This window comes from Methanomicrobium sp., from assembly GCF_055145805.1.
The window spans coordinates 1-57,671 of the sequence record NZ_JBSREC010000061.1 but is presented as its reverse complement, the minus strand read 5'-3'; the positions used below and the strand labels follow the sequence as shown (position 1 = coordinate 57,671).

At 40.0% G+C, this 57,671-nt stretch carries 57 protein-coding genes and 1 other RNA gene (1 of these 58 running past the window's edge); 20 read left to right on the top strand and 38 right to left on the bottom strand.

Annotation, left to right across the window (positions count from 1 at the left end; translation table 11 throughout):
• The 3 genes from ACTB1O_RS05375 to ACTB1O_RS05365 form a co-directional block, all read left to right on the top strand.
• A protein-coding gene (locus tag ACTB1O_RS05375) for an FprA family A-type flavoprotein (RefSeq protein WP_462994114.1) crosses the window boundary here: on the top strand, positions 1-879 show its 3' portion. The gene continues 306 nt to the left of window position 1, outside the view; only the last 879 of its 1,185 coding nucleotides appear in the window; the start codon falls outside the window, past its left edge; the stop codon is at positions 877-879.
• A gap of 23 nt (positions 880-902) precedes the next feature.
• A complete protein-coding gene (locus ACTB1O_RS05370) occupies positions 903-1,283 on the top strand; it encodes a desulfoferrodoxin (RefSeq protein WP_462994113.1) in 381 nt (126 codons plus the stop codon).
• Between the two features lie 98 nt (positions 1,284-1,381).
• Positions 1,382-2,848, top strand: coding sequence for a TrkH family potassium uptake protein (locus ACTB1O_RS05365; RefSeq protein WP_462994112.1), 1,467 nt, complete (start codon positions 1,382-1,384; stop codon positions 2,846-2,848).
• Between the two features lie 98 nt (positions 2,849-2,946).
• On the opposite strand, the gene ndk is transcribed toward ACTB1O_RS05365, so the two are convergent.
• The 8 genes from ndk to ACTB1O_RS05325 form a co-directional block, all read right to left on the bottom strand.
• Positions 2,947-3,396, bottom strand: coding sequence for a nucleoside-diphosphate kinase (gene ndk, locus ACTB1O_RS05360; protein WP_462994111.1), 450 nt, complete (start codon positions 3,394-3,396; stop codon positions 2,947-2,949).
• A gap of 8 nt (positions 3,397-3,404) precedes the next feature.
• Complete coding sequence (locus ACTB1O_RS05355) at positions 3,405-3,596, bottom strand: 50S ribosomal protein L24e (protein WP_462994110.1); 192 nt, start codon at positions 3,594-3,596, stop codon at positions 3,405-3,407.
• 2 nt (positions 3,597-3,598) lie between these two features.
• Positions 3,599-3,805 (bottom strand): 30S ribosomal protein S28e, encoded by a 207-nt coding sequence (locus tag ACTB1O_RS05350; RefSeq protein ID WP_462994109.1) that lies wholly within the window; start codon positions 3,803-3,805, stop codon positions 3,599-3,601.
• An 11-nt stretch (positions 3,806-3,816) separates the two neighbouring features.
• On the bottom strand, positions 3,817-4,185 hold the full coding sequence (gene rpl7ae, locus ACTB1O_RS05345; RefSeq protein ID WP_462994108.1) for a 50S ribosomal protein L7Ae: 369 nt from the start codon (positions 4,183-4,185) through the stop codon (positions 3,817-3,819).
• 215 nt (positions 4,186-4,400) lie between these two features.
• Entirely contained in the window at positions 4,401-6,413 is a 2,013-nt protein-coding gene (locus ACTB1O_RS05340; RefSeq protein WP_462994107.1) for a DUF2298 domain-containing protein, read from the bottom strand.
• Positions 6,410-7,378, bottom strand: coding sequence for a lysylphosphatidylglycerol synthase transmembrane domain-containing protein (locus ACTB1O_RS05335; RefSeq protein ID WP_462994106.1), 969 nt, complete (start codon positions 7,376-7,378; stop codon positions 6,410-6,412). The genes ACTB1O_RS05340 and ACTB1O_RS05335 overlap by 4 nt, the downstream gene beginning before the upstream one ends.
• A complete protein-coding gene (locus ACTB1O_RS05330; RefSeq protein WP_462994105.1) occupies positions 7,375-8,079 on the bottom strand; it encodes a glycosyltransferase in 705 nt (234 codons plus the stop codon). Before ACTB1O_RS05330 ends, ACTB1O_RS05335 begins: the two co-directional genes overlap by 4 nt.
• Positions 8,076-9,305 carry an NAD(P)/FAD-dependent oxidoreductase gene (locus tag ACTB1O_RS05325; RefSeq protein WP_462994104.1) on the bottom strand — a complete coding sequence of 410 codons (1,230 nt, stop codon included), beginning with the start codon at positions 9,303-9,305 and terminating at the stop codon, positions 8,076-8,078. The genes ACTB1O_RS05330 and ACTB1O_RS05325 overlap by 4 nt, the downstream gene beginning before the upstream one ends.
• A gap of 464 nt (positions 9,306-9,769) precedes the next feature.
• Between ACTB1O_RS05325 and ACTB1O_RS05320 the strand changes: the two genes are divergently transcribed.
• Positions 9,770-10,942 (top strand): tubulin/FtsZ family protein, encoded by a 1,173-nt coding sequence (locus ACTB1O_RS05320; protein WP_462994103.1) that lies wholly within the window; start codon positions 9,770-9,772, stop codon positions 10,940-10,942.
• A 7-nt stretch (positions 10,943-10,949) separates the two neighbouring features.
• Positions 10,950-12,062, top strand: coding sequence for a hypothetical protein (locus tag ACTB1O_RS05315; protein WP_462994102.1), 1,113 nt, complete (start codon positions 10,950-10,952; stop codon positions 12,060-12,062).
• A gap of 234 nt (positions 12,063-12,296) precedes the next feature.
• On the opposite strand, the gene gltA is transcribed toward ACTB1O_RS05315, so the two are convergent.
• From gltA to ACTB1O_RS05290, 5 genes are read right to left on the bottom strand one after another with little or no spacing between them, the layout of a single operon-like run.
• On the bottom strand, positions 12,297-13,640 hold the full coding sequence (gene gltA, locus ACTB1O_RS05310; protein WP_462994101.1) for an NADPH-dependent glutamate synthase: 1,344 nt from the start codon (positions 13,638-13,640) through the stop codon (positions 12,297-12,299).
• Positions 13,633-14,487, bottom strand: a complete 855-nt coding sequence (locus ACTB1O_RS05305; RefSeq protein ID WP_462994100.1) for a sulfide/dihydroorotate dehydrogenase-like FAD/NAD-binding protein — start codon at positions 14,485-14,487, stop codon at positions 13,633-13,635. The genes gltA and ACTB1O_RS05305 overlap by 8 nt, the downstream gene beginning before the upstream one ends.
• Positions 14,488-14,541: 54 nt before the next feature.
• Positions 14,542-16,170, bottom strand: coding sequence for an archaeosine synthase subunit alpha (gene arcS / locus ACTB1O_RS05300; protein ID WP_462994099.1), 1,629 nt, complete (start codon positions 16,168-16,170; stop codon positions 14,542-14,544).
• Complete coding sequence (gene tgtA / locus ACTB1O_RS05295) at positions 16,163-17,614, bottom strand: tRNA guanosine(15) transglycosylase TgtA (RefSeq protein ID WP_462994098.1); 1,452 nt, start codon at positions 17,612-17,614, stop codon at positions 16,163-16,165. The genes arcS and tgtA overlap by 8 nt, the downstream gene beginning before the upstream one ends.
• Positions 17,611-18,180, bottom strand: coding sequence for a TIGR00296 family protein (locus ACTB1O_RS05290; protein ID WP_462994097.1), 570 nt, complete (start codon positions 18,178-18,180; stop codon positions 17,611-17,613). The genes tgtA and ACTB1O_RS05290 overlap by 4 nt, the downstream gene beginning before the upstream one ends.
• Positions 18,181-18,216: 36 nt before the next feature.
• Here ACTB1O_RS05290 and rnpB point away from each other — a divergent pair.
• Both rnpB and ACTB1O_RS05280 read left to right on the top strand, forming a co-directional pair.
• Positions 18,217-18,533, top strand: an RNA gene (rnpB, locus tag ACTB1O_RS05285) — RNase P RNA component.
• Positions 18,534-18,779: 246 nt separating this feature from the next.
• Positions 18,780-19,337, top strand: a complete 558-nt coding sequence (locus ACTB1O_RS05280; protein WP_462994096.1) for a CBS domain-containing protein — start codon at positions 18,780-18,782, stop codon at positions 19,335-19,337.
• A 23-nt stretch (positions 19,338-19,360) separates the two neighbouring features.
• Here ACTB1O_RS05280 and tpiA read toward each other — a convergent pair whose 3' ends face one another.
• Both tpiA and ACTB1O_RS05270 read right to left on the bottom strand, forming a co-directional pair.
• Positions 19,361-20,035: a triose-phosphate isomerase gene (gene tpiA / locus ACTB1O_RS05275; RefSeq protein ID WP_462994095.1), complete on the bottom strand. Its 675-nt coding sequence runs from the start codon at positions 20,033-20,035 to the stop codon at positions 19,361-19,363.
• A 10-nt stretch (positions 20,036-20,045) separates the two neighbouring features.
• Positions 20,046-20,549 carry a multiprotein bridging factor aMBF1 gene (locus ACTB1O_RS05270; RefSeq protein WP_462994094.1) on the bottom strand — a complete coding sequence of 168 codons (504 nt, stop codon included), beginning with the start codon at positions 20,547-20,549 and terminating at the stop codon, positions 20,046-20,048.
• A 57-nt stretch (positions 20,550-20,606) separates the two neighbouring features.
• Here ACTB1O_RS05270 and ACTB1O_RS05265 point away from each other — a divergent pair, with 57 nt between their 5' ends.
• Positions 20,607-21,845: a proteasome-activating nucleotidase gene (locus ACTB1O_RS05265; protein WP_462994093.1), complete on the top strand. Its 1,239-nt coding sequence runs from the start codon at positions 20,607-20,609 to the stop codon at positions 21,843-21,845.
• Positions 21,846-21,893: 48 nt separating this feature from the next.
• Here ACTB1O_RS05265 and ACTB1O_RS05260 read toward each other — a convergent pair whose 3' ends face one another.
• Together ACTB1O_RS05260 and ACTB1O_RS05255 are read right to left on the bottom strand one after the other, a co-directional pair.
• Positions 21,894-22,340, bottom strand: a complete 447-nt coding sequence (locus ACTB1O_RS05260) for a DUF5804 family protein (protein WP_462994092.1) — start codon at positions 22,338-22,340, stop codon at positions 21,894-21,896.
• Positions 22,341-22,344: 4 nt separating this feature from the next.
• Positions 22,345-23,520, bottom strand: coding sequence for a proteasome-activating nucleotidase (locus ACTB1O_RS05255; protein ID WP_462994091.1), 1,176 nt, complete (start codon positions 23,518-23,520; stop codon positions 22,345-22,347).
• Between the two features lie 37 nt (positions 23,521-23,557).
• Between ACTB1O_RS05255 and ACTB1O_RS05250 the strand changes: the two genes are divergently transcribed.
• Genes ACTB1O_RS05250 through ACTB1O_RS05235 form a run of 4 tightly spaced genes read left to right on the top strand, consistent with a single transcriptional unit; the run spans position 23,558 to position 26,915 of the window.
• Positions 23,558-23,959, top strand: coding sequence for a DUF126 domain-containing protein (locus ACTB1O_RS05250; RefSeq protein ID WP_462994090.1), 402 nt, complete (start codon positions 23,558-23,560; stop codon positions 23,957-23,959).
• A 42-nt stretch (positions 23,960-24,001) separates the two neighbouring features.
• Positions 24,002-25,126, top strand: coding sequence for a TIGR04084 family radical SAM/SPASM domain-containing protein (locus ACTB1O_RS05245; RefSeq protein ID WP_462994089.1), 1,125 nt, complete (start codon positions 24,002-24,004; stop codon positions 25,124-25,126).
• A gap of 25 nt (positions 25,127-25,151) precedes the next feature.
• Positions 25,152-26,270, top strand: a complete 1,119-nt coding sequence (locus ACTB1O_RS05240) for a TIGR04013 family B12-binding domain/radical SAM domain-containing protein (protein WP_462994088.1) — start codon at positions 25,152-25,154, stop codon at positions 26,268-26,270.
• Positions 26,271-26,273: 3 nt separating this feature from the next.
• Positions 26,274-26,915: a metallophosphoesterase family protein gene (locus tag ACTB1O_RS05235; protein ID WP_462994087.1), complete on the top strand. Its 642-nt coding sequence runs from the start codon at positions 26,274-26,276 to the stop codon at positions 26,913-26,915.
• A gap of 110 nt (positions 26,916-27,025) precedes the next feature.
• On the opposite strand, the gene cyaB is transcribed toward ACTB1O_RS05235, so the two are convergent.
• Positions 27,026-27,559 (bottom strand): class IV adenylate cyclase, encoded by a 534-nt coding sequence (gene cyaB, locus ACTB1O_RS05230; protein WP_462994086.1) that lies wholly within the window; start codon positions 27,557-27,559, stop codon positions 27,026-27,028.
• A 55-nt stretch (positions 27,560-27,614) separates the two neighbouring features.
• Here cyaB and ACTB1O_RS05225 point away from each other — a divergent pair, with 55 nt between their 5' ends.
• Positions 27,615-28,316, top strand: a complete 702-nt coding sequence (locus ACTB1O_RS05225) for an FKBP-type peptidyl-prolyl cis-trans isomerase (RefSeq protein ID WP_462994085.1) — start codon at positions 27,615-27,617, stop codon at positions 28,314-28,316.
• Between the two features lie 65 nt (positions 28,317-28,381).
• On the opposite strand, the gene ACTB1O_RS05220 is transcribed toward ACTB1O_RS05225, so the two are convergent.
• The 3 genes from ACTB1O_RS05220 to rqcH all read right to left on the bottom strand — a co-directional run bounded on the left by ACTB1O_RS05220 (position 28,382) and on the right by rqcH (position 31,653).
• Positions 28,382-28,651, bottom strand: coding sequence for a hypothetical protein (locus tag ACTB1O_RS05220; protein ID WP_462994084.1), 270 nt, complete (start codon positions 28,649-28,651; stop codon positions 28,382-28,384).
• A gap of 86 nt (positions 28,652-28,737) precedes the next feature.
• The gene (locus tag ACTB1O_RS05215; RefSeq protein WP_462994083.1) at positions 28,738-29,760 is read right to left on the bottom strand and encodes an mRNA surveillance protein pelota; all 1,023 of its coding nucleotides are present in this window, start codon (positions 29,758-29,760) and stop codon (positions 28,738-28,740) included.
• A 3-nt stretch (positions 29,761-29,763) separates the two neighbouring features.
• Positions 29,764-31,653, bottom strand: coding sequence for a ribosome rescue protein RqcH (gene rqcH, locus ACTB1O_RS05210; RefSeq protein ID WP_462994082.1), 1,890 nt, complete (start codon positions 31,651-31,653; stop codon positions 29,764-29,766).
• A gap of 54 nt (positions 31,654-31,707) precedes the next feature.
• Here rqcH and ACTB1O_RS05205 point away from each other — a divergent pair, with 54 nt between their 5' ends.
• The 3 genes from ACTB1O_RS05205 to ACTB1O_RS05195 all read left to right on the top strand — a co-directional run bounded on the left by ACTB1O_RS05205 (position 31,708) and on the right by ACTB1O_RS05195 (position 35,249).
• Entirely contained in the window at positions 31,708-32,064 is a 357-nt protein-coding gene (locus ACTB1O_RS05205; RefSeq protein ID WP_462994081.1) for an EMC6-like membrane protein, read from the top strand.
• Positions 32,065-32,224: 160 nt separating this feature from the next.
• Complete coding sequence (locus tag ACTB1O_RS05200; protein WP_462994080.1) at positions 32,225-34,000, top strand: ribosome biogenesis/translation initiation ATPase RLI; 1,776 nt, start codon at positions 32,225-32,227, stop codon at positions 33,998-34,000.
• A gap of 52 nt (positions 34,001-34,052) precedes the next feature.
• Complete coding sequence (locus tag ACTB1O_RS05195; protein ID WP_462994079.1) at positions 34,053-35,249, top strand: hypothetical protein; 1,197 nt, start codon at positions 34,053-34,055, stop codon at positions 35,247-35,249.
• Between the two features lie 28 nt (positions 35,250-35,277).
• Here the strand turns inward: ACTB1O_RS05195 and ACTB1O_RS05190 are convergent, their stop codons facing one another.
• The 17 genes from ACTB1O_RS05190 to ACTB1O_RS05110 all read right to left on the bottom strand — a co-directional run bounded on the left by ACTB1O_RS05190 (position 35,278) and on the right by ACTB1O_RS05110 (position 51,710).
• Positions 35,278-36,306, bottom strand: coding sequence for a hypothetical protein (locus tag ACTB1O_RS05190; protein ID WP_462994078.1), 1,029 nt, complete (start codon positions 36,304-36,306; stop codon positions 35,278-35,280).
• Positions 36,291-36,779 carry a chemotaxis protein CheD gene (locus ACTB1O_RS05185; protein WP_462994077.1) on the bottom strand — a complete coding sequence of 163 codons (489 nt, stop codon included), beginning with the start codon at positions 36,777-36,779 and terminating at the stop codon, positions 36,291-36,293. The genes ACTB1O_RS05190 and ACTB1O_RS05185 overlap by 16 nt, the downstream gene beginning before the upstream one ends.
• Before the next feature lie 21 nt (positions 36,780-36,800).
• Positions 36,801-37,415 carry a chemotaxis protein CheC gene (locus ACTB1O_RS05180; RefSeq protein ID WP_462994076.1) on the bottom strand — a complete coding sequence of 205 codons (615 nt, stop codon included), beginning with the start codon at positions 37,413-37,415 and terminating at the stop codon, positions 36,801-36,803.
• A 22-nt stretch (positions 37,416-37,437) separates the two neighbouring features.
• Positions 37,438-39,801 (bottom strand): chemotaxis protein CheW, encoded by a 2,364-nt coding sequence (locus ACTB1O_RS05175; protein WP_462994075.1) that lies wholly within the window; start codon positions 39,799-39,801, stop codon positions 37,438-37,440.
• A 6-nt stretch (positions 39,802-39,807) separates the two neighbouring features.
• A complete protein-coding gene (gene cheB / locus ACTB1O_RS05170; RefSeq protein WP_462994074.1) occupies positions 39,808-40,830 on the bottom strand; it encodes a chemotaxis-specific protein-glutamate methyltransferase CheB in 1,023 nt (340 codons plus the stop codon).
• Between the two features lie 5 nt (positions 40,831-40,835).
• Positions 40,836-41,198 (bottom strand): response regulator, encoded by a 363-nt coding sequence (locus ACTB1O_RS05165; RefSeq protein WP_462994073.1) that lies wholly within the window; start codon positions 41,196-41,198, stop codon positions 40,836-40,838.
• 199 nt (positions 41,199-41,397) lie between these two features.
• On the bottom strand, positions 41,398-42,192 hold the full coding sequence (locus ACTB1O_RS05160) for a CheF family chemotaxis protein (protein WP_462994072.1): 795 nt from the start codon (positions 42,190-42,192) through the stop codon (positions 41,398-41,400).
• A 17-nt stretch (positions 42,193-42,209) separates the two neighbouring features.
• Positions 42,210-43,523 carry an RNA polymerase sigma factor gene (locus tag ACTB1O_RS05155; RefSeq protein WP_462994071.1) on the bottom strand — a complete coding sequence of 438 codons (1,314 nt, stop codon included), beginning with the start codon at positions 43,521-43,523 and terminating at the stop codon, positions 42,210-42,212.
• Positions 43,523-45,118, bottom strand: coding sequence for an archaellar assembly protein FlaJ (flaJ, locus tag ACTB1O_RS05150; RefSeq protein ID WP_462994070.1), 1,596 nt, complete (start codon positions 45,116-45,118; stop codon positions 43,523-43,525). Before flaJ ends, ACTB1O_RS05155 begins: the two co-directional genes overlap by 1 nt.
• A gap of 9 nt (positions 45,119-45,127) precedes the next feature.
• Entirely contained in the window at positions 45,128-46,990 is a 1,863-nt protein-coding gene (locus ACTB1O_RS05145) for a type II/IV secretion system ATPase subunit (protein ID WP_462994069.1), read from the bottom strand.
• A gap of 12 nt (positions 46,991-47,002) precedes the next feature.
• Positions 47,003-47,746 (bottom strand): archaellum protein ArlH, encoded by a 744-nt coding sequence (gene arlH / locus ACTB1O_RS05140; protein WP_462994068.1) that lies wholly within the window; start codon positions 47,744-47,746, stop codon positions 47,003-47,005.
• Between the two features lie 42 nt (positions 47,747-47,788).
• Positions 47,789-48,265, bottom strand: a complete 477-nt coding sequence (locus ACTB1O_RS05135) for a hypothetical protein (RefSeq protein WP_462994067.1) — start codon at positions 48,263-48,265, stop codon at positions 47,789-47,791.
• Positions 48,266-48,766, bottom strand: coding sequence for an autotransporter outer membrane beta-barrel domain-containing protein (locus tag ACTB1O_RS05130; protein ID WP_462994066.1), 501 nt, complete (start codon positions 48,764-48,766; stop codon positions 48,266-48,268). It abuts the gene before it with no gap.
• A gap of 13 nt (positions 48,767-48,779) precedes the next feature.
• The gene (locus ACTB1O_RS05125; RefSeq protein WP_462994065.1) at positions 48,780-49,673 is read right to left on the bottom strand and encodes a FlaD/FlaE family flagellar protein; all 894 of its coding nucleotides are present in this window, start codon (positions 49,671-49,673) and stop codon (positions 48,780-48,782) included.
• A 135-nt stretch (positions 49,674-49,808) separates the two neighbouring features.
• A complete protein-coding gene (locus ACTB1O_RS05120; protein ID WP_462994064.1) occupies positions 49,809-50,435 on the bottom strand; it encodes an archaellin/type IV pilin N-terminal domain-containing protein in 627 nt (208 codons plus the stop codon).
• A 32-nt stretch (positions 50,436-50,467) separates the two neighbouring features.
• The gene (locus tag ACTB1O_RS05115; protein WP_462994063.1) at positions 50,468-51,094 is read right to left on the bottom strand and encodes an archaellin/type IV pilin N-terminal domain-containing protein; all 627 of its coding nucleotides are present in this window, start codon (positions 51,092-51,094) and stop codon (positions 50,468-50,470) included.
• Positions 51,095-51,107: 13 nt separating this feature from the next.
• Positions 51,108-51,710: an archaellin/type IV pilin N-terminal domain-containing protein gene (locus ACTB1O_RS05110; protein ID WP_462994062.1), complete on the bottom strand. Its 603-nt coding sequence runs from the start codon at positions 51,708-51,710 to the stop codon at positions 51,108-51,110.
• A gap of 932 nt (positions 51,711-52,642) precedes the next feature.
• Between ACTB1O_RS05110 and ACTB1O_RS05105 the strand changes: the two genes are divergently transcribed.
• The 4 genes from ACTB1O_RS05105 to ACTB1O_RS05090 all read left to right on the top strand — a co-directional run.
• Positions 52,643-54,607: a proton-conducting transporter transmembrane domain-containing protein gene (locus ACTB1O_RS05105; protein WP_462994061.1), complete on the top strand. Its 1,965-nt coding sequence runs from the start codon at positions 52,643-52,645 to the stop codon at positions 54,605-54,607.
• A 17-nt stretch (positions 54,608-54,624) separates the two neighbouring features.
• Positions 54,625-55,554 carry a respiratory chain complex I subunit 1 family protein gene (locus tag ACTB1O_RS05100; protein WP_462994060.1) on the top strand — a complete coding sequence of 310 codons (930 nt, stop codon included), beginning with the start codon at positions 54,625-54,627 and terminating at the stop codon, positions 55,552-55,554.
• Complete coding sequence (locus ACTB1O_RS05095) at positions 55,551-56,240, top strand: hydrogenase subunit (RefSeq protein WP_462994059.1); 690 nt, start codon at positions 55,551-55,553, stop codon at positions 56,238-56,240. The genes ACTB1O_RS05100 and ACTB1O_RS05095 overlap by 4 nt, the downstream gene beginning before the upstream one ends.
• Positions 56,237-57,671, top strand: a 1,435-nt coding sequence (locus ACTB1O_RS05090) for a proton-conducting transporter transmembrane domain-containing protein (protein ID WP_462994058.1), incomplete at its 3' end; no start/stop codon positions are given. The genes ACTB1O_RS05095 and ACTB1O_RS05090, both read left to right, overlap by 4 nt.

Below are 57,671 nucleotides of genomic sequence, written 5' to 3'. Positions count from 1 at the left end.
TCTGAGAAGTGCAAAGAGCTGTTAATCAGCCTTCATCACATTCCTGATTTCAGGATAATGGTTGTGGGTGACGGTGAAACTCTTTCACTGGGCGATAAAACACTTGAATTTCTGATAACTCCCTGGGTACACTGGCCGGATACCATGATCACATTCCTCCGGGAGGACAGGATTATGTTCACATGTGATCTCTTTGGTTCACATTATGCAACAGGAAGCCTTTTTGTTGATGACAAAAATCTGCATTATGTTCTCGCAAAGAGGTATTTTGCCGAGATTATGATGCCGTTTAGGAATAAGGTGAAAGAGTACTTAGACCGGCTTTCAGGGTATGAATTTGATATTATTGCGCCAAGCCACGGGCCGATGTACAACGATACCGGATATATTCTTGATGCCTATCGGGAATGGAGTTCTGATAAGGTTGAAAACCGGGTAATTATTCCTTATGTCTCCATGCATGGAAGCACTAAAAAAATGGTAATGTATCTGACAGAATGTCTCTTATCAAAAGGAATATCAGTCCGTCCTTATGATCTTGGAAAGACTGATACCGGAAGACTTGCTATGGATCTTTTAGACGCCGCAACAATTATTGTTGCAACGCCTACTGTTCTTTTTGGTCCTCATCCAAAAGTCGCAAATCTTGCATTTATTGCAAACATTTTAAAACCGAAAGCAAAGCTTGTCGGGATAATCGGCTCATACGGGTGGGGGGGAAAGACGGTTAATGACCTTGGTGATATGATTCATAAGCTTGATGTTGAAATTCTCGAGCCTGTTTATATCAAAGGTCTTCCTGATGAAGAAGTATTTTCAAATCTTGAGAAACTTGCCGAAGAAATCTTAAATAAGCATAGCGAATACAAGATCGTTTAATAAAAAAAAGGGGGTTAAATTAAATGACAAAAATTGCTGAAATTTACAAATGTGAAAAATGCGGGAATGTTTTGATAGTTGCAGATGCGGGGAAGGGTGAACTCTCATGCTGTGATGTACCTATGAAGCTTTTGGAGGCACAGACTGCGGACTTTAAGACTGAAAAGCATGTTCCTGTTGTGGAAAAGACAGCGTCCGGAATAAAGGTAACAGTCGGTTCCACACTTCATCCCATGACGCCTGAACATCATATTGTGTGTATCGGAGTAATTGACGGAAATGATCTGATGGTTCACTGGTTGTCTCCGGGAGATGAGCCTGTTGCAAATTTCCCCTGCCAGAATGCGGATGTAAAAGCAATAGAATATTGTAACATTCATGGTCTGTGGACAAATAAAAAATAAATTTAATTTTTGATAAAATTAATAATTAAAAATTGTATTTCCCGCGATATTATGCAAATACATATATTATCTGATAGTTTACCTTAGATGTATCTCCGATGAACCGAATAAATCAGTTTTCAGTAATAGCAGATGACCTGGGAAATGTGCTTCGCTTTATTAGTTTTGGAACATGTATTCCGATTCTTATTGCCATAATATACAGTGAGTGGGATATGATAGTCCCGATGGCACTTGTGCCTCTGATTCTGTACCTTATCGGAACAGCTTTTCTGATGTTTCCTGAAAATAACAGAGAAGCAAAATTAAGCCAGGCATTATTTTCAGTGGCGTTTATATGGCTCATTTGTGCATTTGTGAGTGCAGTCCCCTTCTGGATAGGTGCGGGGATGCCCTATCTTGATGCAGTATTTGAAGCAATGTCGGGATGGACTGATACGGGCCTTACAATGATGCCTGATGTAGATTCGGCACCATATACTCTCCTTTTTTGGAGATCTCTTATGCAGTGGCTTGGCGGTCTTGGTATAGTTGCTTTCACTGTTGTTATGCTCTCAAAAACCGGTCTGAATCCTTCACGTTTTTATCGTTCGGAAGGAAGAAGTGAGGCATTTATGCCAAGTGTTGTTCAGCAGGGTCTTCAGATGTGGAAGATATACCTGGTTCTGACTGTAATTTCTGTTCTTTTAATTCTTCTCTCGGGTGTATCACTTTGGGATGCAGTAAACATTGCGATGGTTGCAATTGCAACTGGTGGTTTTTCTGTTCATTCGGCAGGAATTCCATTTTATAATAATCCGCTTTTGGAAATGCTGATAATTCCTGTTATGATTGCAGGAGCTCTTCCTTTTAAGATTTACTATATGTCATATCACAAAAGAAAAGTGAGCTTTTTCCATGATGAGCAGGCATGGCTGTTGTTTTTTCTGATATTTATCGGATTTCTGGTGATATCGGCTGATCTTTTATTATATAACGGACTTGACAGTGCAACAGCAATAAGACAGGGTATTTTTATGGCAGTTGCAGGTGTTACAAGCACCGGATTTCAGATATCATCCCCTGATTTGTGGGCACCTGTGACTGTTCTGTTTCTTGTTCTTCTGATGTTTATCGGGGGGTCTTCAGGAAGTACTGCCGGAGGTATCAAACTTTCAAGGGCGGCTTTAGCCTATAGGGGTATTGTATGGTGGTTCAAAAGATCTTTTGTTAGTGGAAAAGTCATAGTCCCGTTTCGATACGGCGGAAAGATAATACCTAAGGCTGATGCGGAAACAGAGGTCTCAAAGAATATGCTCCTTATAATTCTCTATCTTTTTGTAATCTTCTTCTCTTCGATATTTATTATGCATTTTGAGTCGCCTTTGGTTGATACTAGCAATGTAATCTTTGAGATTGTGTCTGCGGTATGCAATAACGGTATAAGTACAGGTTTTGTAACTCCTGATATGACCCCTTTTAGTAAGGTTACATTTATTTTTGTTATGTGGATAGGTCGTCTGGAGATACTGCCTGTAATTGTCTTTTTCATGGGTATCTTAAAGGGCTTTGATCATTCCAGATAAAAAACCCTTTTTGCAATATTTTCTATCTGATAAAAAAGCCATAAAGAAGGGCAGATTAAATCGAACAATTAAGAAATAAAAAAAGATATTCTGAAAGTTTATTCGTAGAGATATTTTTCATCTACTCTTTCATAGGAGGTGATTTCGTCGTTTTTAAAGTGAATTGCAATCTCACGTTTTGCAGTCTCGTTTGAGTCTGAGCCGTGGATTACATTCATACCAATCTCAAGGGCAAAGTCTCCGCGGATTGTTCCGGGGAGTGCTTCTGCAGGATTGGTTGCGCCAATCATCTGGCGTGTAATTGAGACAACATTTTTTCCTTCCCATACCATCAAAAAGCACGGTCCGCTCATAATGTATGATTTAAGACCCGGGAAGAATGGTTTGTCTTTGTGTTCGGAGTAATGATCCATAACACGTTCTTCAGGAAGCATCTCAAACTTCGCTGATACAAGTTTCAGACCTTTCTTTTCGAGACGTGATACAATCTCACCGACAAGTCCGCGCTGGACGCCGTCGGGTTTGATCATTAAAAAAGTTTGATCCATTATTAGGATCACTCCTTACCGAGAGCCTTGCGGCCTGCTGCTGTCCAGGTTACGCGGCGTGGTAATCTTCCGAGGCGGTAGTTGTTGCGACATTTTGAACTGCAGAAATAAAAGATTGAACCATCTTTTTTGACATACATGATTCCTGTTCCGGGTTCAACCTGTCCACCACAGAACGAGCATACATATGTATCTACCATTTTTAGCGCCTCGATAATTTTTTAGCTTCACGTTCGGTTTCGATGAGCATAAGCACATCACCCTCGCGGATTGGCCCGACTGTGTTGCGGGTTACAATCCTTCCTTTGTTTGAGCCATCAAGAATACGGCATTTGACCTGGAAAGCTTCTCCGTGCATTCCTGTCGGACCGATAATCTCAATAACTTCTGCCGGCGTTGCATCTGCCATGACTGGTCACCTCAGGATCTGAGTTCGGTAATCTGACCGAGTACTTCTTCGAGGAGTTCTTTTGCCTTTCCTGGTTTTACAACTGCTGCTGCTGCTGAGCCAACGTCAAGACCGCTTGCTGCTCCAACATCATTCTGCTGGTTGATTATAACGTATGGGCACTGCTTCTCGTCACAGAGTGCCGGAAGGTGCATTACAATCTCCTCAGGCTCAACGTCGCCGCCGATAATTACAAGCTGTGCAATTCCTCTCTCTACAGCCTTTGTTGCTTCGTTTGATCCTTTCTTAATTTTTCCTGTGTCTCTGGCGACTTCAAGAACTTCCAGTGCCTTGTTCTGAATATCATCAGGAACTTCAAATTTTGCGTATACTTTTGACATAACTCACCTCATTCAGGAGCAAAGAACCAAAAAGAGCATAAAAACTCTTCTGGTTTTATTGAATCAGAGTTACTCCTTCATCACTCATCAGTCAGTGATTGATGTAGCTATATTAATTCATCATTAAAAGGGATAAAGGTTTTTGAAAGTAGTTGCTGGTTTTTCGTTGAAAAATCCATTACATTGTGTATTAATAAATTGGCGTGATTATTGGTTCATTTGAGCGCATAGATTACTGCTCCGTCGTTTTGGTATACAACATCCAGAAGATCATAAGGCAGGTCTGTGTCGTATCTGCTCTGTTCCGGTTCTCCGACGAATATATGGGTCATACTGTATTTTTTCATAAGGTCTGTACACTCTTCACGGTTTTCATATATTTTTCTGATATCTGACATCCTCTCACCGATTAAAGCCTCATTTCCCCGCCACATCTGTTCATGAAAAGGCATTCCTATTATCGTCGGATATCCTGTAAGGGATGAGACTCTGGAATAATATGTGTAATCACCGTCTTCAGCCTCAACGATTCTGATGTCTCCGCCGGATTCTCTCAGATACTCTAGTGCTTTGTAGTCATACGGGTGCTGTGTTTCCATCCAGTCCATCCCGTCAAGGGTCTTTCCTCCATACCCGTAGTTGAGATCAGGCAGAATGACGGGCATTAAAAAAAGGGCACAGATCAGTATTGCAATAACTGTTTTTTTCTTTCCTGTTCTTTTTTCATTTTCTGAATCCTGTGGAATTCGTTTTTCAAGATATTTCCCGATGAAGGTTGCAGAAGATATCCCAAGCATCATCCATGCAATAAGTGAGAACTTAAAGACAGTATTCATCCGAAAGTATGCCTCTCCCATATTGTCCTTAAGATAGATGGTTTCTGTAAAAACTATTATCAAAAGGCCGAAAGCTGCAAGTATCTCCTCTGCAAACAGTTTTTTTCTTGCTATAAGTGCGGCAATGGGAATGACACAGATACCTGCGCCAATGTAGCCCAGAAGAATGAAGGGTATTGCGAATATTATCAGGTAAGGTTTTCTGATGATGTCTTTTATGTATTCTGTATACAGAATCAAAATGAAAAATCCATAAACTAAAAGGAATGCCAGAGGTTCTGTTGGTGTATGGACAATTGCAATACCTTCAATTCCTCCTGTGTTGAGCATCAGGTAATAGGGAAGATATATGAGGACTGACAATGCCGGGACAAACAATAAAATCCTCAGCGGAAGGGCTTTTATAAATTCTGAGTCCCTGTTTTTGTAAAAGATTAAAAGACCGGTGACGAGAAGCACAGGTGCATAAATCAAAACATCCCATGTGTTTAAAAGCGGCATTGAACCGAGACTTAAAGATAATAATATTGCAAGAGTCCATCTGGATTTTTCATCAGATTCATTCCATTTTATATATGCATATATCAGAAGAAACAGGAAAAACGCCTGGTTAAAAAGTGCAATTACGTGTGCATGCGGATCCCCCCACAGCATTGAAAACAGAGGAAACTCTGTTATGGCGGCATCAATGGTTCTTGTACTCTCCCACATAACTGTCTGGATATTATCCCCTGACAGCAGATGCAGGATAAAAGAAGGATTTACCAAAAAGAGTGTAAGAACCGGCAGCCACTGGTATCTTTTCAGAAGAAGTTTTCCTGATGCGTAAAGTGCGACTCCGGTATTTGCAAAGACTGTCGGGAGTACAAGATTAAAAACAACGGTTGATTTTATTCCCGTAATAATACCCATAGCACCGAAAATCCAGTGTCCAAAGTAGTAGTATACGTCAAGACTTCCTCCTGCATACCACGGATCAACAGGGGGTATTACAGGATTATTGATGACAGATGCGAGGAATGCATGGTCCATGAATTTCTCGGCATAAGATATGGACGGGTTTAGATATCTCACTTCAAGCATGAAGAGGAAAAGCAAAAAGAAGACAAGGTCCCATCCCAGATGAGGTATTATCTTTTCTTTTGTGTATTCTCCTCTGTATGCAAAAAATATGAAAAGTGCTGCGAAGACAAGAAGGGACAGATATACAGAAAATCCTGAAAGTGCAAGATACCAGGATATCAGTGCAAATATCAGCAGGGATGCGGGATATGAGATTCCGTATGAATATTTTCCTGTGGCTCCTTTTAATAAAGGCCAGATGGACATCTGGATAAATTTCAAAAGAAATATCCAGAGGATAACTGATAATATCTGCATTTCCGGCGTCAAACAATTTCTCCTTTATCAATTCCCCTGCAAAAAGCACGTTTCATCATGTCAACTGCCCAGTCGCCAAAGATATAGAGCGATATAACGCCTCCGATGAGTGTTACCAGATTTTTGACAAGATGATCTATAACTGCAATAAGTGTTGCAATCGCAGCCGGAGTTCCTGATATCTCAAGAGTTAATGCAACTGCAAGTTCATATGTGCCAACACCTCCAGGGGTCAGGGGTACTGCTTTTACAAGGTTTCCTATGACAATTGCCAGAACAATCACAACAAACGGAATTTGGACATTAAACATCATTGCAATTACAAGGCATATGATACAGTCAAAAATCCATATGACAACAGATGAAAAACCTAATATTCCGGCTGAGGACAGGTTAAGGGACGCCTGTTTAATCTCTGAAATAAGGTTTAATATTATCTTTATGTACTTGTTCTCAGATCTGTTGTTTCCGAAAAAGAGAAGGACTGCAACAAAAATAAAGCAGAGGATGAGTGTTACGGCGATAACTGTCGAAAACCATTCGGGAACATTTAATGCAAAGGGCAGGGCAACTGCCCCTAAAAGTGCAATTGTTATAATGTCAAAGAAACGTTCCACAACTATTGAAGACAGCCCTTTTGAGTAAGTTGCATCTGCTTCATGTTTTAAAATTAACAGACGTACAAGATCTCCAAGTCTTGCAGGAATAATCAGGTTGGCAGTCTGTGATACATATATGCAGGCGGTTGATTTCCATACATTCACTAAAACATCCAGTTTTTTGAGGATATACTGGTATCTTAGTCCTCTTAAGAACCACGCGGCGATGCAGATAGAAATTGCAAGTAATAAAAATGACGGTATTGCGGTCTTTAATGCAACAATAAGATCATCCCAGACCCGCCAGAGCATGTATGCAATAATTCCGGCTGCTATTAATGTGGGTATTATTACCGCACCTGCTTTTTTAAAGTTCATCTAAGCTGCCACCATAATTTCAGAATATCGGAACCCATGGAAAATATGTCGCTGAATCTGACTGTTGTGCCTGTACCGCATCTCCAGTGTACAGGAAATTCTGCAATATTGTATCCTGCACGCTGGCCCCTGACCAGAACTTCTGTATCCCAGAACCAGTGTTTTGAATATACGGCAGGTAAAAGTATCATCAGGCTTTTTTTGTTAAAAGCCTTAAATCCGCACTGGTGATCGTAAAGTCTGCTTCCTAATACAAATCTGACTAAAAAGTTAAATCCTCTGCTGGCAATTTCACGATCCCTTGTACGGACAATATCACTTTTGGGCATCAGGCGTGAACCTGTTGAGATATCTGCTCCGTCTTGGACAGAGTTTATAAGTTCTTTTAAATGCTCCATTCCTGTTGCAAGATCAACATCATAATAACAGACAATATCTCCTTTAGCCTCTGAAAATGCCTTGTTTAAGGCTTTCCCTCTTCCCTGTCTTTCATCGCTGTGAAGGAGTTTAACACGGGGGTCTTTGTTTACCCATTCATCCACAAGTTCGCGGCTGCCGTCAGTGCTGTTATCTTCGGCAATAATCAGTTCAAAGGAATCTGTAATATTTTCCAAAATCTCAATGGATTTTGGTATTGCTTTTTCAAGTGATATTCTGTCGTTAAAAACAGGTAATACTGCACTGACTTCAATCTCTTTCATATGCCGTATTTCCTTATTATCTCTGATGCAACATCCTTTCCTGCAATTATTGAGCCTTCCATACTTCTTTCCGGATAGTTGGGCATAGAAAACATTCCTGCCATGAAGAGACCTTCCTTTTCATATCCGGGAATCAGATTTTTATATCCCCTTGTATAAACCGGACCTGCGGAATTTTCAACCGTAAGCCTGTACCAGTTTATCTCGTCCTCACTGACATCAAACCGTCTGCAAAAATCCTCAATCATTATCTCTTTGAGGTTATCTGCCGGCTTTTCCTTAAAGTATGATGCCAGGTATACTATATGTTCTCCATATCTCTCAAAGGGGACCATGTTTGTATGTCCGATGACTGCGCCATATGGTGCCTCATCCTTCATATTAAGCCAGTATATGCCTTTTGTGACTTCCCTTTTAAGGCCAATTGCCATACAGGCAGCACCCTGATAAGTTATATCGGGAACTTTCGGCCCTCCTGTTTTTTCAAGAGAGGAGGGGTTTATTGTGGATATTACTGCATCGTAGGCTGTGCCGTTTACTTCCCATTTGGAACCGTTAAAATGAAGTTTTTCTGCAGGAGTATTTTCTTTTATAATGCATCCGGATTCAAGAAGTTTTGCTTTAAGTGCTTCAATCAGGGAATTAAATCCAAATTTAAAATAACCCAGTTTTTCTCCACCTGTTTTTCTGTCTGAGCGTATGGCAATTCTTGAGATAAGCCATGCAGCGGAGACTGAATCCTTCATATCTCCAAATTTGCTTCTGAGTAGCGGTTCAAAAAATGAATTGTATACGCTCTCGCCGCATTTTTCAATGACAAATTCCTTTGCAGATATTTCATCAAGTCCGGAAAGCTCATATTTTCCTGACTGAAGTGTGAGAAGGCCAAGCCTGAATTTGTCAGCAATTGACAGATGGGGATATCTTAAAATTTCAAGAGGAGTCGTAAGCGGGTTTATTTTGCCGTTTACGTAGTATCCTGTACTTCCTGACATCCATTCAATTTCGCTGAATATACCAAGTGATTCTGATAACTCAAACAGATTATTGTCTCCGGCAAAACAGTGGTGGTAAAAATCCTCAATATATCCCTGTTTTGTCTTTGATGATGAAAGACATCCGCCAGACTTCTCTTTTTTTTCAAGAATAGTAATGCCTGCTTTTTCTCTAAGAGCGTATGCTGCAGACATACCGCTGAGTCCTCCTCCAATAATGCAGATATCCATTTCTACTATATTTTTATTGCAGAGCATTTCATGCTTTTGATTAAAAGACAAAAAAGTGATATTTTATGAACTGAAAAATGCGGGAATATCGGGACGTAAAAAAGAAAAAAATGATTTTTGGATATTATTTCTATGATAAATGGGATCTGAATCATGATCTGTTCTGATATTATTTATATAATTATCCTGTGTTTGCCTGTTATTTGTTAAATTTGAGTTGAGAATGAGGATTAAATTTCAGAACAATAAAGTAAAAAACCATCTGGTTTAATCTGACATAAACAAAAAGGCTAAATAAATACTATCATACCTTTCTACGCCATAAATTCTTATGATTCAAAGTGATTTTTCTTTTGAACATATAAAGAAACATAAGAAAGCTTTTGAAGTAATGAATTAATATATTTTCATAACCTGAAGTAACGGGAAATTAATCTTCACTCCACTGGATGGTGTTTTGTTAAATGAGAGTTTTTTTCATTGGATTTGGCCAGGCCGGGGGCAAAATAGTAGATATGTTCATGGAACAGGATAAAAAAGCCCCTGTCCGAAGCTTTAGAGGAATTGCAGTTAATACTGCAAGGACCGATCTCATGGGTCTGAAACATATAGAGTTGCGCGATCGCATTCTAATTGGTCAGACTGTTGTGAAAGGTCATGGTGTTGGAACGGATAACGTAACCGGCGCCAAAATCACAGCAGATGAGATTGATAGTATAATCAACACCATTGATACAAGAGGAACTCATGATATCGATGCTTTTGTTGTTATTGCAGGCCTTGGAGGAGGAACAGGTTCCGGTGGTTCACCGGTTCTGTGCCGCCACCTGAAACGCATTTATCGCGAACCTGTATATGCGCTTGGAATACTTCCTGCTCCTGAGGAAGGCAGACTTTATTCATATAATGCAGCAAGGAGTCTGTCAACACTGGTGCATGAGGCAGACAACACTTTTATTTTTGATAATAGTGCCTGGAAAAACGAGGGAGAAAGTGTAAGATCGGCATATGAACGATTGAACGATGAAATTGTCCGACGTTTTGGTGTTCTTTTCCGTGCAGGAGAGGTCGGAAAGACTGGTGTCGGAGAGATGGTTGTTGATTCGAGTGAGATTATCAACACCCTGCGTGGCGGTGGTATAAGTTCTGTAGGATATGCAATCAGTGAAAAGGTAACAAAGAGCGTCAGGCAGAAAAAGGGTTTACTCGGTGGTCTGTCTGTTAAAAAGAAGGATAATTCCGAGGAGGTACTTACCGGCGAGGATAAGTCTGCAAAGGTGATAGGTCTTGTCAGAAGAGCAATGCTCGGACGCTTAACACTGCCATGTGACTATACTACAGCAGAACGTGCACTTGTTCTTATGGCAGGTCCTCCTGATGAGATGGACAGAAAAGGTGTAGAAAAGTCCAAATCCTGGGTTGAGGAAAACATTGCCGGTGTTGAAGTCAGGGGCGGAGATTATCCTACCGAGAGTTCAAAGATCGCAGCGGTTGTGGTTCTTGCAACAATAGGTGATGCGCCACGTATCCGCGAACTTTTAGAGATTGCAAAAGAGACAAAAGATGACGTAATAAAATCCAAAGAACGTCGTGTAACTATGTTTGACAATGAGGAAATCGATCCGTTGTTTGAGTGAGGGAAATATGAAGAAAAAAATTTTCTTTTTGTTAATTGTAATTTTTGCACTTATTTCAGTGCATTCAGTATCGGCAGCAAATTTTGAAGACCCTGTAATAAAAATAACACCTGATCAGACGTCTTATGCTCCCGGTGAGATAATATCAATAAGTGCTGATGTATCACTTGCAAGTACTGGAGATTCCACTTTTCCGGAACTTCATTATTTAGAGGTTTATACTGCACTTGAAAATCCCAAATGGGTCTATACAATAAAGATCAATGGTCATGGTGAAGCAAAGGAAGTTTCAACAAGAAAAATTGAACTATCCGGATTTCTTCTTGACTACCCATCAAACTCAAACACAATTGTTATAAGTTATGATTTGGAAGGGAAGGTTCCCGAAGTTGCAAGTACCGGGGATTTAGTCTTCTTTGAACTGGTGCAGACTGACGGAAGTGGAAATACAGTGTCTGCGGGAGATTTTAAAGTTGAAAAAATGGTTGTAAATCCCGGGGATATTGACAAACTGAGGGATATTGTAAAAACAGATCTTGAGAGTTTTGATACTAAAATTCAGGAAAAATTGAAGACCGGTGTTGACACAGCAGCGGCACAGGTCAAATATGATGCTGCGAGAGACAAGTACATCCAGTCTGCAACAGCGTCCTATTCTACTTCAAATACTCTCCTTGCAGAAGCACAGACTCTGATCTCAGAAGGAGAAACCCTGTTAAATCAGGCCTGGGCACAGAAGTCAATAGATGATGCACAGGCAACAATTGAAAGTATATCCTTCTATGTTACAGATTTTAAGTCAAATCGTAGTATGACAAATGATGCAAGAGTAATTAATATTGAGACCAAGACGGAGTCTGCACAGTCTTCTTTAAACTCAGCAAAATCGCTTTTTAATGAGAAGAATTATCCTCAGGCATATACGCTTGCAGAGACTGCTAATACAAAAGCCGGTGAAGCACTGACATCTGCAGAGACGCTTTATGCTGAAGTTAGTAAGGGTCTTATTCCTGATGTGGGTGGTTTGGGAATATTTGCAATTATTGGTATAATTGTTGTTGTGGCTGTTGTGGGTATTGTAGTCTACAGACGTTACACATCCTGGGATGAACTGGGATAAGATAAATAAATTCACATTCTTTTTTTTGCTTTTTAATCTTTTAATAAAATAATCTACTTTGGTTATAATTGTAAGTTGAAATGGAATTAAGGATAGAAAAATTGATTTTTTCCGTATGATGATTGTTATTTGGTTTCTAAGGATCTGAGTATCAAGAACTTTGTTGGCAAAGTATATTCTTTTGAAATTTTGAATAAAAATATAAAAGTAAAAAATATTTTGTTTTGAATTATATTATTTAAGAATCTCATTAATTGCTGATGCAGCTTTTTTGGCATTACCCATGGCTTCAATAACTGTTGCAGCACCTGTTGCAATATCTCCTCCGGCAAATACATGCGGAATCGATGTTCTGCCGTTCTCATCAACAATGACGTTTCCTCTCTTTCCTTTTTCAAGTTTTTCCATAAGAGATACCAGAAGCGGGTTTGGACTTTGTCCTATCGCCTCTATTACGACATCAACGTCAAGTGTAAACTTAGCTTCTTCGCCTTTTATTGGCACAGGGCATGGTCTGCCGCTGTCATCCGGGGAACACATCTCCATTCTTACACATTCAATTCCGGTAACAGATGGTCCGCCAAGGATTATGAGAGGGTTTGCACAGCAGTAGAATTTAATTCCTTCTTCTATTGCATTTGCAACTTCTGCTTCTCTTGCGGGAAGGTCTTCCTCGCGGCGCCTGTAGATAAGGAAAACCTCAGCACCCATTCTTTTTGCAACACGTGCCGAGTCCATAGCCACATTTCCGCCGCCTACAACTGCAACTCTGTTGCCTTTGAGAACGGGTGTGTCATACTCAGGGAAACTGTCAGCATGCATAAGGTTTACACGGGTCAGAAATTCATTTGCCGAATAAACACCGTTCAGGTTTTCACCTTCAATACCCATAAAGGAAGGAAGGCCTGCGCCTGTTGCCAGAAATACTGCATCATATGAGAGCAGTTCATCAACGGGTATGCTTCTTCCCACAATATGATTCAGCTTTAAGTCCACACCGAGGGATAAAATCTCATCAATTTCCGCTTTCACAATATCTTTTGGAAGCCTGAATGATGGAATTCCGTATGTTAAAACTCCTCCCGGTCCATGAAGTGACTCAAATAATGTGACTGAGTGTCCAAAGCGGGCAAGTTCTGCCGCGGCTGTTATACCTGCAGGACCTGAACCTACAACTGCGACAAGTTTTCCGGTCGGCTTTGCAGTTCTCGGCTTTTGAATTCCATTTTCACGTTCCCAGTCTGCGACAAATCTCTCAAGTGCCCCGATTCTAACCGGTTTTTCTTTCACACCAAGAACACATTTGCCTTCACACTGGTTCTCCTGCGGGCATACTCGGCCGCATATTGCAGGGAGCATGTTTTCTGATTTTATTATATTGACTGCTTTTCTGAAATCCTTTTCAGCGATTGCGGCAATGAATCCGGGAATGTCAATATTTACGGGGCAGCCTTTTACACAGTTTGGTCTGACACATTCCATACATCTTGTTGCTTCAAGGACAGCATTTACCTCGGAGATGCCTTCATCAACTTCTCTAAAGTCCATTATCCTTTCTTCAGCCTGACGTTTACTCATGGATATGTTCCCCGCATCTACAATGGTGCTGGTGCTCTTCAAAAATATCATTTGACTCTTTTTCCTGAGCCGGATATATCCTCTGTCTGTTCATAAGTTCATCCCAGTCCACGAGATGGGCATCAAATTCGGGTCCGTCAACGCAGGCAAATTTGGTGTCGCCTCCGACTGTTACCCTGCATGAGCCACACATTCCTGTCCCGTCAACCATGATGGGATTTAAGCTTACAAAGGTTTTTGTTTTGCTTGGTATTGTGGCCATCGACGTTATTTTCATCATTATTGCAGGACCAATAATCCATACTGCATCGATTTTTTCCTCATCAAGTTTTTTCTTAAGAATATCTGCCGGGAATCCGTGAAAGCCTTTGCTGCCGTCATCTGTGCAGACTACGAGTTCGTCACAGTCATCTGCCAGTTCATCCTCGAGCAAAATGAGCTTTTCATTTCTCGAACCGATAATACCGGTAACATGGTTTCCTGTTTCTTTAAGTGCCTTTGCAAGAATAGGGAGGCATGCAATACCCACACCGCCGCCTATAACCACGCATCTGCCCCACTTTTTCATCTCACTTGGCTGACCAAGTGGTCCTGCAACATCCAGAACATAGTCTCCCGCATTTAAGGTTGAAAGGTATTTTGTCGTCTTTCCGACTGCCATGAATACAATTCTTATGAGATCGCCCTTTGCAGCGGATATTGTGAGGGGAATTCTTTCTCCCTTATCATCTATTCTTATGACGACAAACTGTCCCGCCTGAGCATTTTTTGAAACATGGGGGGCATTTATCCAAAATTCAAATATATTTTCGGCAATCTCTGATGCCTTTTCAATTTTATATGCCAATAGTGTCACTCCAGAATTACAAAATTTACAAAAATTTGTGAATATAATTTTCTATTACAACTTCTTTACTTTACGCACCCGCACAGCAATTCCCCGCTTTGATGCGCACATCTCTTCTGCTCCCATTGATGCCCTTCCTGTTGCCCATGCCTTCTCACCGATTACAAGGACTTCATCACCTTCGCGGATATTCGGGTCACATCTTAAAATTCCTGGTGCCAGAATGTCGCCCTGTGGGACAAAGTTGTCTATGTAGATTCTGTAACCTGATTCAATTAGTTCCCATCCCTCAAAAGTAGGGCGCATAATTCCTGTTTCATTGTCAATTGAAAAAACCTGCTTTCTGCCCATGAAGACTTTTTCACGCATATATTTGCCTCTCAGCTGCAGTCTTGATGTATCAATCTCTGTATCAAACTGCCATGAAAGTGTTCCTTTTATGAGATTTGGACTGGACTTTTTACAGAATTTTAAGGCTTCTTCAAGTTTTTTAAGTGAATCCGGAGATGTAAGTCTCTCTGTTGCAGTGCATTCATAATCTGTGCCGGATTTTTCGAGTGCTGCTTTTGCTATCTCAAAAGAGTCGCCGTCAAGGTGGACAAATACCTTTTCATATCTGTTCTTCTCAAAATAACGCGCAATTGCATCGGTAATAAATGCCCTCTCCTCTCCGTCCCAGTATCCTGTAACAGGAACATCATAGTGTGCGGCAGGATATATCCGTTCAAGTTCTCTGGGGACAATTCCCAGGGGAGATGTAATTATTATTTCGTGTGCCTTGTTCTGAATGGCTGACTGGAATCTTCTGTGGCTCTGTGATGATGAGTATGGTTTTCTTGCCGAACATGGTATTAAAACCGCAACATCAGTTCTGGAAGGGACAAATCTGTTTATTACACGGTCAACAAATCTTTTAACTTCTGGTCTTTTCAGAGATTCGCCTGAGTTTGCATAGAGCTGTTTATTTCTTGCAATTGTTACTTTAGGTTCAATAAAGTCATAAGACTGGTCCAAAAGCCGTAGTATGGCAACCTGTGATGCAGAGTTTCTGCAGCGGCGCTCCATTAACTCGCGGAGATGTCCGTCCTTTAAAAAGCTTTTAACGGTTTCTATCTCCGTGTCAAGTGCATTCCTGTTATGCTCTTTGAGATCACCTTTAAGGCATCCGCTGCATTTGCACAGACCTTTTGAGAACCATTCATCTGCCGGAAACTCTCCATCTGATGTACAGAAGAGATTTTGTGCGGATTTTAGATCTACTGCAAGGTAATCAAATATATCAAATCCTGAATTAATCAGGGATGCAACATTTGAAGGAATTGCGGATGCGGGTGCATACCAGGCAGTATCTGTTGGATTCTCACTTTTCAGCTGTCTGAGAATTTTGACGTAAAACCTGGGATTTTCAAGGATTGTATGCCAGTTTGCAACAATCAGGCATTCTCCGGATTCTCCTCTTTTTTTGGACTCAGGATGCAGAAATACAATTTTCTCATATTTCGGGGAAAATTCCTCTGTGAATTTATCATTTCCAAGCAGAGGGATATTTGAGAATTCATGTCCGGATAAATCTGGGAAAACTGCTTGTGTATCTAATGCAGCAGGGGTCTGGAAAGACTCATTTTTTTCTGTTGTGTATATGCCTGTTCTTGCAAGGCCGTCTCTTTTTAAAGCTTCAAACATATGAAAACCTGTTTTTGATACTCTCAAGTTCTGTTGACACAATGCCTTTTAGTTCATCATCACATGCAATAAAAAAGGATGATGATTCATGGGAATTAATGAGATTTATAATTCCCTTGCATCCTGATTTTATCATGTCACTGTCCCATTCGGGAATCTCGCTCTGCCCCACAGGGAATGTCTCTTTAAGTTCAGGAAGATATGGACCGAATGGCGGTTTGAAGAAAAATGTGGTGTCAAAGTCACTTTTTCCTTTTCCGTCAAATGAGATCAGGACTTTTTCTCCGGCAGGAAGTCTTTTTACCATCTCATGATAGCGGCTGACTTCGGTTCGCATACAACTTTCGCTCCCCCTGTAAAAGAAGCGTCTTTTTGTAATTCTGTCGGATTTTTCAAGCTGTTCTGTGTATTTTAAAAGTTCGCGGTAGCCGTCAAGGAGTCTCGGGTGGTTTCTGCACCGCTCATCAACAAGGTCCCACAATGTTCCGTCAAGAATCGACTGCCTTATTCTGGCTATCTCTGCAAGTGACACATAAAGGTTGTGAAGTGCAAGAAGCCTCTCTTTGTCAGGAGATTTTTTCAGTTCCTCTGCTGTGTGTGACCTGCATACCTGGCATGCGCAGGGGAGCTCGTTTATCTCGTGTAATTTGTAGCTTCCCTGAGGTGTCATATATCTGTCTTCCCTTGCGTAGAGGGCATATGCCGCAGAGTCAAACACGTCACAGCCCATTGCGGCGGCAAGCGCAAACATAGAAGGATGTCCAGCACCGAAGAGGTGTATGCATGAGGATGGTGAAAGCTCTGATTTTGCAGCCATAACGACCTGCACAAGCTCTTTGTAGCGGTAACTCTCCATAAGAGGAACGACAGCGCCAATCGGGCAGAATATTATATTTAAGTCTTTGACCTCTTTTCCTGCACGTTTTCGTAAATCTAAATGTATTCCCCCCTGCACGGGTGCACTAAGGTGCCCGTCATCGATTATTGTAAGAGCCTCTTTTATGCGTTCCATTGTTATTGTCAGCTCTTCTTCAGCCTCTTCATGAGTTTTATCAGGAGAAGTTGCAATGTCCATCGGGACTATAATCTCGCTTCCTATTGAGCGCTGAAACTTAACTGTATCTGCGTTTGAAAAACCAACATCGCCATAGACAGACTGCTGAAAAGCTCCGGAATCAGTCATAATGACTCCGCCAAAATTGAGGACTTTATGGAGGCCCTCGTTTACTGCCCTGTCACGAAACTCCTCACTTTTGCTGAAGATGTATGCATTTGTAATCAGGGCTTCAACGCCCAGTTTTTCCATCTCTTCAGGTTTAATTATCTGTATGTGCGGGTTTATTACCGGAAGAAGAAGCGGGGTTTTAATGGTTTTATCTCCGACTTTCAGCTTTCCGGCTCTCGCCATTATGTCTTTGTGAATTACTTCAAAACTTATGCTCATATTTTCCTCTTTTCTGAAAAGATCTGCCCTTCAAATGTAAGTATATTATAATTTTCATCCTTCCAGCAGTCCTTAAAAAGTCCTGCCTTGAGGCATGTGTGGGTTAAAAATTCTTCAGAATTCCACCCGTATTCGGTTGCAACCTGCGGGAGCAGAAGACCTGCATGTCCTTTTCCCTGAATGATAAGTCCGTGGCGCCCCGTTTCTATATTTTCAGCCCTTTTTCCGGCAGGGCATAAAAGAGGCTCTGGCGGAGTCAGGACGGTTACTTCAATACTGATATCTTCAAGTTCTTTTGGTTTTACAGGAATAAATCTGGGATCTCTTGTTGCGGCCGATATTGCTGCATCCTGTATGGCATCAGAGAGAGGTAGAACGGGATTGGGATATCCTATGCATCCTCTTAGTTCCCCGGATTTGTTCAGTGTTACAAAAACACCGCGCTTTTCTCTAAAGACAGCGGGCAGCTTCGGACACTGCAGTTCTTTTCCTGCAATCTCCTTTTCTATCGTCTTTCTTGCAAGGCACACCGCAGTCTTTCCCTCATCCTCACCAAGAAGCATCATTACCTACATATATGGCTGGCAGACAATAATAAGATTGAGAGGGAGAGTGCGGCTGACGGTGGCATTTATTTGCTGCTGAGGAAAGTCCCCACTCCGACCGGATACGCAGCTGCATTCAAGTGCAGGTGGCGAGAGTCACGGCTCTGACACAGAAACGATACGGCCTCTTTCCATAGTTTGTGATGCAGGTTTAAAACTGCTGAAACGTTATAAGGTCTGAGGATTCGGTGGAACGGTGAATCCCTGCGGGTGCAAGCCGGAACAGAGACGCTAACGGCATTTCCGGGCCGGTCTCGGGTACGGCGCGATAGCTGAATGCCGTAAAAACATAATGGGGCTTACTACTCCCACTCATATTACTTTTGCTCTTATTCCTGATTGTTCAATTATTAACCGAGATTAATATCTTGTATTTAGAAATTTTTTTAGTTATATTTGGGAATTATCTCTTGTTTATCGAGCAAATTCTAGCTATGTTGGATTCTATAATTTTAATATAGGTGTGGTATTTTATTTTTGAATAGTATCTGTGAATTAATTATGCTGTTATTACTTCGTATTAATTATAATTATATATTATAAATTACTATTAGTAATATATGCACATACCTGATTCTGCGGAGATAAAGGAGAAGCGTACCAAACTTGGTCTGACACAGGCTGATATAGCGGAAAAATCCGGTCTTAGTCAGTCAATGATAGCCAGAATTGAGTCAGGAACGGTTGATCCAAGGGTCAGCACCATTAAAAAAATTGTGGACGTTTTGCATCAGGAAGAGATATCCATAATCACTGCCGGTGATATGATGTACAGTCCTGTCATAAGTGTATCTGCTGATGAAACTCTTGAGAAGACTGTTTCAATCATGGAAAATCACAAAATTTCGCAGATTCCTGTGTTGGAGAAAGGCGTTGCCATTGGCTGTATATCGGAATCTGCGATTATAAATGCCATGGATGAAGGAAGAATTCAGAAAATTCATTCACATATTGTCGCAGATATAATGGAGGATGGTTTTCCCACAATTCCGCAGTCAACTGATATGGATACCATAATTCATCTGCTTCACAATCATCATGCGATACTCGTTGTTGAAAAGGGAAAAGTGGCAGGTGTCATTACAAAGCATGATCTTATTGCAATGATAACAAACTAAAAAAAGGAAAAAAATTATTAAAATTATATTTTTGACACAAGGTCAAAGAGAACTTCTTCAGGATTTTTTGCCTTTACAACACCTGATGCAAGTAAAACACCGTCTGCACCGAGTTCAAAAGCTCTTTTTACGCAGTCCCCTGTGCTGATTCCTGCGCCTGCAAGAACTCTTATACTAGAATTAACATCTTTTACAGCCGAAACCGAGTTTTCAATAATTCCCGGGTCGGCGGTTGCAACAGAGACTCCTGTTCCTATAAGTTCGGGAGGCTCGATCGCAATAAAGTCCGGTGAAAAGGCTGCCGCTGCAGCGCTTGTCATTATATTGTTTGTACAGACAACAGTCTGCAGGTGCGCATCTTTTGCAGCTAAAACTGCGCCTGATACATCTGCAAGTGTAAGCCTTCTTTCGGAATGGTTGATCAGTGTTCCGGATGCCCCTGCAAAACGAACCGCTTCTGCAAGAATATGGCCTGTGTATGCGCCTGGTGGTATTGCATCAATATGCTGTGAATATACAGGCAGACTGAAATGCATTGACAAAGGATGAATGTCCATAAACCCCGGTGCCACTCCTATCAGAATGCCTGATTCCTCTGATACTTTCTCTGCCGCACTCACAATATTGTGGGCTGAGTTACCAAAACCTTCCCTGTACGTCTTGAAGTTGATAATAACTGTTGGAAATTTATCAGACATCAAAAATACCTTATTTTCCTCTTTTGAGCTTCATTACATCGCCGAGTGTGGGTGTAATTTTGCCTGTGTTTTTCGTATCCGGTGTTGCCTCAAATGAATCCAGAAGGTTAATTCCCAAAGCATCCTCGAGCTTTTTTCTGACATTGTCTTCAGGTATCATTCCTGTTTCAATCTTTTTTATAAGGCCCTCTTTTTCTTTAATCCCCAGAGCAAGCTCCTTTTGGGAAAGACCTTTTTCAGCACGTGCACTACGGATTATCTTACTGAAATCTTCAACAATTTCACCGTCCATAAGGTCAAAAACATCACGGGTGCGTCTTTTGGGTGCAACGGTGCGCCCTGCAGATACCCTGTTTATTTTTCCTGAAGCCTGATTTCTAATCTGACTTCCGGGCATCTCAACAGGTGTCCCGAGTTTTGAGCACCTGGGGCAGACCGACATTTTTGCTCCGCCTATAGAGACAATAATTGCTTTTCCACGGATTACTTCGCCGCAAACCTCGCATTCTGACATATTAATCGTAAATATCTATATATTGAACTACCCCTATATAACTATTTGAGGGAGCCTATGGCAGACAGCCAGACACATAACTCTGATTCTCGTTCAGAAGAGGATGTCACAAAATATCTTCTTGACAGAATATCGGGTCTTGAAACCAGGAACCTGGAGCTTAGAGAGGAGATGCGCCAGTTAGAATCCGAAAAACGCTTTATTGAGAGTCAGAAAATTCGTTATGAGAGGGAGATTCGAAAGCTGAAAAGCGAGGTGGAAAAGCTTAGAAGTCCTCCTTTGATTATAGGCACAATAACAGATGTTGCAGGTGACAACAGGGTTGTTGTGCAGTCAAGCGCAGGCCCTAAATTCATGGTGCGGGCATCAGGTTTTATCGAAGCCGAAGATTTAAAACCGGGAGTCCGGTGCACACTTAATCAGCAGTCCTTAACTGTAGTTGATCTTCTTCCCCAGTCCTTTGACTCCCAGATATACGGGATGGAGATTGATGATGTTCCTGATGAAACATATGCAGATATAGGCGGACTTGAAGATCAGATAACAGAGATAAGAGAGGCGGTGGAATTGCCACTCACAAGGCCGGAACTGTTTGAAAAGGTTGGGATATCACCTCCAAGAGGTGTTTTACTATATGGCCCTCCGGGTACCGGGAAGACACTTCTTGCACGGGCTGTTGCACATGAAACCAATGCAAAGTTTATGCGGGTTGTTGGTTCTGAGCTAGTTCAGAAGTATATCGGTGAAGGTGCAAGACTTGTCCGCGAACTTTTTGAACTTGCAAAAAGGGATGCACCTTCAATAATATTTATCGATGAAATAGATGCCATAGGTGCACAACGCTCTGAGAGTATAACATCAGGTGACAGGGAAGTTCAGAGGACACTTATGCAGCTTCTTGCCGATATGGACGGATTTAAAGAACGCGGTGATGTGAAGATAATCGGGGCAACCAACAGAATCGACATACTTGATCCTGCCCTTTTACGGCCCGGGCGTTTTGACAGAATTATTGAAATCTCGCAGCCTGATGCGGAAGGTCGTCTTTCGATCCTAAAAATTCATACAAAGGCCATGAGTGTTGATGATGGTGTGGATCTGGCTGATATTGCTCGGCTTACAGAAGGTATGAAAGGTTCTGATCTAAAAGCAATATGTACTGAAGCGGGAATGTTTGCAATCCGTTCAGACAGGGAGAATATTACAGGAACGGATTTTGTAAAAGCGATTGAGAAAGTAGGAATTGATCACAAAAACAATGTGCGGGATATACTTGACGCTGCAATGTTTGCCTGAAAATCATATATGAAACATTACATGAAATATCCGTTTCATGAATTTTTTTCAGGAATTTTTAATCCATTCTGTCTCAGTGCACCATACTTCAAGAACAGAGTCCATTGACTCTTCAAAATCCGGATAATCTTTTTTTGAAAAATGAGGTTCTATCCACATGACCTCTGCAATTGAGCCGTTTTTTAAGCCGATAAGTTTTGTATATTCCCATGTTTCCCTGAGTTTTTTATCGCGACTGTAAACTTCAAGTGCAAAAGCATGTGAGCAGAAGAGATCAGGCGACACTTCAAGAAGAACATCTGACATATAGCGTCTTATGTACCAGTTTATCTCAGATGCGAGAGATAATGCGTTTCCAAGTGTGGCATTCTCTATTATCACACCAAATTCTGATTTTACCGGTCTGTAAAAACGGAGTATTATTCTGCTGGTCTCTGAGGAGAGAAGGGTATTGTAGAGATCAATACCCTCTTTCTGAATAAAAAGAAGATTCATTTTATCAGATATACATGATATCTTCGTATTTGGTCTTTTTTCTTACTTTTAAAACGGCGTCAGTGAAATTCTGTATTGTTACATATTTTGCATCATTTCTGACAGCATTCATTCCTGCCTCACGGCATATTGCCTGAATTTCCGCTCCGGTAGTATTCTCGGTAAGGCTTAGGAGCTCTTTTGGATTAACATCCTTCATATTCAGCTTTGCAGAATGAATCTTTAATATTTCAAGTCTTGCAGTCTCATCCGGAAGTGATACTTCGAGTATCCTGTCAAATCTTCCCGGTCTGATTAAGGCAGGATCAAGCATGTCGACACGGTTTGTAGCAGCCATTAGTCTGACATTGCCGCGGTTGTCGAATCCGTCCATTTCTGCAAGAAGCTGCATAAGCGTCCTCTGGACTTCGGCGCTTCCTGATGTCCCATCCTGAGTTCTCATGCTCCCTATTGCATCTATTTCGTCGATGAATACTATTGAAGGGCTCTTCTCGCGTGCAAGGGAGAAGAGTTCTCTGACCATCTGAGCACCTTCACCGATGAACTTGTGAACAAGTTCGCTTCCTGACATTCTGATAAATGTTGCCTTTGCCTGATTTGCAACCGCCTTTGCAATAAGTGTCTTTCCGGTACCCGGAGGTCCAAATAATAAAATACCCTTCGGCGGTTCGACGCCTATCCTTTCAAATACTTCAGGTCTTGTCAGTGGATACTCTACAGCTTCTCTGACCTCCTCTATCTCTTCTTTTAAACCTCCAATCTGGGCAAATGTGATTGATGGCGATTCCTCAAGCTCCATTCCTCTGACTCTTGAATCAAAGGTGTTGTCAATTGTTCTTACAATTGAGAGGGCATTGTTCACCGCAACTTTCATTCCGGGTTTTAAGCTGCCTTCAAGGGCTTCTGAGGAGTTTGTTATATATTCCTGATTATTACCCTGCTGGCGCAGGTATACTTCTCCGCTTTTCAGTACGTCGATCACTGCTGCAACAAAGAGTGGCGGGCGTTTTAGCTGATTGTTTTCTTTTTTAAGCTGACTGACATCTTTTTCCAGACGCTCGTTCTCTCTGTTGAGGAATTCGACCTTCATATTCAGGTCTTCAACCTGCTCATATAGTTCCTGATCCCGGGGATTTGATAAATCGGTATCCTCAGGACTGTTGTAGATGGTCTCATCCATGTTACTTTATATCTTATTCTTACAACATTTATTAGGTATGTCTTTTACAATTCAGGGCAGAGGGATTTCGAAAGGGCAGGGAAAGGGTGCTTTGCTAAAAAGCAGTGAGCCAATTTCTTTTTTATCCGGTGTCGATCCTGATACCGGCATTGTCATCGAAAAGGGTCATCCTCTTGAAGGAAAATCAATAGCCGGAAAAGTTCTTTCATTTCCTTATGGCAAAGGATCAACAGTCGGGTCATATGTAATATATGCTCTAAAAAAGAACAATAAAGCCCCTTCTGCAATAATCAATGAAGAAGCTGAAACAATAATTGCTGTAGGTGCAATAATTTCTGATATTCCTATGGTGGATAAGCCGCAGAGTAATATTTCCGGAATAAATGACGGCGAAATGATATCTGTTGACGGCGATTTGGGCATAATTAGTATAGGATAAATCTGTTTTTTATTTCAATCCGTTTTTTTGGAGGATAAAATATTGCATTACTTTCTTCTTCTTACTGATGAATGCAATCTATGCTGCACATATTGCCGCGGCAAGATCTTTTCAGTCCCTGACGAATGCTATGAGGAATCGGGAATAGATAATAAGCTTCCGTGCGATCTAAGTTTTGATCTGCAAAAACTCTATAATTTTCTTTCAAATGATAAAGATGCAGTTCTGACGTTTTATGGAGGAGAACCTCTGATAAGGGCTGATCTGATAAGGGAGATCATGGATAATGCTCCTGTTAAGGATTTTATTATACATACAAACGGCACGCTTCTGCAATGCATAGAGCCTGAATATGTAAACCGGTTTAAATCCATCATTGTCTCAATAGACGGAGACAGGAATTTAACAGACATGTACCGTGGTCTGGGGACTTATGAGAGTGTCATAAAAAATTTACGGGTTATATGTAAAAACGGATACAAAAATGAGATTATTGCCAGAGTGACTGTGGCAGAGGATACGGATATCTTTAAATCTGTAAGATATCTCTCATCAAACCCCGATTTTTCTTTTGATGCAATACACTGGCAGATGGACTCAAATTTCTGGAATGATATTCATTTAAGAACCGGGTTTAAGAACTGGGTAAATAATAGTTATAATCCCGGCATAAGGCATCTTTTGGATTTTTGGACTGATGTCATGAGAAAAGAGGGCAGGGTTATGATGTGGTATCCGTTTGTCGTTACTATGCAGGATCTTCTCCTTGGAAGGAACAAGGCTCCTTTAAGATGCGGGGCCGGCTTTGAAAACTACAGTATTCTTCAGGACGGAAATATAGCGCCGTGTCCGTGTATGGCCGGAATGAAAGAGTACTATTGCGGGCACATCGATTCCTCAACACCTGAGTCATTAAAAAAGATAAGTGTTAAGGGAGACTGTCTGGATTGTGACATAAAGGATTTTTGTGGCGGGAGATGCCTTTATTCAAATATTACAATGCCCTGGCCCAAAGAGGACAGAAAAATGGTATATGAAACTGTTAAAAATCTTAAATTATCTGTTGAGGGCAGGGTTTTTGAAGTGAGAGAAATGATTGGGGAAGGGCTGGTTTTGCCATCATCTTTTGATCACATAAAATACAACGGCTGTGAGATAATACCATAATATTTCAGCCTCAATCTTTTTTGCAATGAGGGTGAACTGGCGAAACATAAAACCGGCAAGGAATTCATATGCGGCTTTATATTCCGCATGTGAAAAAAACGGTATCATATTAAATCCCGTAGATTTCCCTGAGGATGATATCACCCTTTACAGTCTTAATTCTATTAATGCTCCAAATTATATCGATGAAATAAAAAATGCTGATTGTATCACAATAGCCGGAGGACCACACCCTTCTGCACTTCGGGATGAGGTTTTGGAGTATGCCGACTATGTGATTGTCGGTGAGGGAGAGTATACACTTCCTGCTCTTATAAGAGCGATTGAGAATAAATCACTCCTCCTTCCGAAAGGTGTTGCATCAAAAAAAGGGTACATAAAAAATGATACATGCGTTTTTTTAGATGCTTATTCTCCATTTACAAAGGTAAAGGGCTATATTGAGATCTCACGGGGCTGTCCTTTCAGATGTGCATACTGCCAGACGCCGCACCTTTTCGGAGGTATGATGCGGCACCGTTCAATTGATGCCATAATACGCGCTTCAAAAGCATATAGTGATGTAAGATTTTTAACTCCGAATGCGCTCTCATATGGTTCTGATGGGAAAAGACCTGCCTTTGACAAACTCCAAAAACTTCTTGAGAGTTTTGATAAGGATAAAAATCTTTATCTGGGAACTTTTCCCAGTGAGGTAAGACCTGAATTTGTTTCACAGGAATCTATTGATCTGATTTTAAAATATTGCACAAACAAAAAACTTCATTTCGGCGCCCAGTCAGGAAGTGACAGAATACTAAAGAAAATGAATCGCGGACATACCGTTGATGATGTCACAAATGCTGTTATCCTGTGCAAAGAGAACGGTATTGTTCCGGTTGTTGATTATATTGTGGGACTTCCTTTTGAGACAGAGGAGAGCCAGATGGAAACGGTTGAGCAGATGAAATGGGTTGCCAGGTACGGGAAAGTTCATGCTCATTATTTCACCCCGCTTCCGGGCACTCCTTATCATAAATTAACTCCTTCTCCGCTTATTTCTGAGATTGGGAAGACGCTTGGCAGGCTTTCACTGTCCGGGCGTGCAACAGGGTCCTGGATGGATACAGAGTTAAGGTTTTTACCAAAGAACAAGGATCAATAATGGATGATGAAAGTTCTTCTGCTCACTGATCTGCATGGTCAGTATGGCAAGATGGGTTCATTCCTTGATTTAAAGCCTGATATGGTTTTTATTGCGGGTGATCTAACTGACATGGGCCCCTGCGAACCTGTCATTGAGATGCTTGATGAGATTGATGTGCCCTGTTTTGCAATTCCGGGAAACTGTGATCCAAAAGAGATTTTAAGAACAATTGAGTATTCCGGCGCGGTGTCACTTCATGGTGCTTCAATTGATATTGGTAAAATATCTATTGTCGGAGTCGGGGGTTCAAACCCGACACCTTTTGGAACTCCTTTTGAGATTAATGAAGAAGAGATTGATACTATTCTAAATAATACCGAAAAAAGAGTCAGACCAAATATACATAACATCCTGCTGTGCCATGCGCCCCCGTATGATACTCTTGACGATGTTGGCGGGAATAAGGTGGGCAGCAGTTCACTCAGAGATCATATGAAAAAATATGATCTGGTCTGTTGTGGTCATATTCATGATCAGCCGGGGATAAAAGAGGTTGACGGAACAATGGTTGTAAATCCCGGACCTGCCTCTGAAGGAAAATGTGCCTTAATTACTTTTGGTAATGAGCCAAAGGATATAAGGATTGAGCTTTTGACTGTCTGATATTTTTGAAAAAAAAGTAATTAAATCAAAGCAGGATTAAGAATATATCCTTTAATCCTGTTTTTTAATCTTCTTAACAAAAGCGGGATTAAAAAATTTAGTGAATTATTTTATTGCCGTTGCTTTTTGTCAAGTACCATTTCAAGGTATGATTCCCTGATGTTTTCACCGGTAATACCTAATTCTCTTTTTACTGATTCTATTGTTATAAGAGCGCTGTCTTTATCGTCAGAGATAACTTCTATTTCCACAAATTCACCTATGTCATCGACGATATCAAGTGCAATCGTAGTTTCTTTATAGGAATATTCTTCTCTTCTTTTAAAGACCATGCCGCTTTTTTTAAAGCCTGTTTTTAAAAGGATAGTTTCAAGCTCCTCTGCTGAGCTGACACCCAGGTTAAACTCTTCACGCGCTTTGGCACCTGTTCCCTTAATCTTTGGACCTTTGTATGTAAGCTCGTATTTTATCCCGTTATCCCTTACTCTCAAAGCTTCGTCTGTTTTTGCAAAATCGCGGTGAGGTGCATTAAAATATGTGTCCCTCTGTATGCTGGTTTTGATAAATTCTGCATTTTTAGTTTTAAGAATCTCCTTTATCTCATCAATAGAGCTTACTTTAATTTTGGCCTCAATTTCAAGCATCCTGCATCACTTATATAGGTAGATTGAACCAACTAATATAGACAGGTGTAATTATATGGCATTAAATGTAGGCGATTTTGTCAAACTGAACTATACAGGTTCAGCTGAAGGTAACATTTTTGATACGACATCAGAAGAAGTGGCAAAGGAAAACGGAAGTTTTTCAGAGGAAAAGAAATACGAACCTATTGTAATTCGTATTGGCGGCAACCACGTTATTCCCGGACTTGACGAGGATCTTGCAGGAAAAGAGATCGGAACAGAGTATGAAGTCATAGTCACTCCCGATAAAGCATATGGAGAACATGACGGTTCACTTGTAAAATCTGTACCGGTTAACGAATTCAAGGAAAAACCAACTGTCGGTATGCGTGTATCAGCAGAAAACCGACAGGGTGTTGTCGTTAATGTCATAGGTAAGCGTGCAGTAATTGATTTCAATCACATGCTTGCAGGCAGGACACTTAACTACAAGTATACAGTTGAGGGAGTAATTGAAGGTGCACTGGATCAGGCAAAGGCAATTTTTAATCTGTTTGTCAGCCGTGAGCTTGATATGAAGTTAACCAAAGGTATTCTGACAGTTGTTCTCCCGCCGGGAATTACATATGATCAGCGCTGGATGATGGGCAAGGGAATGGCAGTCCACCAGATCTTTGAGTATGTTGACGGTGTTGAAGAGATCGTTCTTAAAGAATCATTTAAAAAACCTGAAAAGCAGGATATAGAACCCGTCGAAGAAGCAAAAGAGGAATAATAATTTTACATGAAACATTAGTTTCATGAACTTTTTTTTAATTTATTTTTAATGATATCCGGCATTCACTCTGTCTCAATCTGTTCGTTTGACGGCGGTGTTGTTGAAACTTTCCAGTAGAAGTATCCTGCTCCTGCAATAACAAATACCAAAAGAAGTACTGCACTAAGCAGATTTTCAGAAAAATTAGCAGTAATGCCTGTTTTAAATCCGGACATATCTTCTATAAGTCCGAAAAATAATGCGACAATAAAAAATCCGATTACTCCCATAACCACACCGAGAATTAAAGCAGCGACAACTCTGAGTGGATTGTTTTTGACAGTGTCAGTCATAATGATAGATACTTATTATATATATTTAAGATTTCACCGCAAATCTCAAAAAAATGTTTATGCAAAAACCGGATTCATTCAAAAGTTTAAATTTTATACCTTAGAAGTGCGGCAATGCCGCCAAGTGCAAAAAGCTGTTTTCCCGGTTCGAATTCTGTTGAAAGGACGACAACTTCCGAGTGCATGGTTTCAGCTTTTTCCAGGAGTTGTGAAATAGAATTTTCTCTTATCATCGTGTCACATACAAGTATACGTTCAGTTGCACCAAAATCAACAGCTGATTTGACCTGTCTGATTCCGTATGTTGCATTTCCTTCGGATGATATTCTTTTAATCAGCTCCTCCATTGCCAGAACCTCACGTTTTAGCTGAATGTCCTCGGTAATTTTTTCTAAAATTCCCTGTCCGATGACTTCCTGTACAGCACCCCTTCCGGTTCTTCTGGTCTCTGCAGTTATGCATCTTCCTGCGGTATCTTTGTCTTTTGATCTTATGAAAGTCAGAAAGTCATCTTTTATAAATCCGGGTCCTGCAATGATTAGAGGTCCTGTTGTCTGGTTTATTATCTCAAGTATCTCTTCAAAAAAAGCCTGTTTGTTGTTCAGACCCTCACGTTTCCCTGAACCGCTTAAAAATGATTTTGCAAATTCCGGTCCGAACTGTCTCATTCTGTAGATCTCGCATTCTCCTTCCTCAATTGAAATTACATGAACAAGTCCGAAAGATGACGATTTTACAGCTCTTTTCACTCTTTCAAGATCAATCTGGCTCCAGTGTTGCACAACTGAGATTTCATATCCCTCTTCAACATTGAGTGTATGAAAAAATCCACTGTCCGGGCCGTATTCTATGATGCCGCTTATTCTCAGTCTGTTTGCATTATGGTGAAACTCAACCTTTTCAACTCTTATACCCAGGCGTACCGGCTTTTTTTCGATCTTTTCGGGTCTTGCTTTATCTGTTGCACTTTCAAGACTTCTGAAAGTTGTTGCATAGACAAGACTGCCTGCTGATATAAGGTGTTCAAGGTGCCAGAGGTCATCGGTGTTTTCAGGAAAAAGTCTGATTTCACCTGATGATTTTTTTAATTCACCATATTCTGCTTTCATTTATCAGTCACCGATAATATCCGATCCGCCCGGAGGAACAAATGCTGCAATTTTTTCAGTATTCAGGACATTTTTAAGTTCTTTTTGTTCCCCGGCAGGAATCATTCCTTTTAGTGCCTTTAATATTTTTCTTGCAGAATCATTTGGTTCAAATGTACCGGGTTTTAAGATGACATAGTACTTTGCTCTGTTTTTAACTGCGGATATAGGTCCTCCTATAACTGCAACTGCAGGTTCATACTGAAGACCTATTGCAACTCCCACAGGCACACTATGGAAGTATTTTCTCTCACCTCTTATCACAAATGCACCCCTTGCAACGAACTCGCCAGACTCTGCAGTCTTACTTACCTGCCGGCGGTCGGCGGCATATACATCTCCCGAAAAATGTCCTGCTTTCCAGATGTTTGAGTAGGATGCTGCAAACTGGGTAACTTCATCCCAGCATTTGGTATCCCCTTTGACGATTACAATACTTCCTCCGTGAACATCGGCATGAACAAATTTGTCGTCTCCTTCCATGTATTTTTTTACAAGATCCTCATTTGTTCCTGCATCACGTCCGCCTATTACCAAAACCCCGTCGCTTGTATAAAACCATCTGAAGCGGTGATACCATTTAGGTTTCAATAAAGCAAATTCCTTTTTTGGTTCAGGTTTTTCTTTTACGACAAATCTTTCCATTGCCTTTAGGGCCCCGGCTTTCTTTTTCTTGTATTTTTTTATCCCGCTGTAGTAGCGGTTGGCATTGACCTCAATACTTTCATGAACATAGATTCTGATCTTTTTTCCGTCTATATCAACATCAACTGAGGCATCCTGTACATATACCTGTGAGATAGATTTTGCAGCCTGAGTATTGCTGTTTTTTAAGATTTCTTCGATCTCCTGCCAGGAATAATCCTTGCTTGCATCTTCAAGTGTTTTGATAATATCTGAAATAAACTGATAGTTTGCATAAATCAGATCCACTTTAGCTCCAAGATCAGAAATTTTTGATTCAAATCCTACAATAGCCTGTTTTTGTCGGTTTCTTATTATTTCTGCCTTTGAAAGCTTTGGTTTGGACTCTTCCGGTTTTGATTCCGGAAGCGGGTAATAGTTCTCAAGAGCAATGTTGTAGGATTCAAATTCGGATACCTGTTTATCACTGGAAAACAAAAATGGCCAGCAGCCTGAATTTGTTATTACAGGATTTTTATCTGTCTCGGTTCGTTTTATTATATCCCTGAATGCATTAAGAATAATTTTGGGGTCTGCCAAAGATGCATCCGAATTCTTATCAAGTCCTGCATTTTCGCATAACTCCTCTGCATAACTGCCCCCCATCATAAGGGCAGATGCCAGTGTCCTGACAAGATTTTTGTCTGATTTTTTTAGTTTTGTCTCAATATCAGAAACGGTGTATAGATCAGTGTTTTCTCCCGGGAATATGTAAGTTGTGCCCGGCAGTACCACTCTGTCCTTAAATTTGTGATTTTTCAGAGGATTTATGATCACATAGTCTTCATCGCACAATATTGCATTTCCATCATCGAAAAGTTCGAAGATTAAGTGATACTTCTTCTCGGTTTTTCCTATTGTCAGATCAAATATTCTCTGTATTCCATACTGGTTTATAGCAAGAATTTTTCCGCCTGATATGTATTTCCTGAGAAACATGGAATAACCTGACGGATTTTTTGGTGCAGGCGGAAGAGTTCCGGTAAGATGGGCGCGCCGGCCGCACTCGATAATTGAGCTGTATTTCTGGCGGTCATCTCCGTTGAACCTAAAACCAAAAGTACTGATATTGTACTGGTAAACTTTGCCAATCCATAAAGGGAGGCAGGATTTCAGTTCAAAGAGCATGGCATTAAGATCAATGCCGCTCATTCCTTTTTGTGTCGCCATTATATACCAAACTACATATTGTCTGAAAACCAAAAAATAGTCACTGGTATCTCCATGAGTGAGGAAAATATTTCAGAAGATATAATTGAGTTAAAAGAAGTCAAAAAAACGCCTGTAGATAAGATGAAAGGTCACCGCGAGCGTATGATTCGTACCGGTGTTGCGTGCTTTATGGGTATTGCAACAGGTGTTATCTCATACCTCGTAATTGGTGATCCGACATCGGCTACAGGCGAGCCCAGATCTATCTTAGGTCTTCTTCTTTTGCTGGCAGGAATTGTGTTTCAGAAACATGTGTTTATCGCAATGAGAATTGATTACTCAAAACTTGGAGGAAAAGACTGGTTTTATCAGGGCTTTATGGCATTTGCATTCTGGTTTATATCCTGGACAATTCTCCTGACACTTTGAAAATACTAATATCCGGATAATATGAATAAATGTAAAAAATGCCAATATTTCAGGCATTTTATCTAAAAGATGTCTTACTGGCATTTAGATTGAAACTGAATCTTCAGTAAACAATACAAAAGACCATTTTGGTCTTATTTTTTGATTTTAGGATGATTATATGCGAATAGCAGTGGTTCATAAGGACAGATGCCATTCAAAAAAATGTGGCAAAGAGTGCATTCTCTACTGTCCGCGTGTGAGAACCGGGGATGAAACAATAACTATCGGTGAGAATGGGAAAGCCGCAATATCTGAAGAGTTATGTGTAGGCTGCGGCATCTGCGTAAAAAAATGTCCGTTTGATGCACTGGATATAATAACGCTCCCTGAAGAGCTTGAATATCCGACACACCGATACGGTAAGAATGGTTTTGCCCTGTATGGAATGCCGGTTCCCGTAGAAGGGAAGGTAACAGGCATTCTGGGTGCCAATGGTATTGGTAAAAGTACTGCGGTCAGTATTCTCTCCGGTCAGCTAATACCAAATCAGGGGCAGATTGAAACAGAGGCTTCCTGGGAAGAAGTGATAAAAAAATATGCAGGGACTGAACTTTATGATTACCTTCAGAGGGTTTCTTCAGGAAATATGAAGGTCTCGGTAAAACCCCAGTATATTGATTTCATTCCAAAAGTTTTCAGCGGCAAAGTCATAGATCTTTTAAAATCCACTGATGAGAAAGGATGTCTTGACAGCTATATTGAAGAATTAAAGCTGGATTCCATTATTGATCGTGAAGTAAGTAATGTCTCCGGCGGAGAACTTCAGCGTGTTGCAATAGCAGCATGTCTTAGCAGAAAAGCTGATTTTTATTTCCTTGATGAGATAACACCTTATCTTGATATATATCAGAGAATGGCTGCGGCAAAGCTCATCCGTGAGATTGCTGAAACAAGCCATGTAATGATTGTTGAACATGACCTTGCAATTCTTGATATGCTTGCGGAAAATATCCATGTGGCATATGGAAGTCCGTCGGTATTTGGTATTATTACAAAGCCCAAGGGAGTAAGAGTTGGCATCAATCAGTACCTTGAAGGATTTCTGACAGAGGAAAACGTAAGAATCAGGGATTATTCTGTAACCTTTGAGACACGGGCTCATAAGAGGGAAAATGAGAGAGAGACTCTGTATGAATTCCCCGCATTTGAGAAGAGTTATGGTGATTCTTTCCATCTGGAAGTAAAAGGCGGGGATATCAAAGCAGGAGAAGTATTGGGTGTTGTGGGTGCAAACGGAATTGGAAAAAGTACTTTTGCAAAACTTCTTGCAGGTGTTGACACCCCTGATTCCGGAGAACTTTCGTCAACTGTAAAGGTTGCTTTTAAGCCGCAGTATATTAAGACGGACTCAAATGATACTGTTGAGTTTCTTTTAAGGAGAACTACAAGCAGATTTGATACATCACACTTTTTGCATGAGATAATTGAACCTTTATCCTTAGAAAAAATACTTCAGTCAGGTGTGGATCAGTTATCCGGTGGAGAACTCCAGCGTGTTGCAATAGCATTATGTCTTGCACAGCAGGCTGATCTGTATATCCTTGACGAACCAAGTGCGCATCTTGATGTGGAACAGCGTGTAAAGCTTGCCCGTGTTCTCCGCAGGCATGCTGAGAGCAGTGGTTCCGGAGTTCTGGTTATTGATCATGATATATATGTGATTGACATGATCAGCGAGAGACTTTTGGTATTTGATGGTCAGCCGGGAATCAGTGGAAAGGCTGTAGGGCCCTTTGACATGCAGGAAGGAATGAACTATTTCCTAAAGGAGCTGGGTGTTACATTCAGAAGGGATAAGAGCGGAAGGCCAAGGATAAATAAGCCCGGAAGTTACCTTGACAGGGAGCAGCGTTCCTCCGGCGAGTATTATTATGCTGACATAAGTAAAACATAATATTTAATCCTTAAAAGGAGATAGCTTATATTATTGATATGGTGGGAATATAATGCCTGGGGGGGAGAGACTAACAGATGCAATCAGATATGAAAAGGTTGATTCTCTAAAAAGTGATCTTTTTGCATATATTGATAAAAGTCCTGATAAAATAGCTTCAAATCTTCCTGTTTTTTTTGGTCATGTGATGTCAGCTCTGGATAATGCATTTCCGGATATTGACAACAACACTTATGATGAATTCATTGATGCGATGGCATATCACCTCATGATGTCAAGCAAAGAAGCGGAAAAAATTGAATTTGTCGAAAAAATTATAAAAAATGCTCTGAGATGCAAAAGAAAAAAATCCGGGCGTTCCACTCTAAAAATTCTTTCCGGCATCAAGATGATGGGTATTGGAAGGTACAAGGAAGCAATAGAATATTTTGGTGAATACTGGAAATACGATTCCAGAATAGGAATTTACATATCTTATTGTTATTACTGTCTTTCTGAGATAGATTCAAAGAAGAATGGTCTGGGAGGAGCAAATTCTCCGCCTTCAAGGCTTGAACTTCGTGCAAGAGAGACTCTTATTGAGCTTGCAAGAGTTAAACCCCCTGTTTTTCGTTTGAAACAGCTTGACATCCGTGATAATGAGATGATGGAGCGTGCATTCTGGGTTATTATTACAAAATCTCTGGACTGGTTTCCAAATGAAAAGTGGTTTTTGAAAATTGGGATTCAAAAGGCTAAAAATGACAGTAATGATGAGAAAAGGACCCAGCTTTTAGTTTATGCAATAGACAAATATTATAATGATCAGGATTTTCTCAGGGAAAATTTTTACTTAAAACTTGAGAAGCGTGACGGTGTGGGTGCGGCAGGTGTCGTAAAACAGATGACACAGCAGAATCCGAATAGCCTTGAACCATTGTATTATGGAATTAAGCTATCTTTGTTATCAAACAGCAAAAATTCATATAATGATTTTAGGGAGACCGCCCTTTTGAAGGGAATGCCGCATTATCTGATACAACTTTTTGATCTGGCCTTATTTATTATGAGGGATGAGAAACGTGAGGCTGAAGCCCAGTTTAAAGAGCTTAAAAAGAGGTTTAAGTCACTAAATTTCTATCTGGTTGCTATTGATTATCTGATTAAGGATATATTCTCCGGTGATGAAGTAAGGAAAAAAACTGCAAAGAATATTTTTTTCGATTCACTTGACAAGTATGCGGCACAGGTAATAAAGATTCAGGAATAAATTCCTGTTTTTTCAGGGTAAATGGTAATTAAAAGATCTCAAATGAGATAACAGGCTCAAATTCTTTTTTGTAATAGTATCCTGCTATAAGTTTATTTGTAAACCACCATCTTCCCTGGGAATCCACAAAAACTTTTTTAATCTGATTGTTTGCAATATCCTTTCTAAAAAGAGAGTCTGTCACAGCCCCGTCTCTCCATGCATAAAGGCCGTAGTTAGTGCCTATTATTAATTTTCCATCATATGCTGAGGCTATATCCGATATATGGTCTGATGAGCCGGAAAGATCTTTTACATTGAGCACATGTGAAGAACCATTTTTTGGACTGTAAGCAACAATGTCGGTTTGATTGAAGAAATATACACCTCCAAGATGATTGGTACGTACTTCTTTCATGTCTTCTGCGATAAGAGGCTCATCAATTTTTTTAAAATGCGGGTTTACAGGATCATCATTTAAAAGAATATACTGGCCCTGATATGCTGATGTAAGAACAAGAGTGTTTATAGAATAATCAACTGCCATACTTGTGATTCTGTTTGCATAAAGGCCGTTATCCGCCAGGGGTCCAAACCATTTCCATTCGCCATTCTGGTAGCAGTAGACGCCTGATTCTCCGGCAGCAATCCACATCTGATCCCCCAGTGACTGCAGATCGTTTATTGAATAGCTTATGAGAGTCCTTTGCGGATACTTCAGAGTGACTGGTGCAGTATATCCGTCATATATTTGTATGCCGTCGCCAAAGCCAAGCCAGAGATTATTGTAGCTGTCATACTCGATACATTTTACATAATCATTAAGAGGTATTCCTTCAAGATATCCTCTTCTGTCCCTGGCTTTTGAGTGAAGGATTGTCCACGTGCCTTTTTGAAATATTGACAAACCGTTAGATGTTGCAAAAATAACACTTTCTTCAGGTCCGTTGGTGATATCTCTGACATCTGTTGTACTAATAGAATTATCACCATGTCCCGGCCAGTAACCGGTAATTTCTGCTGATGCCGGAACAAATAGAATAAAAACAGAGATAAGAATAATCAGATTTCTATGCATTTTCCATCAGCTCTTCTGATTCCGACAATACCGTTATTTGAAGGATTATATGTAATTGAGCGACCGGAATTACCCCCGACATCTTCAGCTTTAAGGGTGATATGATATTTTTCAAGAGCTGCTTTTATTGCTTCAACATTTCTGCCGCCGATGTCCAGATTGCCTTTAAACTGCTTGAACATGCTCGAACCGCCTACAATTTTTGCACAAATATCCCTTTTATTGCTTCCTGATTTTATAAGTTCTTCAAAAAGAATTGGTATTGCAGTATCTGCGAACTTTCCCGGTCTTTCATTTTTGCCATTGCTTTCAGGAAGCATGACATGTGCAACTGCCCCTGTAGCCCTTTTGCTGTCATGCAGAACCACTGCTACACAGGAACCAAGACCGATTGATGTCATGTGAAAACTGCCGATGTGGTATTCTCCAATTCCCACATTAACAGGCTTTTTTTCCGGGGATATTTCAGCCATATTTATTCTCTTAAACTCTGTTCAGTCCTTTAGATCTACCAGTTTATCCAGAAGATCGAGAATCTGTCCAAGTGTATTATCATATGGAAGCATAACAATTGTACTTTCAATCTCATGCATCTGTGATGTGAGTTCTGTTTTGAAGAGAATAATTTCATTGATGTCTCCTGCTATCATAGAGACCACATTTGCAAATGCTGCATGAGCCATATCTATTGCTATTGCCGGGGGAGAGGGAAGCATGACTATGCCGAGCAGTGTTGCAGTTGCATCCAGAAACTGGGAAACCATGATGTTTCCAACTTCAAGAAGAGCACTCTCATCCATCTCATTAAACTCGCGATCCATGTCTGTTGAGCCAAGCATTGTATTTGTCAGTCTTATAGCTGAACTTTTTGGAAGATGCAGCACCACGTACCCGCCAGGGTGAAGTTCGCCCTGAATCTCAAAAACCACAAGTGCTGAGATCTCATCTCCAAAGTAATCTGAAATGTCTGCGATATCAACAATCAGTGCTTCAGGTACTGTCATATCAATCTCACACATCAGCATTGTGGAAAGCGATGTTGCGGCATGTGAAGCACCGATGTTACCAAGCTCTTTCATTGCGTCAAGTTGTTTTGCATTTAATTCCATATTTATAAATCTCCTTTTATTTTCAATTTACAATCATTGTATTAACATCAAGAATAGGCACAACATCTCCATCACCGGGGATTGTCACGCCGCCCACTCCCGGACAGTTTCCTATGATGTTGCTGACAGGCTTTACTACGACTTCCTGCTGACCATCGACTATATCGACAGGAATACAGGATTTCGTTCCTTTATACTGGACTATTACTACAATTTCGCTTTTATTTACAGGTCCGAACATCTGGTCAAGCCTGTTTATCTGCAAAACTTCATCTCTGAGAAGAATGGCTTTACTTTTTCCAATTTGGGTCACTTTAGTGAAATCAACTTTTGCAACTTCTACAACTGCATTAATAGGTATTGCACATCTTTTATCATTAATTCTTACCATCATTACTTCGATAATTGCCATTGTAGGCGGCAGGGTAAGAGTAAATGTTGTTCCTTCTCCTTCAGTTGTGTCCACTTTAATTGTTCCTTTTAGAGATTCTATTGCACTTTTTACAACATCCAGTCCCACACCTCTTCCGCTGATGTCTGTGATTGTCTCTGCAGTTGAGAATCCCGGCTGGAAGAGGAAGTCAGGAATATCTGCTTCTGGATAGCTTTCAGCATCTTCTTTTGATATAAGTCCTCTTTTTATTGCGATTGAAAGAACCTTATCCCTGTTAATTCCTCCTCCGTCATCTTTGAGTTCAATTATGACATTTCCCTGTTCCCTGTATGCAGAAAGCCTAAGGATGCCTTTGCCTGGTTTTCCTGCGGCCACCCTCTGTTCAGGTGTCTCAATACCGTGATTTACACCGTTTCTTATCAGGTGCAGAAGCGGGTCTCCAAGGTTATCAATGACACTTCTGTCAAGTTCGGTCTCACCTCCTGTCATGATAAAATCAACTTCTTTTCCGTCATGGTGGGCGACATCCCTGACAACACGGGGAAAGCGGTTAAAGATTTGATTGAGAGGAATCATCCTGATGTACATCATCAGATTCTGAAGATCAGATATTGAGCGACTGACCATGTTAAGAGCCTCATCCATCTCTTTTATCTGATATTCTTTTGAAATCTGTTTGAGTCTCCCGCCGTTAATTACGAGATCCTCAACAAGATTCATCATCTGGTCAAGACGGTTGATATCAACTCTTATATTTTTGACCTCTTTTTTCCTGCTCAAATCTCCTGTTTTTTCTTTTATGGCCTTTTTATCGATTCCTCCCTCAGAAATTTCTGCTTCAGGTTTAGAGGCGGGTTGTATAATAATATCAGGAACTTCTGTTTCAGATTTCTGAGGTATTAATTCGCCTTTTTCCTGAATTTCAGATGAGGATTTTATAAGGACTTCTTCCATATCAGTGCCTGATGCTGCTCTTATCAGATCACTTTCAGGAGAGTCACTTGATATTACAACTTCTAAAGAATCTCCTATTTCTCCTTCATCTATCTGCTCAGCAGTAGGTGTTGATGAGAGAATCCTGCCCAGTTTTTCAAGATTCTGGAGAACTATCATTGCCCTGATATCCTTCATTGTTGATTCGTGTGATATAGTAATATTAAGGGTATAAACAGGGGAAGTGACTTTTAAATCTTCTTCAAGGAGTTCTATTTCAATATTAGAGATATCTGTTACAGTTGCGGCACTCTTTAATGCTTCTTCCCCTGATTCGCTCTCAATCATTATTTCCAGGGAATCATTTATTATTCCTTCATCGAGTTGTTCAACTGAAGGATTGCTGGAGATTATATCTCCGATATCCTCAAGATTCTGAAGGACTATTAATGCCCTGACATCTTTCATCCCGCATTCCGGTTCAAAAGTGACTGTTATTTTATATCGCGGGTATTTTTGTATTGTTGATGAGTTTCCCTGAGCATCATCAGGTTTATCAGTATTTTTGGTTTCTTCTTCCTCAGGAACAGTCATATCCCCCAATATTTTACTAACCATTTCTTCATCTGATGATTTTTTACTGTTCGGGTTTTTTTCACCAGATTTCCCGTTTTTACCGGATTCTTCAATTTTTTTCAGTTCGGTAATCAAATCACCCGATTCTATTGCTGAACTGTCTCCACCGTTTTCTATATCTTCAATCATCTCTTCTATTCTGTCTGTACATGCAAGGAGCTGATCGGTTAATTCAGGTGAAATATCTATCTCGCCGCTTCTGATTGAATGGAATACATTTTCCATCATATGACAGAGATGTTCCATTTCGGAATATCCCATCGAGGCAGACATCCCTTTTAAAGTATGAGCAGACCGGAAAATCTCATCTATTGCGGCATCATCCGAGCCTTCTTCAAGAACCAGAATATTGTTTACAATATTTTCATGATTCTCGATAGATTCTGCAACAAAGAGTTTTCTGTAGGATTCCTCATCAGTCATATGTAATCACTTCGTTTCGGAAACAGATCTCATAAGATCTCTTGGTATTGATTTAAGCGGCAGGACTCTGTCGACACATTTTCTTTCCAGTGCTGAACGTGCCATGCCATATACCAGACATTCTTCTTCTCTTACAACGAGTGTTCTTCCACCTGCACTTTTTATTGCAGCCAGACCTTCCCCGCCATCACTCCCCATACCGCTAAGGATTGCGGCAGCGATTCTGTTGGTGTAAACCTTTGCTGCAGAACAGAATGTTTTATCCACTGCAGGTCGTACTGCATGAACAGGAGGTGATTTGGAGAGGGTAATCTTTCCGCCTATATTCCCCGAATCATCGAGGGTTGCGGATATTATGGTGTGATAACCCCCTTTTGAGACATATATTTTCCCTTTTTGGAGAATATCACCGTTTTCTGTCTCTTTTACTTCGAGAGGTGATATTCTGTTAAGTCTCTGAGCAAGTGAGGCAGTAAAACCTGCCGGCATATGCTGTGTTATTACTACTGCTGCATTAATATCAGGTTTTAATGAAGATACAATGGAGTCAAGCATAGGTGGCCCTCCTGCCGATGAACCAATTAAAACAAGGTTTTCTGCTGCAATATTATCCAGTTTAATTTTTTTCTGGACAGATGGTATTGTGATCAGATGTTTAATCTTTGTGACCAGTTCTGATTCAATTCCTCTAATCTTTCCAAGATTTCTTGGTTTTAACATGAAGTCGTCTGCGCCCAGGTCAAGAGCCTTTTTAGTAAGCTCTGCATCTTTAGATGTAAGGGTGCTTAACAACAATATTTTAGGCGGATTCTCTAATGAATGCATATGATCCAGCATTTCTATGCCGTCCATATTTGGCATCTGAATATCCAGTGTGATGACATCCGGAGATAGCTCTTCTATCTTCTTTAATGCCTTTATACCGTCTTCTGCAGTTCCTACAATCTCTATTGAAGAATCTTTTTTCAGAATGTCGGTAAGTACCGTACGCATAAATACGGAGTCATCAACAATCAGAACTCTGATCATTTTTTTTATGAATTTAATACATTATTTACTTCTTCAAGCACTTTGGGTGCCTGGAATGGTTTTACAATATAACCCTTTGCTCCGGTTTTTATTGCAAGTTTAACCATCTGTTCCTGGCCTACGGCAGTACACATGACAATTTTGGCATTAGGGTCAGCAGCCATTATTGCTTTTAGTGCTTCAATTCCGTTCATTTTAGGCATCACTACATCCATAGTAACAAGGTCTGGTTTAAGCGCCTTGTACTTTTCAACGGCATCTTCGCCGTTTTCTGCTTCCCCGACAATGTCATGTGAACCTGAAAATAAAATATTTTTCAGAAGAGTTCTCATAAACATCGTATCGTCTACAACAAGGATCCTTCCCATTGTGAATCAATACTACTTCGTTTATGAATCCTATTAAGGTTATCGAATGTATTCGGAAATAAAACGCACTTGAAAGCTAGATAAAGAAAAAAATACATTCTTTTGATTTATTAGATGTGAAAAACACATGTGTTATTTTCAAAGAACTGTCTTATTATTCGTTTTAAGTTAATTTTTAAGAAATATATGGGATGAATAATTATGTTTTTACAGATTCATTTACGAATCTGACGCCTTTGGTTGTAAGTTTTACTTCCCGTCTTGTCATTACAACGTCAACAAGCCCTTTTTCAATTAATTTATCATAAATTGATTCTATCTGTTTGTTTGATATACTGATCATATTTTCAATTGCATGTGTATCCATTCCGCTGTATACAAGCATTGCCACCTGTGCAGACATGCCGTCAAGTTCTCCTGAGGATACGTCAAGATCCTTTGTTGCGTCCTTAAGGTAGTTGAAAAGTATCTGAAGTGTAGTCAGCGGGCAAAGAACAAAACTTGTAATTACCTCTTCGTTTTCTACATGACTGATTTGAACAACATCACTTTCTCTTCCCTGAATTTCTCTTTTTGCAAGTTCTATGCCTGATACTTCATCAAGAGGAATGCATACCTGTTTTTCCTTACTTACAAACCAGATCCCCGTTTTAAGAACGGCTATTGCGCCTTTCTCCCATTTTGAATCTTTTACCATGACACCCCCTCTTATTGCGGGTGACATAAAGTATGCAGTCAGCCTGTATGCGGTGCAGCCCATGATTATTGCACGTTTCAAAAGTTGCAGTACTTTTGGAACAGAAGCAAGTTTTATTGTTTCGCCTTTTTTTGTGTTTATAGTCAGTACATTTTTTTTCTCTTCAAGATCATCTATTGCTTTTATCTTTATTTCAGCTGAAAGAGGCTCAGGAATAGTTAATTTTTCTTCATCAAGATCAATTTTTAATGAAGCCCATTTACCTTCATATTCAAGTTTTACAGGCAGCTGCGTCATATTAATTAAAACCTCTTTTAATATAGGCTCTGGTCATTTATATCTCCTTCATCACTAATTTTGTTTTTTCCTTTTATTTGCTCTTTTTCAACTCCGAATTGTTCAAGGACACCTTCAAGGTCTTCCACCAGTTCTTCGGTGTTGATTTTAGCATCTAGCAGATCACGGACAAGGCTGGTTTCCTGAACAGAAACCACTTTTTTCGTATCCGATTTGAGCATATCAAAGAGATCCTCATCGTCAGTCTCTCCACCGAGTGACAGAGATGTAGGATTTTCAAACATATTCTCTTCAGACTCTGCCATTCCTGCGGTCTTTGTCTGTGTCCATTCTTTTGGCGGTGCGGAAAGTATATCGTCTTCCTCCAAAAGTGCAACTTCAGGTTCTGCAGATTCTTCTTCTGAGTTACCTATTTCCACATCTTCAATAGCATCTTCGTCACCAAGATCAATCTCATCTTCCGGCTCAAGTTCATCAAGATCAATGTCATCAAAATCTCCAAATTCGTTATCATCAAGATCAAAACCTGAAACATCATCGTCAAGTTCGTCAATATCTCCAATTCCCGAGTCTGAAATTTTTTGGCTTTCTGTTTCCTCTTCGTCAGAAGATCCTGTTGGAAATTCCTCGTCATCAAGTTCCAGTTCTATTCCTTCTTTTGCAAGAATATCTGCAATTGTCGAATCAGGAATCTCATCTTCAAATCCCTTTATGTTTTGATCTTCAGGGATCTCGGTTGTGTTGTTTTCTTCCAGTCCCAGATCAAAATTGTCAAAATCTCCGAATTCGTTATCCTCATCACCTGCTGGAATTTCTATGGGGGGTGATTCCCCGCTCAGGGTCTTATCCAGAAGTTCATCAATCTGTTTGTTTTTAGTTTCAGCTTCCTTTTTCTTGCTTAATAGTCCAAAAATGCCTGAAAAAACAGATTTTTTGGATGATTTAACTTCTTTATCAGTTTGTTTTTTTTCTTTGGAATTCCTGTTAACAAACGGCAATTTTCTAAACAGGGGTGCAAAAGGAAGTTCTTTTTTTAGTTCATTTTTATTGGATTTTGCTCCTGCTGTATTCTCATCATTTTCAGGGGATTTTTTGGACTTTTCGGTTTTTAAGTTTACAGGCTGATTCAGTTTTGTTTTTAGAGAGGAGATAGTATCTTTTAATTCCTCAAATGATATCATATTTAAGGCAAACAGCATTACGAGGCCGATTCCAAGAGCTATAAAGATTACAGCAACAGGACTCAGGTCAATAAATGTTACTGCTGTACCTGCAAGTATGATGGTCATCATCATAATAAGCCGTCTTCTTGAATCACCCGCTTCTGTCATCAAACCGCCTCAAAACCCGGTATAGAGAACATAATGTTCACGAAAATCGGAGTTGCAATATATACTAATCCGGTCAGTGTAAATAAAATACTACCGAAAAAGTAGAGCATATACCGGTCTCCCCCTTTTACTAACTTTCCTGCAATTATATTTGATATTGTTATAATCATAATGGTGATTATAAAATAGGTCTGCATTTTGTCTTCAGGAAAATTTGCAAAGATGTTAATTGCCATAGAATTTCCAGGTCCTCCTGTTGAGCTGGAACTAAGAGCTGCTGCTGTCTCATCAAATGTTGTCATAACACTTTTAATGGCAGCGGCCATTTTAAGGAGAATATGAAAAAGAAAGGCGAAAATTCCTATCATTGCAACATGCATGGGTATTAAAAGGACTATAAAACCCATTGAAAACATCTCTCTTTTCTGTCTGAGAAGAGTCTGTTCAAGCATTGATGTTGCGACGATATGGGCCACCTCTGCAGGTCCGGCACCAAGTTCAATTGAATCCTTGAATATACTTAAATACTTGTATATCAGGTTGCTTCCCGCATCAACAACAAATTTTTTCCAGACAAGAGTTTCATCAAGACCAATATTTAATTTAGAATATACTGAGTCGATATAAGTTCCGAGGACCACAAGGGACTTTCTGTCCACCTTTGCAAGTGCCGGTGTGACTGTCATACTCAGACCACCCATAATGGCACCCAGACCCCGTATAAAAACTGCAAAATCCTCATCACGTTTTATGATATTGCTATCATCGCGCCATCCGAAGATGGCAAGAGGTGCAAGAAGGATTCCCAAAAGGACACAGATAAAACCGAAGTTAATTCCTGCTATCAACATTATTATGCATGTCAGAATCGTTGTGGGAATAATTATTCTCTCAAATTTTCTGACCATATTCTGCTCGTAACTCCCGCCGTACGGGAGATTGTGGCATTTTTGATCATCAGGAATTGATTTGTACATTGTTATGAGTCCAAAGGCAGAAACGCCTATGGTCAAAAAATAAGATGAATTTAAGGTGGCATCAAGATCATCCGGGGCATATATGGCAACAGAAACCATTATGATAATGCCGACAATTGCTGCTGAAAGCATGAGTGCGATATATGCATCACCCCATTTTTTGAGCATCTCAATTCCCTGTTCAAAAGTATTCCTGAATACATTTCTGATAGTACCAAGTTCTTCACTTAAGAACTCCTCATCGGGTACACCTGATTCAATAGAGTTTCCAAAACGGTTTAAAAGACTCGAAACCAGTTCATTTCTGGCTCTTTCAGCAACCATTCTAAGTCCTTCGGCATAACTGTAATTCCATCTTTTAACAAAGCATTCAACTCGTTTCATATACTTTGTCGGGATATACTCCTTTCTTTCTGCAGTGTAGGCAAAAATTTCTGGTCTTGAGACATTGGCAGTAGTTATAGATGCCATATATGTGACCATAAATAAAAGGTCATTTCCCATTTTCTTGTCTTCTTCAATATCGATGAGTTTTCTTTTTAATTCTTTTAAGGTGTCCTCAAAAGGAATTTTACCTCCGTTTTTCTCCCTAAAACTCTCGATTTGATCTTCAAACATAAGATACGCCTAAAATTCGATTTTGAGCAAACCCTGCTTTTTAATCTTTGTCATCATGTGGTAAAGATCCCAAAAACCTGTATAACCCGCTTTATGGAGTCTTTGTAAAATTTTTGCACGTTTATCCACTTCAAAATACATCTCTGATTTTTTATCGTCCGGAACACCAAGAAGAGTTGCGATCTTTGATTCAAGAAGATAACTGCTTCCCCTTCCCGGAAAGTCAAATTCATCGGTAATCGGGTTCCATACAAATATTGCAACAAAAGAAAAACCACCTGATTCAGGGTCGTATCCTACAAGTTCGTTTATACTGAGCATACGTCTTACATTGGCTCCATCCGGTCTTCTGACAGCACTTTGAATAATTACAAGGTTTAAGTTATCGACATGTGTCATTGGGATATTGATTGGGTCACTGCAAAGACGCTGAATGAGTTTTTCTACCGATGAAGCATGGAATGTGCTCATAACAGGGTGGCCTGTCTGCATTGCACCAAATGCGACAGCTCCTTCTGAACCACGGATTTCACCGACCAGAATGTAATTTGGGCGCTGACGAAGTGCAGCTCTTAAGAGATCAAACATTGTAATATCTCCGCCTTCTCCTTCTCCTTTTCCCTTTCCTTTTGACACCTCTCTTGTCCAGTTTTTGTGCGGGACAGTAAGCTCGGGAGTATCTTCAATTGTTACAATCTTGCCCTCGGGTGCGATGAAGGTTGTAAGTGCATTCAGGCTTGTGGTTTTCCCACTGGCGGTCTCACCGCTCATGAAAAGTGACATGCCATATTCTATGCATATCCAAAGGTATGCCGCAACCAGGTAGTCTGTTGTCTTCCATTCAATAAGCTGCAGTATGCTTGCAGGCTCTTCTGAGAATTTACGTATAGTAAAATTGCTTCCGTGTTTTGAAATTTCTGTACCGTATACAATATTTATACGCGAACCATCAGGCAGAGTTGCATCGACAACCGGATTTCTGTAAGTAATCGGTCTTTTGATACGCTCTGCCATTTTGATTACAAAAGTGTCAATTTCTTCAGAATATTTGAATTCAACTGCAGATTTAAGGCCGCTAAATATCTTGTGTTCCACAAATATCGGACCTACTCCGTCGCATGTAATATCTTCATTGTAAGGGTCAGCAAGAAAGGGATTTAAAATTCCCATTTCAATTTTATCACGTATAAGAAGGTATTCTATTGAACGGAATTCAGCCATTGTAAGAATCACCTTTCCGTCAGAGGTCTGGGGAATATTTTTCCCGGCCAGTTCTGCAGTCTCTTTTTGAGCTGTAAAATCGGTGTTTAAAAATTTTATTAACTTATCCTTAATGCCCGGTTCATTGTCCCCGGTTTCGCCAGTTAAAGCCTCGTATGTCTCTTCAGGTTTTTTTATGTAGACTACCTCTTTTAAGACACGTCTTAAAACTTCTCTTCTCTCTTCTTCTGTTATTGGATCATCTTCTAAAACATCAATCAGATCGACAAGTTTTTTTTCGATAAGGGGCATGGCATCCGCCACAGAGTGAAGAAATGAGGGTTCTATCGGAATGTAGTAATTTCTCACATCGTCCTGATCCGGAAAGATATGAATAAATGTGAATTCATTGACAGGATATATCACATTTGGATTTTCCATGCTTTTTAGATCTCTTTTTAATTCCGAGAAAAAGAGAGGTATTCCATAAAGGTTTACCGGAAACATCTGAAGGTATTCGAGAAGGTGGGGGCTTTGTGCAACATATTCCTTTGCATTGGCAGGAAGCATCCTGTAAAGGGCTGAAGACTCATAATTTGTATAAAGGTCTTCATCATCGTCAGTTTCTTCAGGCTGGAAGGGGAGATTTATATTAGCACTCAGTGTGGCCATATCTTCTATCCTTTATACTCTTGCTGTAGACATTGGAATTATCTTCATTCCGTAACCCGGATGCACTTCAAATGATACAACATTACCTGTTGTTTTTCTTGCACCTCTCACCTTTATTACTTCCATTACCATCACGTATTTATCCCCGACAAGAGCTTTTTTCATAAATATGTGGGCATCGCATATTGATCTTATTCTGACGAGTGTATCTTCTTCGAATGCATATGTGTGAAGTGTAACAAGTATGGTCTTTCCGTTATCCACCAGGCTTTTACAGGTTGACAGAAATGAAAGGAGATCAGTTTGAGAGGTTGATTCGGTAAGAAGTGTCAGTGAGTCTATAATAATTACTTCAGCTTTGCTTGATTTTATTTTAGAAATAATTCGTTTTAAAACTCCTCTCATTTCATCTTCGCTCCATTCAAAACCTATGGTGTGCATAGGAAAAATCTTTAGGTATCCCCATGCGTAATAATCGGAGATATCCAGACTCATTGACTCCATCTGGGAAAGAAAACTTTTTGCAGTATTTTCGGAGGAGAAAAGTTCAACATTAAGACCTCCTTTCATAGCCCCCCAGATAATCTGTTGTGTCATCACACTCTTACCTGTATCGTTCTCTCCTTCTATGAGTGTCAGGGATTCCAGGGGCAGTCCGTCTGCAAGTTTTTTATCTATCTCGTTGTTTCCTGTGGAGAGTATTTTTCTGTTGTTTCCTCCTGTCAGGTCACTGAGCTCTCCACCATCTTCATACATTACTATAACCTCTGGTTTTATTGTTTAAATTTTCAGCAGATCTCATACGTATGCTGATGCCGACACTCCGTTAGGTGTGGTTATCTGAACCCATAAAGGATTGTTGCCAGGATATTTTATTGAGATGTTCAAGACCTCCTGTGGGTCTAAAAGGCCGGGGTTTATTATATCAGGCTCAATTGAGATTATATTCCACTCTCCTGTACTGTCTCCTCTGGAATAATAATTGGGAGAGTTTGCAGTGTCATTTCCTGTAAATATATCCCAATATTTAAAATCTGATATTGCTGCATTTCCGTCATTTTGAATTTCGGTATATAGGGTTGAAGTGGCCGGTTCCAGTGATGCCTCGTTTATAGTAATTGAAGTTCTCACACGTTGCTCCTGCTGGTTTAAGCTGTCCTGCTGTGCAAAGGATACAATCTCTGCTGTTGTCAGTACTACTGCAACCAGGAAATATGCTGTTATCATCAGAAGAATTAGTGCAAATGCTGTTGCTATTACCGTTGCGCTTCCCATCTAACCACTCGTTGTAAATGTCTGTGAGATGCTCACTCCGTTTGGAAGGGCGAAACTGAAGTATACATAATTTCCTGAACCTGAAGGTATTGAGGTACTCTTTATAGTAAGTTCAAGTGTTTCACGTGGATCCCAGTAATTATTACCGTCTGTCTGTACTATTCTGTAGCTCCATTCGTTGTTGTCAAGTGAACCTGTAAGATCAAGTGCAGCAAGGCTGAAATCACCTTCTGCACCGATAAACAGATCTGACATGTTGATTGAATTTGTTCCAATTTTTGCAGAACCTATGTTTTTTATCCAGATCTTTGAATCAGGGGTTATTGCATATGTATTTATTATTTTGATATCCGTACGCAAACGTTCGTCTGCTGAACTTGAGGATTCTGAAAAAGTGGATGTTGCCTGATATATGATAGGAAAGAAGGCATTTACAAGTACAGCTGCAGCAACGATTGCTGTTATAAGAAATATGGCGGTTGCAAATGTTTCACTGGACATAATAAATTATTTATTACACATTTTCAAGCATATTTATCCAGTCTTCTTCGGATGTATTTACTTTTGTCTGCTTGTCGAAAGTCTCGTTTTCATGGACATTTCTTTTATCCATCATGACTTCTATCATTTCTCTGTCTAATGATGAATCGTCAGGAGATAAAATTCTGTTTAGTACATAAAGTTCGGCAACAAATTCTTCAGAATTGATATCATGTGAATCGCCGATTGATTCCGGCATTAACCTGGAGATTTCCTTTACCTGGCCACATGCATCATCAGAAATATAACCCATTGTGCGATATGACTCTATCATGATCTGAAGTCTGTCATGGCCGTATTTTTTAACCATTCTTCTTACCCATTCAAAAAGCCTGTTAAGTTTCTGAAGTTTCGGACGCTCTGTTGGTTTTGTATCAACAGGTATCTTCAATGAGGTTTTTTCTATATCTTCTATCTGTTTTTTAAGAAGGAAAAGGGTATCTTTATCCTGAACATTTCCGTGATATTGATTTGTCGGGTATTCATTATTTTGGGGAATTCCCTGATTTCTGTCAGGAGATATCATATAGTTCTGGCCCCTGATTTCATTCATTTGTTCTTCTTCTGATGGCTTTTGTGTCGCAGTTTCTATGGTGTTGGATTCTTTTGGTTCAGATTCTGTATTCTCTTCTATTACAGGAACTGCCTCTTTTTTTTGTACAGAGGGAAGACCTGTTTGTAGGACTGGGTTGGAGAGTATAAATGGATTTTCAGTCTCATTAAGTCTCTCCCTTAAATCAATAAGTAGTTTTTTTACTGATTTTTTAAGGAGGTCTACTTCATCCTGAAGATTTTGAAGTTTGACATCCGGATCATCAGCAGATGATCCGCTAATTATATGGTCAACCTGCGACTGGTCAATAGCCATAATATATTAATTTATCTCTGGGTATTTAAAGTGTTGTTGAAATAACACACTTTTTTGGCAGTCCTACTTCAAAAAAACGGTATTTTTAGGAAATGAATGTTCTTATTGGCCTGATTGATATTGAGTTAAAAAAAATTAATAGAGGGTATTTATCTTATCGATCTTTGCCGGGGCCTTCCTTTTAATACCATATGATGCACCCTTTGCAGGCCGGATTTCAAGGTTGAATTCCTGATATTTTTCTATTGCTGTATCAGTGCCAAGCTGAACATATATTGTGAACTGCTCCTGATTTTCTAAAAGTGAATCATAGCTGTCTCCTGTCGGGTTTGCAATATCAATTATTCCCCATTCATTATCTCCTATTGCATTTTTATCAACTTTTACATTGGCGGATGTGCTGCTAATAGCGGTTACATTGTTAATTTTCTGGACTATATCTTTGGTTGAAAATGTTATGGTTGTTGATGAAAAGTCAACAGGAGAACCTCCTGCAGTTAAACCTGTTACAAATCTCAGGGCATCCATCTTTGCATCAGCGCCGCCGACAGTTGTACTGTTTCCGTAAACATCGCCAAGTATTTCAATACTTGAAGATGCCTGCGCAACACTTGTATGTACGACTTCCTCCGACTTTTGCGTCGTAAAAAAGCCTGCACCAAGCACTACGTATGAAAAAACTGCTGCGACAACAACAAATGCAATCAGAACAATTGCGGCTTCGAGACCTGTGAATCCCTCGTTGTTATTGTTTCTTAACATAAGTTCCTCTTAAAAAAGCAAAAAAAAAGAATTTAGTATAGGATGTTCACTTTGTTAATCTTTGCAGGTGCTGTGCGTTTGATTGCATATGAAGATCCTTTTGGTGGTTGTATTTCAAGGCTGAATGCTTCATTTGCAGCAATTGCAACAGATGATAGTTTTGCATAGATTGTGAACTGCTCCTGATTTTCAAGAAGAGATCCCTTATCACTGTTGTCATTTGCAATATCGATTATACCCCAGGTGTAAGAATCCTTTGCAATCATTTCGTCTAATGTATTTACTACATTAGATGATGAACTTGAGATTTTACTTGAGTTTGTAAGATCCTTAATTGCTGTTGTGTTTCTGAACACAAGGTTTGTGTTTGAGAAATCAACTGAGGAACCACCTGCGGTAAGGCCTACCACAAATCTGATACCGTCAATATTTGCATTGGCTTCACCTGTACTGTTTCCATATACATCACCTAAAACCTCCATGCTTGAAGATGCCATTTCAACACTGGAATAAACAACTTCCTGTGATTTTTGTGTTGTGAAGAAACCTGCTCCCAATACCACGTATGAGAAGACCGCTGCTACTACAACGAATGCAATCAGAACAATTGCGGCCTCCAGACCTGTAAAACCTTCTTCAGATTTAAATAATTTTGACATATTAATCATCTCCTTAGTAGAGGGTGTTTACTCCGTTAATTTTCGCTGGCGATGTTCTTGTGATGGTATAGGATGTTCCTACTGCCGGACGAAGATCTATGTGGAATTCCTTGTTTGCGGCTATCTGATCAATTGGGTTTGTCACAATTACAAACTGCTCTTCGTTTTCAAGCAGCAGATCGGTGCCTGTGCCTGAAGGGTTCTTAACAAGAACAACTGCCCAGTTGCCTAAAGCTACTGTTGTAGCAGCATCTTCATAAGCAGTAGTCTGCTGAAGATTCAGTTTTGATACATTATTTGTATCACTGTAAGTAACTGTACTTTTCCCGAAATCAACCGCTGATCCACCGGCTGTAAGTCCTACTGTGAAACGAACATTATCAATGTATGTAGAACTGGCACCATCGTTTCCGACACCATATACATCTCCTAAAATCTCGACACTTGAACTTGCCTGATCTACACTTGTATAGATAACTTCCTGAGACTTCTGTGTTGTGAAGAAACCGGCTCCCAATACTACGTATGAGAAGACAGCAGCTACAACCACAAATGCAATTAATACAATTGCGGCCTCAAGACCTGTAAATCCTTCTTCTTTATTCATTTTTAGCATTACAATTCCTCCTAATATTTCTGCTTAGCATTCCTTTATGAGATACTATTGGATCCCTCCAATATCTATCAGTAGTTATTAATAAAGGCATTATTTAAAAGGTTTTTCCATTTCCTATAATAATAAGAAATATGTAAGTTGTATTTTTGCAGAGAAAGGGAAACATTATTTCTTTTTGCAGTCTATTTGACTCGTTTATTTCTTATAATGTTGCTTTATGTAATACCTCGCATATTTGTCTGTCTGAAATACCATCAGGATTGAATTTATAAAGAGTCCTTTTGTGGATATTTCAAAATATCATGAGAAAATAGATAATATAATTAGTCATTTTAAAATTATAAATTTAAAATAATTTCATGAATGATAATTTCCTTAAATTTCAAATCCCTGTTTATCAGACTATGTTAATAGCCAATATCTTGGTAATGGCATTTTGGTGGGATTCTCCATGCAGGTTCATCTATGCCTCAGTGGAATACAAAAAAAATTTAAAGACATTTTTGGTATGGATGAATCTCCTGTATAATTTTTTTAAAAATTATTAAAATTATAGTATCCGGATTTTCAGACAGATGACTTTGCAAGGATACAGTTGTTCATTTAAAAATAACTAATAATGGTTATCTTCTCTGATCGCGCGGCAAAAACAGAAATATCAGTCATATCTCCAAAACACTGATATATTAGTTTTTTATATTCTCTGTTTGAAATAGGTTTATCTTATGAGAAAAAGAACCTATTTTAAAGGGATATTTTAAAAACAATTGTAATTATTAAAATTATTCTTATCAGACAACAAAGGGATGAGCAGTTATTTTCATTTGGATAATAATTGAAAAACATTTAACGAAGAATTACTTTGCCAGGGCTCTTTACCAGGGCTTTTTTTCTGACAGATTCTCATGTATTTATAGCGGAGGACTAAATATTTGATAGCAGAGTTTGTATTTTCAGGTCTGTTTCTGATGACCGTTGCAGGAGTTGTTGCATCACTTGGAGTAACCTGCAAAGAAAGGGGCAGGAATGCTTCTCTTTACAGATTATCTGGCTGTGCAGGCGTTTTTGGTTCAGTAATTTTATCAACTGCAGCACTTCTTGTCATTGCAGAGAAAAGTGACATAATTTTGGGATTTTATTCATTTGGTTCCGGTATAAATCTGTATTTCGGGCTTGACAGGCTGTCAGGAATATTTCTTCTCCTGCTTGGTATAGTCTCGTGTGCTGTTTCTGTTTACACATACCGGGATATGGAGCCTGAGAAACAAAATAATTATACAAAACGCCTTTGTTCTCGAAATGCTTTGATGTATGGGTTTATAATCTCCATGTCTCTTGTCCTTATGGCGCGGGATATAATTGGTTTTATTTCGTTTTGGGAACTTATGGCAGTCTCTTCTTTTCTTTTAGTTATGTATAATTACGAGGATAAAAAGACGCAGAAAGCCGGAATGTACTATTTTGCAATGACACAGTTGTCCACTGTGTTTGTTATCGCAGGTTTTTTAGTTCTCTTCAGTGCCTCGGGAAGTTATCTCTTCAGTGATCTGGGTCTTTCAGCAGGATTTTTAAATGATATTGTCTTCTGTCTTCTTTTTATCGGGTTTTCGATAAAGGCCGGTGTAATCCCGCTGCATAAATGGCTTCCGTATGCACATCCTGCCGCACCGTCGGGAATATCTGCCCTGATGTCCGGAGTAATGCTCAATATTGGAATATACGGCCTTTTGAGGATGCTTTTTGATGTTTTATCTCTGGAACTCTGGTGGGGCGGTGTAATTATTGTATTTGGTCTTTTATCAGCCGTCCTGGGAGTTATGTACGCAATGAAAGAGACTGATATTAAGGCTCTTTTGGCATACAGCAGCATTGAAAATATCGGAATTATCCTTCTTGGGATCGGTCTTTATGTGCTGTTTTTGTCATCATCACAGGAGTTTTTGGCAAACCTCGCACTTGCCGGTGCACTATTTCATGCCTTTGGTCACGGGATTGTAAAATCACTTCTTTTCATGTCAGCAGGTTCTGTTGTTCATTCGGTCGGGACAAGAAATATCGATGAGATGGGTGGTCTTATCAAAACAATGCCAAAGACAGCAGGGCTTTTTTTTACAGGAGCACTCTCAATATCGGCAATTCCACCTCTCTGCTGTTTTGCAGGAGAACTTATGATATTTGAATCACTGTTCTACTCATTCCATGAGGTCGATCCGTATATGCGGCTTATGCTTCTTAGTGTTCTTTCCCTTTTTGCACTTTCAAGCGCAATGTCTGCGGCCTGCTTTGTAAAGGCATTTGGAATTTCATTTCTTGGTCTTTCCAGAACAGATGCGGCAGAGTCGGCACATGAAGTGCCTATGAGTGCAGTTACAGGTCCGGCACTGCTTGCCGCAGCTGCTATTATAACAGGTGTTTTTTCTGATAAGATAATGGAATTTGCAGGATATCCCGGATTTCTTCCGGATATGCTGTCTGTAAGCCTTATTCTTCTGGTTATAATGGCATTTGTTTATGCTGCATTAAAGGCCGTAAATCACCCTGAGGACAGAGTTTGTGTTACATGGGACTGTGGTATAAGAAGGCCTGCATCCAGAATTGAATATACTGCGGCAGGATTTGCAGAGCCTCTTGTAACTATTTTTTCTGCAATGTTTCGGACAAAAAAAAGTGTTGAAAAAGAGTATTATGACTCTGAAGGATGCAATTTTAAATCCGGAACTGCGGGTATCAAACTGATTCGTTTCTTTGAAGAATATATTTATACACCTCTGGGTTCTGCAGTTGAAAGATTTGCAGGTCTTGTATCACAACTTCAGAACGGGAATCTTGACACTTATCTTCTGTATCTTTTCATAACTGTTGTTGCTGTAATTTTGTATCTGGGGGTGGTGTCATGATATCGGGTGAGAGTATAATGTATTGCCTGATAAATGCAGGAATAATTCTCTTTTTATCGCCTCTTTTTATGACGATTGTCAAAAAGGTCAAGGCAGGAATGCAGGGAAGGCAGGGTCCGCCTCTGTTTCAGATGTATTACAATATTGCAAAACTTCTCTCAAAGGAGGTTGTTTATTCAAAAAACTCGTCGTGGATTATGCGGGCAACACCTGTTGTTTGTATGGCTGTTATGATCCTTGCAGCACTTTTTGTGCCTGTAATATTTATACCGGAATCTTTCGGCGGAATAGGCAATGTTATACTGTTTCTTTATATTCTTGCATTTGGCCGGTTCATGATATCGCTTGCAGGGCTTGATGCGGGAAGCAGTTTCGGCGGGATGGGCAGTTCAAGGGAGATGAGCCTTTCTACTGTAATAGAACCCACAATAATTGTTGTTGCAGCGGCTCTTGCAACTGTTCTTGGCACTCTTGATATATTTGAGATGATCTCTAAGACTTCTGTTGCCGATATTGCAACAGTGCCGACTCTTCTTCTGATTTCTGTCTCATTATTTCTGATTTTGATCATTGAAACGTCACGTATACCTGTGGATAATCCTGAGACACATCTTGAACTTACAATGGTTCATGAAGGTATGATCCTTGAATATTCGGGAAGAAATCTTGCTTTAATGGAGCTTTCACATTCTGTAAAACAAACGGTTTATATGGGGCTTTTAATAGGAATAATCGTTCCTTTTGGGGTAATTAATTCAGGAGAATTTTTGATTCCCGGAATTTTTATTGCTGCTGTCTTATTTCTGATTAAAGGATCTGTTCTTGCAGTAATCATTGGTCTTTTTGAGTCATCGATGTCAAAGATGCGTTTTTTCAGTATTCCAACACTGTTTATGATTGCGTTTTTCTTTTCAGCCCTTACTATCATAATTGAGGTATTTGCATGATTTCCGGGATTTTTTCAGATGTTGTAAGGATTATTCTTGTCCTTATTCTGATAACAGCTGCACTGACGATATCGACAAGGACCCTGTCAGCTCTTGTAAGGGTATATTCGATTCAGTCGTTTCTGATTGCAGTCCTTGCATGCGTTCTCTGGGGAGTGGTGCAGGAGGATACATTACTGTTAATTGCTGCAATCACATTTGCGGTAAAAGTGATTCTGATACCTTCATTTATAGGAAAGATTCAGAAAAAAATTCATATAAGGCGGGATCTTGAGTTTAGCTACTTAAAACCTGCAGGTTCTATTGTAGTTTCGCTTGGCCTGATGCTTATGGTATATGTCGTATTTTCCCGAGTCCTTGGAAATTTTGCAGGAGTAAATCCGCTTTTTTTCCTCGGTGCTGTTGTAGGTGTATCTCTGATGCTTATGGGTATGCTTGTCACATTCAGCCGTAGAAAGACAATCACAAAGGTTATGGGGTATCTCTCCATGGAAAACGGTGTACTTATATTTGGATGTTTTGCAACAGAACTTCCGTTAATTGTAGAGGTTATGATTCTTATTGATCTTATTATCCTTGTAATTCTTACTACCATTCTCACTGTGGGAATTGACTCCTCGCTTGATGAATATCAGGAGCGTCTGATCCAGTATCATCTCTGGCCGTCAGAGGAGGCAAAAGAATGATAGCAGGTTTTTATCTAATTACAGGATTAATTGCAGTTGCCCTGATTATGGTACTAAAGACCCACAATATGAAAAGGGTGGTTCTTATATGTCAGGCACTGGCAAATCTTGCAATATCGGGATATCTTATGTTCTTTGTAACAATTCCCGGTACCACCGGATTTTTCAGAATAGATCATTTATCTGCATTTGAAGCAGGGTTATCATCTGTTGTATTCTTTGCGGCATCGCTGTATGCCGGAGGGTATGTAAGGCGTCTTATTGAGACCGGAGAGTTAAGCCCAAGGAGTCTCGGCCTGTTTTACGGGGGTTTTTCAATCCTTATGACTGTAACCTCGGTTGTATTTTTCTCAGACAATTTGGTTTTATTCTGGATTTTAGCTGAGATTACAACAGTTGTTTCAGCTATGCTTGTGGCCAGTCTTTCTGCCAGAGAGAATATTGATGCTGCTTTAAAATACATATTTATTGCCTCAACTGCGATGCTCTTTGCATTTATCGGGCTTATATTCCTTTTTGAGATGTCAAGAGGAACATCGGTTTCCGGTACCCTTAACTGGTCTGACCTTATGCTTGTATCAGGAGGGTTTGATCCAAAGATTGCACTTGCGGCATTTTTCTTTGTATTTATCGGATTTTCCGCAAAGAGCGGGATTGTGCCGTTTCACACCTGGCTTCCTGATGCACATTCAAAGGCGCCGTCTGCTGTGAGTGCTGTTCTGTCAGGTGTTCTGCTAAATATTGGAATGTACGGTATAATCCGTGTTTATGCAATTATAAGGCAGGTCCCCGGAACAGAGGCCGGCGGTCTTTTTCTGATGGCGTTTGGAGTTCTGACTGTTTCTGTCGGTACTCTGATGATGCTTCGTCAGAAAAACCTAAAGAAACTGATTGCGTGCTCAAGCATTGAGAATATGGGACTTATATTGATCGGAATATCTTTCTGGACGCCTCTGGCAGTATTCTGGGTAATGTTTCAGACACTTGCACATTCTCTTACAAAGGCGGAACTGTTTCTTTCGGCAGGTATTATTCACAGACAGTATAAATCTGATAATCCCGAAGAGGAGGATCAGATCTGTGATGCCTTTGAGATGCAGCCTTTTGCATCATTCTGTCTTGTTGCAGGAGCTCTGGCAATAATCGGGACTCCCCTGTTTCCTGTGTTTATTCCCAAGCTTTTTATCATGCTTGAAGCAGTCAGATTTGATCTTCTGACAGGTATCATAATCCTTGTTTTCATTGCAATTGGATCTTTTGCACTTTTGAGATTCATCTGGAATTCTTTATCCTGCAAATCTGATCAGGATGGCATTAAAAGACCGGTGCACTATCCTGTGGGAAGGGGAATGCATATCGCACTTGTATTTCTACTGCTTATTATGGTCTATTTTGGAATATCAGTTCCCGGATGGCTGTATGATTATCTGA

Excerpts from the sequence above, each read along its gene's own strand:
- ACTB1O_RS05370 (WP_462994113.1), top strand. The coding sequence starts at position 903 with ATGACAAAAATTGCTGAAATTTACAAATGTGAAAAATGCGGGAATGTT.
- ACTB1O_RS05365 (WP_462994112.1), top strand. The coding sequence starts at position 1,382 with ATGAACCGAATAAATCAGTTTTCAGTAATAGCAGATGACCTGGGAAAT.
- ndk (WP_462994111.1), bottom strand. The coding sequence starts at position 3,396 with ATGGATCAAACTTTTTTAATGATCAAACCCGACGGCGTCCAGCGCGGA.
- ACTB1O_RS05355 (WP_462994110.1), bottom strand. The coding sequence starts at position 3,596 with ATGGTAGATACATATGTATGCTCGTTCTGTGGTGGACAGGTTGAACCC.
- ACTB1O_RS05350 (WP_462994109.1), bottom strand. The coding sequence starts at position 3,805 with ATGGCAGATGCAACGCCGGCAGAAGTTATTGAGATTATCGGTCCGACA.
- rpl7ae (WP_462994108.1), bottom strand. The coding sequence starts at position 4,185 with ATGTCAAAAGTATACGCAAAATTTGAAGTTCCTGATGATATTCAGAAC.
- ACTB1O_RS05335 (WP_462994106.1), bottom strand. The coding sequence starts at position 7,378 with ATGAACTTTAAAAAAGCAGGTGCGGTAATAATACCCACATTAATAGCA.
- ACTB1O_RS05330 (WP_462994105.1), bottom strand. The coding sequence starts at position 8,079 with ATGAAAGAGATTGAAGTCAGTGCAGTATTACCTGTTTTTAACGACAGA.
- ACTB1O_RS05325 (WP_462994104.1), bottom strand. The coding sequence starts at position 9,305 with ATGGATATCTGCATTATTGGAGGAGGACTCAGCGGTATGTCTGCAGCA.
- ACTB1O_RS05320 (WP_462994103.1), top strand. The coding sequence starts at position 9,770 with ATGAGAGTTTTTTTCATTGGATTTGGCCAGGCCGGGGGCAAAATAGTA.
- ACTB1O_RS05315 (WP_462994102.1), top strand. The coding sequence starts at position 10,950 with ATGAAGAAAAAAATTTTCTTTTTGTTAATTGTAATTTTTGCACTTATT.
- gltA (WP_462994101.1), bottom strand. The coding sequence starts at position 13,640 with ATGAGTAAACGTCAGGCTGAAGAAAGGATAATGGACTTTAGAGAAGTT.
- arcS (WP_462994099.1), bottom strand. The coding sequence starts at position 16,170 with ATGTTTGAAGCTTTAAAAAGAGACGGCCTTGCAAGAACAGGCATATAC.
- tgtA (WP_462994098.1), bottom strand. The coding sequence starts at position 17,614 with ATGAGCATAAGTTTTGAAGTAATTCACAAAGACATAATGGCGAGAGCC.
- ACTB1O_RS05290 (WP_462994097.1), bottom strand. The coding sequence starts at position 18,180 with ATGATGCTTCTTGGTGAGGATGAGGGAAAGACTGCGGTGTGCCTTGCA.
- ACTB1O_RS05280 (WP_462994096.1), top strand. The coding sequence starts at position 18,780 with ATGCACATACCTGATTCTGCGGAGATAAAGGAGAAGCGTACCAAACTT.
- tpiA (WP_462994095.1), bottom strand. The coding sequence starts at position 20,035 with ATGTCTGATAAATTTCCAACAGTTATTATCAACTTCAAGACGTACAGG.
- ACTB1O_RS05270 (WP_462994094.1), bottom strand. The coding sequence starts at position 20,549 with ATGTCAGAATGCGAGGTTTGCGGCGAAGTAATCCGTGGAAAAGCAATT.
- ACTB1O_RS05265 (WP_462994093.1), top strand. The coding sequence starts at position 20,607 with ATGGCAGACAGCCAGACACATAACTCTGATTCTCGTTCAGAAGAGGAT.
- ACTB1O_RS05260 (WP_462994092.1), bottom strand. The coding sequence starts at position 22,340 with ATGAATCTTCTTTTTATTCAGAAAGAGGGTATTGATCTCTACAATACC.
- ACTB1O_RS05255 (WP_462994091.1), bottom strand. The coding sequence starts at position 23,520 with ATGGATGAGACCATCTACAACAGTCCTGAGGATACCGATTTATCAAAT.
- ACTB1O_RS05250 (WP_462994090.1), top strand. The coding sequence starts at position 23,558 with ATGTCTTTTACAATTCAGGGCAGAGGGATTTCGAAAGGGCAGGGAAAG.
- ACTB1O_RS05240 (WP_462994088.1), top strand. The coding sequence starts at position 25,152 with ATGAGGGTGAACTGGCGAAACATAAAACCGGCAAGGAATTCATATGCG.
- ACTB1O_RS05235 (WP_462994087.1), top strand. The coding sequence starts at position 26,274 with ATGATGAAAGTTCTTCTGCTCACTGATCTGCATGGTCAGTATGGCAAG.
- cyaB (WP_462994086.1), bottom strand. The coding sequence starts at position 27,559 with ATGCTTGAAATTGAGGCCAAAATTAAAGTAAGCTCTATTGATGAGATA.
- ACTB1O_RS05225 (WP_462994085.1), top strand. The coding sequence starts at position 27,615 with ATGGCATTAAATGTAGGCGATTTTGTCAAACTGAACTATACAGGTTCA.
- ACTB1O_RS05220 (WP_462994084.1), bottom strand. The coding sequence starts at position 28,651 with ATGACTGACACTGTCAAAAACAATCCACTCAGAGTTGTCGCTGCTTTA.
- ACTB1O_RS05215 (WP_462994083.1), bottom strand. The coding sequence starts at position 29,760 with ATGAAAGCAGAATATGGTGAATTAAAAAAATCATCAGGTGAAATCAGA.
- rqcH (WP_462994082.1), bottom strand. The coding sequence starts at position 31,653 with ATGGCGACACAAAAAGGAATGAGCGGCATTGATCTTAATGCCATGCTC.
- ACTB1O_RS05205 (WP_462994081.1), top strand. The coding sequence starts at position 31,708 with ATGAGTGAGGAAAATATTTCAGAAGATATAATTGAGTTAAAAGAAGTC.
- ACTB1O_RS05200 (WP_462994080.1), top strand. The coding sequence starts at position 32,225 with ATGCGAATAGCAGTGGTTCATAAGGACAGATGCCATTCAAAAAAATGT.
- ACTB1O_RS05195 (WP_462994079.1), top strand. The coding sequence starts at position 34,053 with ATGCCTGGGGGGGAGAGACTAACAGATGCAATCAGATATGAAAAGGTT.
- ACTB1O_RS05190 (WP_462994078.1), bottom strand. The coding sequence starts at position 36,306 with ATGCATAGAAATCTGATTATTCTTATCTCTGTTTTTATTCTATTTGTT.
- ACTB1O_RS05185 (WP_462994077.1), bottom strand. The coding sequence starts at position 36,779 with ATGGCTGAAATATCCCCGGAAAAAAAGCCTGTTAATGTGGGAATTGGA.
- ACTB1O_RS05180 (WP_462994076.1), bottom strand. The coding sequence starts at position 37,415 with ATGGAATTAAATGCAAAACAACTTGACGCAATGAAAGAGCTTGGTAAC.
- ACTB1O_RS05175 (WP_462994075.1), bottom strand. The coding sequence starts at position 39,801 with ATGACTGATGAGGAATCCTACAGAAAACTCTTTGTTGCAGAATCTATC.
- cheB (WP_462994074.1), bottom strand. The coding sequence starts at position 40,830 with ATGATCAGAGTTCTGATTGTTGATGACTCCGTATTTATGCGTACGGTA.
- ACTB1O_RS05165 (WP_462994073.1), bottom strand. The coding sequence starts at position 41,198 with ATGGGAAGGATCCTTGTTGTAGACGATACGATGTTTATGAGAACTCTT.
- ACTB1O_RS05160 (WP_462994072.1), bottom strand. The coding sequence starts at position 42,192 with ATGACGCAGCTGCCTGTAAAACTTGAATATGAAGGTAAATGGGCTTCA.
- ACTB1O_RS05155 (WP_462994071.1), bottom strand. The coding sequence starts at position 43,523 with ATGACAGAAGCGGGTGATTCAAGAAGACGGCTTATTATGATGATGACC.
- flaJ (WP_462994070.1), bottom strand. The coding sequence starts at position 45,118 with ATGTTTGAAGATCAAATCGAGAGTTTTAGGGAGAAAAACGGAGGTAAA.
- ACTB1O_RS05145 (WP_462994069.1), bottom strand. The coding sequence starts at position 46,990 with ATGGCCACACTGAGTGCTAATATAAATCTCCCCTTCCAGCCTGAAGAA.
- arlH (WP_462994068.1), bottom strand. The coding sequence starts at position 47,746 with ATGTATGAAGATGGTGGAGAGCTCAGTGACCTGACAGGAGGAAACAAC.
- ACTB1O_RS05135 (WP_462994067.1), bottom strand. The coding sequence starts at position 48,265 with ATGGGAAGCGCAACGGTAATAGCAACAGCATTTGCACTAATTCTTCTG.
- ACTB1O_RS05130 (WP_462994066.1), bottom strand. The coding sequence starts at position 48,766 with ATGTCCAGTGAAACATTTGCAACCGCCATATTTCTTATAACAGCAATC.
- ACTB1O_RS05125 (WP_462994065.1), bottom strand. The coding sequence starts at position 49,673 with ATGGCTATTGACCAGTCGCAGGTTGACCATATAATTAGCGGATCATCT.
- ACTB1O_RS05120 (WP_462994064.1), bottom strand. The coding sequence starts at position 50,435 with ATGTTAAGAAACAATAACAACGAGGGATTCACAGGTCTCGAAGCCGCA.
- ACTB1O_RS05115 (WP_462994063.1), bottom strand. The coding sequence starts at position 51,094 with ATGTCAAAATTATTTAAATCTGAAGAAGGTTTTACAGGTCTGGAGGCC.
- ACTB1O_RS05110 (WP_462994062.1), bottom strand. The coding sequence starts at position 51,710 with ATGCTAAAAATGAATAAAGAAGAAGGATTTACAGGTCTTGAGGCCGCA.
- ACTB1O_RS05100 (WP_462994060.1), top strand. The coding sequence starts at position 54,625 with ATGTATTGCCTGATAAATGCAGGAATAATTCTCTTTTTATCGCCTCTT.
- ACTB1O_RS05095 (WP_462994059.1), top strand. The coding sequence starts at position 55,551 with ATGATTTCCGGGATTTTTTCAGATGTTGTAAGGATTATTCTTGTCCTT.